The organism is Stieleria bergensis (genome assembly GCA_007745635.1).
GTDB classification, from domain to species: domain Bacteria; phylum Planctomycetota; class Planctomycetia; order Pirellulales; family Pirellulaceae; genus Stieleria; species Stieleria bergensis.
In genome coordinates this window covers 3,819,334-3,877,004 of the sequence record CP036272.1, presented here as the reverse complement: position 1 = coordinate 3,877,004, position 57,671 = coordinate 3,819,334, and the positions used below count along the sequence as shown (strand labels likewise).

Annotated in this window: 39 protein-coding genes (2 of these 39 only partly in view); 17 read left to right on the top strand and 22 right to left on the bottom strand. The window is 55.6% G+C overall.

Features of this window, described 5'->3' with window-relative positions:
* Positions 1-95 carry the end of a coiled-coil domain-containing protein gene (locus SV7mr_RS13500; protein ID WP_145272952.1) on the top strand. It extends 1,864 nt beyond the left edge of the window, so the window shows 95 of its 1,959 coding nt (coding positions 1,865-1,959); the start codon falls outside the window, past its left edge; the stop codon is at positions 93-95.
* A gap of 31 nt (positions 96-126) precedes the next feature.
* Positions 127-1,218 carry a hypothetical protein gene (locus tag SV7mr_RS13495; RefSeq protein ID WP_145272949.1) on the top strand — a complete coding sequence of 364 codons (1,092 nt, stop codon included), beginning with the start codon at positions 127-129 and terminating at the stop codon, positions 1,216-1,218.
* A 168-nt stretch (positions 1,219-1,386) separates the two neighbouring features.
* Here SV7mr_RS13495 and SV7mr_RS13490 read toward each other — a convergent pair whose 3' ends face one another.
* The 3 genes from SV7mr_RS13490 to SV7mr_RS13480 all read right to left on the bottom strand — a co-directional run bounded on the left by SV7mr_RS13490 (position 1,387) and on the right by SV7mr_RS13480 (position 3,882).
* A complete protein-coding gene (locus SV7mr_RS13490; protein ID WP_145272946.1) occupies positions 1,387-2,166 on the bottom strand; it encodes a M90 metallopeptidase family protein in 780 nt (259 codons plus the stop codon).
* A 165-nt stretch (positions 2,167-2,331) separates the two neighbouring features.
* The gene (gene rsmA / locus SV7mr_RS13485; RefSeq protein ID WP_419187353.1) at positions 2,332-3,240 is read right to left on the bottom strand and encodes a 16S rRNA (adenine(1518)-N(6)/adenine(1519)-N(6))-dimethyltransferase RsmA; all 909 of its coding nucleotides are present in this window, start codon (positions 3,238-3,240) and stop codon (positions 2,332-2,334) included.
* 9 nt (positions 3,241-3,249) lie between these two features.
* A complete protein-coding gene (locus SV7mr_RS13480; protein ID WP_145272943.1) occupies positions 3,250-3,882 on the bottom strand; it encodes a riboflavin synthase in 633 nt (210 codons plus the stop codon).
* A 596-nt stretch (positions 3,883-4,478) separates the two neighbouring features.
* On the opposite strand from SV7mr_RS13480, the gene eno reads away from it, so the two are divergent.
* Complete coding sequence (gene eno, locus SV7mr_RS13475) at positions 4,479-5,762, top strand: phosphopyruvate hydratase (protein ID WP_145272940.1); 1,284 nt, start codon at positions 4,479-4,481, stop codon at positions 5,760-5,762.
* 391 nt (positions 5,763-6,153) lie between these two features.
* Positions 6,154-7,368, top strand: coding sequence for a hypothetical protein (locus tag SV7mr_RS13470; RefSeq protein ID WP_145272936.1), 1,215 nt, complete (start codon positions 6,154-6,156; stop codon positions 7,366-7,368).
* A 247-nt stretch (positions 7,369-7,615) separates the two neighbouring features.
* On the opposite strand, the gene ltrA is transcribed toward SV7mr_RS13470, so the two are convergent.
* The 5 genes from ltrA to SV7mr_RS13445 form a co-directional block, all read right to left on the bottom strand.
* Positions 7,616-8,899 carry a group II intron reverse transcriptase/maturase gene (ltrA, locus tag SV7mr_RS13465; RefSeq protein ID WP_419187352.1) on the bottom strand — a complete coding sequence of 428 codons (1,284 nt, stop codon included), beginning with the start codon at positions 8,897-8,899 and terminating at the stop codon, positions 7,616-7,618.
* Positions 8,900-9,677: 778 nt separating this feature from the next.
* On the bottom strand, positions 9,678-12,797 hold the full coding sequence (locus SV7mr_RS13455; protein ID WP_419187351.1) for a COG1361 family protein: 3,120 nt from the start codon (positions 12,795-12,797) through the stop codon (positions 9,678-9,680).
* Positions 12,798-13,552: 755 nt separating this feature from the next.
* Entirely contained in the window at positions 13,553-14,509 is a 957-nt protein-coding gene (locus SV7mr_RS13450) for a PEP-CTERM sorting domain-containing protein (RefSeq protein WP_145272929.1), read from the bottom strand.
* Positions 14,510-14,569: 60 nt separating this feature from the next.
* Positions 14,570-14,875 carry a hypothetical protein gene (locus tag SV7mr_RS25385; protein WP_419187350.1) on the bottom strand — a complete coding sequence of 102 codons (306 nt, stop codon included), beginning with the start codon at positions 14,873-14,875 and terminating at the stop codon, positions 14,570-14,572.
* Between the two features lie 1,281 nt (positions 14,876-16,156).
* Positions 16,157-17,173: a hypothetical protein gene (locus SV7mr_RS13445; RefSeq protein ID WP_145272925.1), complete on the bottom strand. Its 1,017-nt coding sequence runs from the start codon at positions 17,171-17,173 to the stop codon at positions 16,157-16,159.
* Between the two features lie 704 nt (positions 17,174-17,877).
* On the opposite strand from SV7mr_RS13445, the gene SV7mr_RS13440 reads away from it, so the two are divergent.
* The 3 genes from SV7mr_RS13440 to SV7mr_RS13425 all read left to right on the top strand — a co-directional run bounded on the left by SV7mr_RS13440 (position 17,878) and on the right by SV7mr_RS13425 (position 21,935).
* Positions 17,878-18,558: a ClpP family protease gene (locus SV7mr_RS13440; protein ID WP_145272922.1), complete on the top strand. Its 681-nt coding sequence runs from the start codon at positions 17,878-17,880 to the stop codon at positions 18,556-18,558.
* Between the two features lie 285 nt (positions 18,559-18,843).
* The gene (gene clpP, locus SV7mr_RS13435; RefSeq protein WP_145272919.1) at positions 18,844-19,452 is read left to right on the top strand and encodes an ATP-dependent Clp endopeptidase proteolytic subunit ClpP; all 609 of its coding nucleotides are present in this window, start codon (positions 18,844-18,846) and stop codon (positions 19,450-19,452) included.
* Between the two features lie 1,331 nt (positions 19,453-20,783).
* The gene (locus SV7mr_RS13425; RefSeq protein WP_145272913.1) at positions 20,784-21,935 is read left to right on the top strand and encodes a prenyltransferase/squalene oxidase repeat-containing protein; all 1,152 of its coding nucleotides are present in this window, start codon (positions 20,784-20,786) and stop codon (positions 21,933-21,935) included.
* A gap of 112 nt (positions 21,936-22,047) precedes the next feature.
* On the opposite strand, the gene SV7mr_RS13420 is transcribed toward SV7mr_RS13425, so the two are convergent.
* Positions 22,048-23,232: a glycosyltransferase gene (locus SV7mr_RS13420; protein ID WP_419187349.1), complete on the bottom strand. Its 1,185-nt coding sequence runs from the start codon at positions 23,230-23,232 to the stop codon at positions 22,048-22,050.
* A 295-nt stretch (positions 23,233-23,527) separates the two neighbouring features.
* On the opposite strand from SV7mr_RS13420, the gene SV7mr_RS13415 reads away from it, so the two are divergent.
* Positions 23,528-25,117: an FAD-binding oxidoreductase gene (locus SV7mr_RS13415; RefSeq protein ID WP_145272910.1), complete on the top strand. Its 1,590-nt coding sequence runs from the start codon at positions 23,528-23,530 to the stop codon at positions 25,115-25,117.
* Positions 25,118-25,183: 66 nt separating this feature from the next.
* Here SV7mr_RS13415 and SV7mr_RS13410 read toward each other — a convergent pair whose 3' ends face one another.
* On the bottom strand, positions 25,184-25,600 hold the full coding sequence (locus SV7mr_RS13410; protein WP_145272907.1) for a hypothetical protein: 417 nt from the start codon (positions 25,598-25,600) through the stop codon (positions 25,184-25,186).
* A 503-nt stretch (positions 25,601-26,103) separates the two neighbouring features.
* Here SV7mr_RS13410 and deoC point away from each other — a divergent pair.
* Positions 26,104-26,829 carry a deoxyribose-phosphate aldolase gene (gene deoC, locus SV7mr_RS13405; protein WP_145278407.1) on the top strand — a complete coding sequence of 242 codons (726 nt, stop codon included), beginning with the start codon at positions 26,104-26,106 and terminating at the stop codon, positions 26,827-26,829.
* Positions 26,830-26,907: 78 nt separating this feature from the next.
* On the opposite strand, the gene SV7mr_RS13400 is transcribed toward deoC, so the two are convergent.
* Both SV7mr_RS13400 and SV7mr_RS13395 read right to left on the bottom strand, forming a co-directional pair.
* Complete coding sequence (locus SV7mr_RS13400; RefSeq protein WP_145272904.1) at positions 26,908-28,083, bottom strand: GIY-YIG nuclease family protein; 1,176 nt, start codon at positions 28,081-28,083, stop codon at positions 26,908-26,910.
* A gap of 119 nt (positions 28,084-28,202) precedes the next feature.
* Positions 28,203-30,545 carry a diguanylate cyclase gene (locus SV7mr_RS13395; protein ID WP_145272900.1) on the bottom strand — a complete coding sequence of 781 codons (2,343 nt, stop codon included), beginning with the start codon at positions 30,543-30,545 and terminating at the stop codon, positions 28,203-28,205.
* Positions 30,546-31,115: 570 nt separating this feature from the next.
* Between SV7mr_RS13395 and SV7mr_RS13390 the strand changes: the two genes are divergently transcribed.
* The 4 genes from SV7mr_RS13390 (at position 31,116) to SV7mr_RS13375 (ending at position 38,559) form a co-directional block, all read left to right on the top strand.
* A complete protein-coding gene (locus tag SV7mr_RS13390) occupies positions 31,116-33,464 on the top strand; it encodes a TolC family protein (protein ID WP_419187348.1) in 2,349 nt (782 codons plus the stop codon).
* A gap of 68 nt (positions 33,465-33,532) precedes the next feature.
* Positions 33,533-34,510, top strand: a complete 978-nt coding sequence (locus SV7mr_RS13385) for an efflux RND transporter periplasmic adaptor subunit (RefSeq protein WP_145272893.1) — start codon at positions 33,533-33,535, stop codon at positions 34,508-34,510.
* Positions 34,511-34,701: 191 nt separating this feature from the next.
* A complete protein-coding gene (locus SV7mr_RS13380; protein WP_419187347.1) occupies positions 34,702-36,111 on the top strand; it encodes an efflux RND transporter periplasmic adaptor subunit in 1,410 nt (469 codons plus the stop codon).
* Between the two features lie 108 nt (positions 36,112-36,219).
* Complete coding sequence (locus SV7mr_RS13375) at positions 36,220-38,559, top strand: efflux RND transporter periplasmic adaptor subunit (RefSeq protein ID WP_145272888.1); 2,340 nt, start codon at positions 36,220-36,222, stop codon at positions 38,557-38,559.
* 89 nt (positions 38,560-38,648) lie between these two features.
* On the opposite strand, the gene phoU is transcribed toward SV7mr_RS13375, so the two are convergent.
* The 8 genes from phoU to polA all read right to left on the bottom strand — a co-directional run bounded on the left by phoU (position 38,649) and on the right by polA (position 50,099).
* On the bottom strand, positions 38,649-39,335 hold the full coding sequence (gene phoU, locus SV7mr_RS13370) for a phosphate signaling complex protein PhoU (RefSeq protein WP_145272885.1): 687 nt from the start codon (positions 39,333-39,335) through the stop codon (positions 38,649-38,651).
* 128 nt (positions 39,336-39,463) lie between these two features.
* Positions 39,464-40,288 (bottom strand): phosphate ABC transporter ATP-binding protein PstB, encoded by an 825-nt coding sequence (gene pstB, locus SV7mr_RS13365; protein ID WP_145272882.1) that lies wholly within the window; start codon positions 40,286-40,288, stop codon positions 39,464-39,466.
* A 26-nt stretch (positions 40,289-40,314) separates the two neighbouring features.
* Entirely contained in the window at positions 40,315-41,574 is a 1,260-nt protein-coding gene (locus SV7mr_RS13360; protein WP_473163638.1) for a PstA family ABC transporter permease, read from the bottom strand.
* Positions 41,571-42,515, bottom strand: coding sequence for a phosphate ABC transporter permease subunit PstC (pstC, locus tag SV7mr_RS13355; protein ID WP_145272879.1), 945 nt, complete (start codon positions 42,513-42,515; stop codon positions 41,571-41,573). The genes SV7mr_RS13360 and pstC overlap by 4 nt, the downstream gene beginning before the upstream one ends.
* A 161-nt stretch (positions 42,516-42,676) precedes the next feature.
* On the bottom strand, positions 42,677-43,774 hold the full coding sequence (locus tag SV7mr_RS13350) for a PstS family phosphate ABC transporter substrate-binding protein (protein WP_145272876.1): 1,098 nt from the start codon (positions 43,772-43,774) through the stop codon (positions 42,677-42,679).
* Positions 43,775-44,372: 598 nt separating this feature from the next.
* Complete coding sequence (locus tag SV7mr_RS13345; protein WP_145272873.1) at positions 44,373-45,320, bottom strand: alpha/beta hydrolase; 948 nt, start codon at positions 45,318-45,320, stop codon at positions 44,373-44,375.
* Positions 45,321-45,995: 675 nt separating this feature from the next.
* Entirely contained in the window at positions 45,996-47,144 is a 1,149-nt protein-coding gene (locus SV7mr_RS13340) for a hypothetical protein (protein ID WP_145272870.1), read from the bottom strand.
* 153 nt (positions 47,145-47,297) lie between these two features.
* The gene (gene polA, locus SV7mr_RS13335; RefSeq protein ID WP_145272867.1) at positions 47,298-50,099 is read right to left on the bottom strand and encodes a DNA polymerase I; all 2,802 of its coding nucleotides are present in this window, start codon (positions 50,097-50,099) and stop codon (positions 47,298-47,300) included.
* Between the two features lie 590 nt (positions 50,100-50,689).
* Here polA and SV7mr_RS13330 point away from each other — a divergent pair.
* Positions 50,690-51,832, top strand: coding sequence for an SPFH domain-containing protein (locus SV7mr_RS13330; RefSeq protein WP_145272864.1), 1,143 nt, complete (start codon positions 50,690-50,692; stop codon positions 51,830-51,832).
* Positions 51,833-52,006: 174 nt separating this feature from the next.
* On the opposite strand, the gene SV7mr_RS13325 is transcribed toward SV7mr_RS13330, so the two are convergent.
* Together SV7mr_RS13325 and ftsH are read right to left on the bottom strand one after the other, a co-directional pair.
* Positions 52,007-53,002, bottom strand: coding sequence for an SMP-30/gluconolactonase/LRE family protein (locus tag SV7mr_RS13325; RefSeq protein ID WP_145272861.1), 996 nt, complete (start codon positions 53,000-53,002; stop codon positions 52,007-52,009).
* 136 nt (positions 53,003-53,138) lie between these two features.
* On the bottom strand, positions 53,139-55,262 hold the full coding sequence (gene ftsH / locus SV7mr_RS13320; protein ID WP_145272857.1) for an ATP-dependent zinc metalloprotease FtsH: 2,124 nt from the start codon (positions 55,260-55,262) through the stop codon (positions 53,139-53,141).
* 210 nt (positions 55,263-55,472) lie between these two features.
* Here ftsH and SV7mr_RS13315 point away from each other — a divergent pair, with 210 nt between their 5' ends.
* From SV7mr_RS13315 to SV7mr_RS13305, 3 genes are all read left to right on the top strand, one after another.
* Positions 55,473-55,694, top strand: a complete 222-nt coding sequence (locus SV7mr_RS13315) for a hypothetical protein (RefSeq protein ID WP_145272855.1) — start codon at positions 55,473-55,475, stop codon at positions 55,692-55,694.
* Positions 55,660-56,961, top strand: coding sequence for a 1-deoxy-D-xylulose-5-phosphate reductoisomerase (dxr, locus tag SV7mr_RS13310; protein ID WP_145272852.1), 1,302 nt, complete (start codon positions 55,660-55,662; stop codon positions 56,959-56,961). The genes SV7mr_RS13315 and dxr overlap by 35 nt, the downstream gene beginning before the upstream one ends.
* A gap of 159 nt (positions 56,962-57,120) precedes the next feature.
* Positions 57,121-57,671, top strand: the beginning of a protein-coding gene (locus SV7mr_RS13305) for a site-2 protease family protein (RefSeq protein WP_145272849.1). 1,615 nt of this gene lie beyond the right edge of the window; only the first 551 of its 2,166 coding nucleotides appear in the window; the start codon lies at positions 57,121-57,123; the stop codon falls past the right edge of the window.

Genomic DNA, 57,671 nt, shown 5'->3' with positions numbered 1-57,671 from the left:
CACAAGAATTGCTCCCATTGCTGAAAAATCTGGCTGAACGCCAGGACCGCTTGTATAAGGTGACCAGAGACTTGTACATGCAACGCAATCAATGAGCGATCCCTTTCCTCTCCTCAGGTACCAGATATGGCTAATCTGCGACACTCTCGCTGGCTGAAACCGCTGGCTGTTGGTGTTGTCGTTTTGACAACCATGACGCTGTCTGCTGTGAAAGCGACGGCCGATGCGCCAATCGCCGGTGACACCACTTGGGAGATTCCCAGTTTGGATCAGCGGACGAGATCGCTGCGCGAGTCCTTGCTGGAAATCGGCGGCGGACAAACTGCGGTAGACGACCAGGTCCGCGCCTTTGAAGCTCAGATCGCCAGTCAAGACGTCGACGTGCTTCACGGCTTCGTCGAAAGCGTCGCCATGTTTTCCCAGCCCGTCAAACAGTTGGTCGAGTTGGCCGCTTCGGATCTGCTCGCCGCGGCGGCCAGTTTGGATCCATCAGAATCTGGATACACGAACATCGAATCGCTGCCAAAGCCGATCTCGGCTTCAGTGCGTACTTGGCTGGCGCGATCGCTGGTGCAAAATCGATTCTATGATGAAGCTCTGCCGGTTGTCGCAGAAGTGGACATTGCGGATTCATTGGATCCCGTCACCACGTTGTTCTACCGTGGCACTTGCTACCACGCTCTGCTGTTGAAGAAAGAGGCGTTGGTTGACCTGCGTCGTTTGCTGCAACAGGAAGAGAACACACCCGTTCGTTATTCGCGAATGGCGACGATGATGGTCGCGGATATCAAGCCTCTGAAAGAAGACTCGCTGGACGAGATCTCGCGTCTGATGTCCGATGTCACACGTCGCTTGGACTTGGGGCGCGCCAACGATAAGGTTGAAGACCAAGAACAGAAGATCATCGATAAACTTGACAAGCTGATCGAAAAGCTCGAAGAGCAGGCTCAACAGCAACAACAACAGCAGCAAGGCGGCGGAGGTGGCGGCAGCGGCAAGCCATCGGGATCACAAGGCTCGCCCATGCAGGATAGCCAAATCGCTGGTGGCCAAGGCAACGGCAACATTAAAAAGAAAGATCTCGGTGATGGCGACGGTTGGGGCAACCTGCCTCCAGCGGAACGCAAGGAAGCACTGCAGAAGATCAGTCGCGATCTGCCCACGCACTATCGTGATGCCATCGAAGCCTACTTCCGCAAGCAAGCCACCGATCGCTAGCCCGTTTGCCGCAACGGCATCCATTCCCGATGCCTAGATCGTCGGGTGCTTGCACGCACCACTTTCTGTTGCCGTGATTTGTTTTTCGTCAGCCGACGGAGAGACTCCCGGCCTTGAGCTTGCACGCACCAAGTTGTCCGCAGCATCAAACTGGGCTGAAGCGGCGTGTTAGTTTTGCTTCCAGATCTTATCCAGCACGACCACTACGGCTGGATCGTGTGCTTCCAACTGTTGGCGGTTGAACGGGAAAAAATCATTCTTGCTGAAGAAGGCCTCTGTGGTTTCGGCGAAGTACTCCTGAGGATTCGTCATTGCGTACGCGCGATCTTTACGAAGGCGTCCTTTGGAGTCCTGTCGGTCAACGCTATTGTAGCTTCCCGAGGCGAGCGCTCGTTCGTAAGCGTTTTTGATCGCTTCATTGCCGAATCCTCGCTCGCAGAAACGATGGTGATAGGCATGGGCCAATTCGTGCAACGCGAAGTTGGGCATCCGTCGCGTTTCTTCTTCAAAGCGATTGATGTTAGTGAATTCAACGCAGCGAACCATCACCGGGTCGCGGCCGTTCTTTTCCAGCCATCCGGCTCCGGGATGGTACTCCGCACGCTGTCCATGGCTTGGATACGGCGGTGAAAAGTACAACGTGACTTGCTTCATTTTCGCGACTGCGGGGGAAGGCACGACTTCGATGATTTCGTCGAGCTGTTTTTTCAGCAGCCGCAAGGCGGTTTCTGTCTTCGCAGCTTGTTCCTCGGAGTCAAGCAAGCGCCGGTCAATCAAAACTGTCCAGCCAGAGACATCGCGTTTGGTGCGTTTGATTCCGCTAGCGGGTTCGGCGTTCTCAGCGGCGACAGCTTCGACCGGACTGGCAGAGCTTTCCGCGTGAGGGCAGAGCGTGGCAACGAACAATACAACGCATAGCGCAACGAAGTGGAATGAACAGCGTTTCATAGAGGCGGGGCAGGGTAGGTGGGAATTGAGACCAGATGCAGTCGCCTCATTATAGACGGCTTGCCAAACTCTGTCTCCAAGTGGTCTGCGAGCGCCGTCTTCGATCCCAGCACAAGCCTTGCGCTGGCGGATGCGGCGCATGCTTGTTCAATGAGATGCTGTTGATTAGGCGGCCTGTTCGGCGGCCTGCAGGGCGTGCACGAGATCTAAGAATTGTTGCACGCTCAGGCACTCCGAGCGAGCGGTTTCACCGTGCCCCTGAGCCGTCAAGACTTCGTCGATTTGTTCCTTGGTCAAGCGATTCTTCATCGCACTGATCACGTTACTGCGCAGAAACTTTCGGCGGTGAAAGAACAGGGCTCGGACGGTTTGGTGGAAATACGTTAAGTCGCCGATGGCTTCCCGCTTTTCTTTATTCAGAGTCAAGCGAATGATCGCCGAATCGACCTTTGGACGGGGCCAAAACACTTTGGGACCAAGCATGCGGACGACTTCCACATCGCATTGTGATTGAAGCCAAACGCTGAGCGCCCCGTAATCTTTGTTGCCCGGTTCGGCGGCCATCCGGTCACCGAGTTCCTTCTGGATCGTCACCACCATTCCGTCGGGTGGCGGCGTTTGATGCAGCAACGTGGAAATGATTGGCGTGGCCACGTTGTAGGGCAAGTTGGCGACCAATTGAAACCGCGCGTCCGGTCCAATCTGTTCTTTGGCTTCGCGAATCATCTCCATCAAACCGGGACGCAGAGCGTTCTTGTTGCGAAGCGCGTCTCCTTGAATCAGTTTGACGTTATCGCGATGCTCTAATTCTTCGGTGGCCAATTGGTGTAAATTCTTGTCGATCTCCACCGTCAAGACCGCACCGGCAGCATCACTCAGTCGCGAGGTCAGCGAGCCGACTCCCGTGCCGATCTCCAGCACCACATCGGACTTGGTCAAATTGGCTGAGTTGGCGATCAGATCAATGAGATTCAAATCGATCAGGAAGTTCTGGCCGTACTTTGATACCGGGCGCAAACCGGCGGCGGTTAACCGTTTGGACAGATACGTTGCGGTTTGGCGTGGTTGATTCAAGGGAGAGATCTACTTAGTGATAGATTGAATGGACTCGGGAAGGTCTTCGTCGCCGATCATGCCTAACGATCGCTGAACGTACTTGGCCAAAATGTCGGTTTCCAAATTCACGGGATCGCCAACGCTTAAATTGCCCAGACTGGTGACGGATAATGTGTGTGGAATCAAGGCGACTGAAAACTGTTCGTCGGTTACTTCGACCACCGTCAAGGAAACGCCGTCGATGGCGATACTGCCTTTGGCGGCAACTTGGCTGGCGTAACGCTTGGGGAGCTTAAAATGCAAATTCGCCCAAGGTGGATCTTCAATGCGCGACACCAGCTGGCCTTGGCAATCGATGTGTCCGCTCACATAGTGCCCACCCATGCGGGCGCCGATGGCCAGTGAGCGTTCCAGGTTGACCTCGCTGCCCGATTTCAGCAATCCCAGGTTGGTGCGCGACAAGGTTTCCTCGCCGGCTTCGAAATCCAAGACGTCGCCGTCGATGGCGATGACGGTCAAACAGCACCCATTGATGCAGATGCTGTCTCCGATCGCGACATCGCTGGCGATCAGTTCCGAACGGACGCGCAGTCGCTTTCCCGGGGGGGCGCTGATCACATCGGCGATCTGGCCTTTGGTTTCAACCAATCCAGTGAACATAAGACGATCCCAGTGGAGGGAATTTCCTCAGTAAGGTGTGTCGGCTAGTCAGCGAGCAACGCATTGGACAAAATGCCCAGCGAATCGACAAGCGCTGCGTCGCGTGGCAACGTCACGGATCGTCACGTTTTAAAACGACGATCACCTGATGCGGGTCTCGCGGCAAACTGTAGCGATTGCATTTGATGTGATCTCCTTCATTTTTCCCGATGGGGGATGAAGGAATGACGATCCTGGCTTAAAACCCCAGCAGCACTTCACGGCTCTGTGCCGGTTGCATCGATTGATCGGTGACAATTTTGGCAGAGAACGTGGTGAAGTGCTCTTCAGAACCAAATTTAGCTGGTTTTGGAGCTGGAAACAGTGCTGATTCACGCCGCTTTTTCGTTCGTCGCCCGGATATCCCGTTGCCAGGCAGTGTAAATTGCGACGCGTCGGCGGCCCGTGCAGTTGAGATTGTGCGATTGTGATGTCGTGCAATGGATGCGGTGCGATTCATATGGTGCGATTGACGCGGTGGAATTGAAACCGTGCGATTGATACCGGACACAGCTTTCCCCATTCCCTACTAAGAATTCACCAAAGAGGTCATTGCGATGACGCTGATCGAAGCCATTCACGCCCGTCAAATTCTTGATAGCCGCGGCAACCCAACCATCGAATGTGAAGTGCTGTTGGAAGACGGCGCTCACGGGCGTGCAGCTGTCCCCAGCGGTGCCAGCACCGGTGCTCACGAAGCTTGGGAATTGCGTGACGGCGACAAAAGCGTCTTCATGGGCAAGGGTGTCACCAAGGCCGTTGAAAACGTCAACGAAAAAATCGGCCAGCATCTCGAAGGCATGGATGCATTGGATCAAGCCGAGATCGACGGCGCGATGCTGGCTCTTGACGGCACCGACAACAAAAGCAACCTCGGTGCGAACGCCATCTTGGGTGTTTCCTTGGCAACCGCGCACGCTGCGGCGGCTTCAACTGGTCAACCCTTGTTCCGTTACCTCGGTGGCGTTGGCGCTCGTTTGTTGCCTGCTCCAATGATGAACATTATCAATGGTGGCGAGCACGCAGATAACTCTGTCGACATTCAAGAGTTCATGGTCATGCCATTGGGCTTCGAACGATTCAGCGACGCGCTTCGCTGTGGAACTGAAATCTTCCACAATCTGAAGAAAGTCCTCAGCAGCAAAGGCTATAACACTGCCGTTGGTGATGAAGGTGGTTTTGCTCCCGACTTGAAGAGCAACCAGGAAGCTTTGGATGTCATCATGCAAGCCATCGATCAAGCTGGCTACAAAGCCGGCGAACAAGTTTGGATCGCACTCGATGCTGCATCCACTGAGTTCTACGATCGTGACAAGCAGAAGTACTCCATCGACGGCAAAGAACTCTCGGGCGACGAAATGGTCGACTTCTTGGCTGACTGGTGTGACAAATACCCCATCTGCAGCATCGAAGATGGTTGCGACGAAGATGACTGGGCAACTTGGAAGAAACTGACCGACCGCGTCGGTGACAAGGTGCAACTCGTTGGCGACGATCTGTTCGTGACCAACGTCAACCGTCTGCAAAAGGGGATCGACGATGGAATCGCAAACAGCATCTTGATCAAGGTCAACCAAATTGGCTCGCTGACCGAAACCATCGACGCGATCCAATTGGCTGGTCGTCATGGCTATACCGCTGTGACCAGTCACCGAAGTGGTGAAACCGAAGACAGCACCATCGCTGACTTGGCCGTCGCGCTTTGCACTGGCCAAATCAAAACCGGTTCTGCAAGTCGAAGTGACCGGATGGCGAAGTACAACCAGCTGCTTCGCATCGAAGAAATGCTCGGCGACGCGGCTCTGTACGGCGGACCTCACTTCGCAGCCAAACTGAAATAGCCAAGCAGCAGAGACGCGGCCAGAATCGACCGGCGGCTAGTCCATCCGCCGTTTTGGCGTTCGCCACGGTTTCGATCAGCAACACTCTCCCGCTTGCGGGAGTGTCGGACGGTGTGTGGCAGTTGCGTCTTGATGGATGGGACGATCGGCAAACCAGAAACGTCGTCGCAATCAATGCCGGCCGGGGAGGGTTTCGTTGCATCTGGTTGGCGTTGCCAACCGCTTCACCCTCACCTCGCTTAGGCTCGACTCTCCCGCCAGCGGGAGAGTTCAGTCAACGGTTCTTTCAGCAACACCCTCCCGCTTGCGGGACAACCCTCTGATCGATCGCTGTTCGCAATGTATCATTCCCGACAGGGTCTTTTTGCGATGAAAGCGTTTAGGGGTAAACATGGTTGTCAACATCATCGTCGTCGTGACGGCGATTCTATTATTTGGCATCCTTGCCTTTTGGAAGCGGCTGTCCAATTCTGCGGACTTCCAAGCCACGCTCACTCCGCTGGCCTCCATCATGGGCAGTGGTTTTTTGGTCAGCGCTCCCTTGCTGGGCGGGCTGGTTGGTTCCTGGGCAGTGGTCATGATGGCGATCCTGCTGCTGATCGCCTACCTGATTGGTGAGGCGATCCGATTCAATATCAAGCACTTTGAGCCCATCGAAAACAAGGGCAATGGCAAAGCACAGCACGTTGCCTTTGTCTCCCGACTGGCGTTGATCCTGGCCTACTTTGTGTCGGTCACGTATTACTTACAGTTGCTTGCCGCGTTTGCGCTGAGCTCGCTGGGTGTCAATCAAGACTGGCTCGCTCCGCTCATCACCAGCATTTTGCTGGGCACCATCGGATTGGTCGGGGCGCGTTGGGGGCTGGACATGCTGGTTGCGTTAGAGAAGTATGCTGTTGCGTTGAACTTGGGCGTGGTGGGGGCGCTGTTGTTGTCTCTGGTTGTGTACAACCTTGGCCTGCTTGGTTCTGGTGCTTGGCAATTGCCCGATGTGGATTCGACGATTGATTTGAGCGATGTTCGCGTCTTAATGGGCCTGCTAATTGTGGTCCAGGGCTTTGAAACCTCTCGATATTTGGGTGACAAATATGATGCCGATCGTCGGATCCGAACGTGCCGGATGGCGCAGTGGGTCTCGGGAGTGATCTATGTGGTCTTTATCTCGTTGGCCACCGTGCTGTTTGATCGTGAGATGGGATCTGATGTGACGGCGATCATTCGAATTGTCACGCCGGTTGCTATCGTGTTGCCAATCATGATCTCTGTCGCCGCGATCGGCAGTCAGTTTAGTGCAGCAGTCGCCGACAATGCGGGAGCCGCTGGATTGTTGACGGATCTGGCAAAGCATCGGATGGCAATGAAGTATGCCTACTACATTATCCTTGCCGTGGCGCTGTTCTTGGCTTGGGCAACGGACGTCAATGGAATCATCGCTTATGCATCCCGAGCTTTTGCGCTGTATTATGCCTTGCAGTGCCGAGTCGCCTACTTGGTTGCCGCCGAGACGGCTGACTTGCCACATCGCACATGGAAGCGAGGCATGTTCGCGTTTGCCGGGCTCTTCGCCCTAGCCGTCGTCATCTTTGGCCTCCCCTCAGGCGCCTGATCCACCGCTTTCATTCGTAGGTTGCGTGCAAGCACGGCACCGCACGGTTTTGCCATCGGCCGGTTTGCGGTTGGTGGCGCGATGATGAATGGGACGATTGGCAAGGCGGAGGCATTGATGGTCTCAATGGCCGGCCGGGGAGGGTTTCGTTGTCACTGCCAGCAGTTGGCGTTGCCAACCACTTCAGTCACGGTAGGAACGGCCGTTTCCGGCCGCCCCCCGCACAGATCCGTACTTGAGTGTTGTCTCATACGGCTCCTGCCTTGATTCGGGCGCGAAATCGTTGATCTGGATACGGGTGGCGTACCTTGGCGTGAGGGAGGTAGGTCAGCAGCAACCGTTTCATGCGAGGCCAAGGCCAGCGATGCCGTTGGCTGCGACGACAAAGCGTACGCAACCATAGACGGCTAACCTCGTCTCGAAATCGACGTAGGCGGCTCACATTGCCTGGGACGGCATAGTAGGCCAGCCAGCCGCGGACCACACTACCCAGCCACCGACCTTGTTGGCCGACTGACTGGTGTCGCCGACGACGAAGCTCCGCCTTGATTGCCGAGAGGGTACGAGCCATCCGGCTCGCGATCGTCTCGCGGCGAATCATGAACCACCCCGTCTTTGGGCTGGTATCACAGCGGTGCGTGAAACCGAGAAAATCGAACGTCTCCGGTCGACCGTCTCCTCGCTCAGATCGGCGCTCGATCGCATAACGACCAAACTCGAGCAAGCGAGTCTTTTCGGGATGAAGCTCAAGGCCGAACTTACCGAAACGTTCCCGGAGTGCTTCCAGGCACATTTCAGCATCAGCTTTGCTCTCAAACCCAATCACAAAATCGTCGACGTACCGAACCACAACGACGTCCTTGCGGCCGCGCTGTCTTCGCCAGTGGTCGATCCACAAGTCCAACACATAGTGAAGATAGATGTTCGCAAGCAGCGGCGAGATCACCGCTCCTTGCGGAGTCCCCACCGTCGTCTTGGACCACTCACCGTCTTCGCTGACACCGGCTCGAAGCCATTTTCCGATCAGACGGAGAATCCGTTTGTCGCTAATGCGATGCTCGATGAACTTCATGAGCCATTGGTGGTCCACGTTGTCAAAGAAGCCTTTCACATCGGCGTCCAGAATCCAGTTCACCTTTTTGCTGCTCACACCGACACACAACGCATCGAGTGCATCGTGAGCGCCGCGACCAGGACGGCCACCATAACTGAATCCGAGAAAATCCTGTTCGTAGATGCACTGCATGACCCACCCGGTTGCCTTTTGGACAATCTTGTCCTCCAGGGCCGTGATGCCGATCGGACGTTGCCGGCCATCGGCTTTGGGAATGTAGATTCTCTTGGAGGGCTTCGCTCGGTAGGCACCCCGGTGAATACGACCGTGTAGAGCCTCAATCGAGGCTTCTCGGTCTTGCTCGTACTGCTGCCAAGTCACCTCGTCGATGCCCGCTGCGGCAGATTTCTTCAAATCATCGAAGGCCTCGTGCAGCAGGGGAACGTTGATGTGATGCAACAGGTTCTCGAACTTCAACGCAGGACAGTCCCGCGCTGTTTCGCGCACACCCAGCAGCCCGCGAGAACGACGCTTGGTCCGACTCGAAGTTCGGGGTCGATCGTGCTGCGAGGTGCTCATCTTGGCTGAGTCCCTTTCCTCGACAGACTCCGCGGCCGGTTCAGTTCCGGCGTTGTTCGCCTGTGTCGGCAGTACTATGGACTCATCCGACTTCCGATCAGCGTTCATGGCAGCCTTTCCCGCTGGACGGTTCGCTGCCCGCACTGGATACTTGCCAGTGGCCGATCGGATCTCCCGGTTCTCGCGATTGAGATTTCCACGCATGCGCAGGTTCTCGTGACTCCGCCGTGTCCGATGGGTTCTCGCCTAATGACGAACCCATCGGTGTTGCCTTCCCCATAGAGGGACCGGGTCGGCACACGGAAGTTCAGATTTCGGAGCTCAATAGCTGGCCTGCGTTTCCCCCCTTGTCGGACGCTCAGCACAGATCGGTTACCCTCTCTGCACCTCCGATGGAGGCCATAGCAGTTGGCTAGACTTTCTACGTAGGACACTTTCATTCCCTATCTCAATCCGGTTTTATCCCGGCACTCCCCTCACCTCGCTTAGGCTCGACTCTCCCGCAAGCGGGAGAGTGCAGTCAACGAATGCTTTCAGCAACATTCTCCCGCTTGTGGGAGGGTTTCGTTGTCACTGCCTGCGGTTGGCGTTGCCAACCACTTCACCTTCACCTCGCTGACGCTCGTCTCTCCCGCAAGCGGGAGAGTTCAGTTGTTTTGTGCGTGCACCCATGCCGCTACTGCACGGGCACGACTCTGGCTTCGGCGGTGGCTTGTGCTCCCAAATCCATTTCCTGCGCTACCGCTCGAGCGTTGATTCGGAACGCTTGCGGCAAATTACTCGACAACATGATTTCAAAGGTCATTGCTTCGCCGCCTTGCAGCGTGCCAAGTTGCCAGGAGACGCGGTCGTTCTTTTGTTGGATGCGGTCCAGAGGTCGACCGTCCAGCATTGTGATCCGCGTCACGTTAATGCCTGCTGGCTTACTGATCTGCACACCGACGTTGCTGACCGGCGTGGTCCTTGGGTTTCGGACCGTTAGCTCGTAACGCATCGGAAACTGAACAAACACCGGATCGGTTGGCCCTTGCAATTTCAATTCCAACTGCTGCGCTTGTGGGCCGGGCGTTGCTGGAGGCGTGTTCGGGACGACCGGCAGCGCTGGTGGCGGGTTGTTCGGCTGCTGGCCGTTGTTGGTAAGCGGCGCACTGTTGTTCGGCGGAATGGAGGGCGTTGGCTGCACGGGCGGCAAGTTCGGTGGCTGAGTCGGTGCCGGCGGTGCGGTGATGACTCCCGAGTTGATCGCAAACTGAACTTGCTTGCCGGGAAAGGATCCCTGGTCGCTTTGCACGTTCATGTAGATCGTGCTGCGTGGATTGATCCCATTGGCACGCAGTTTCAAATCAATGGCTTCACTGGTTCCCGAGTTGAGCTGGGGGATCGCCCATTGGACTTGATACTGGCCTGGCAACGCGCGTTTCTGAATGCTGCTGCGCTCGGTGGACTCGACCGGAACCAACTGTGGGTCGTGGGTCAACGTGACAATCAGGTTGGTTAGTGGGACGCGGCCATCGTTGGCCACAATCAGCTTGGCGGTCGTGGATTCTCCCACGTTGACTTGCTGGGGGATGGTCAACTGAGTGGTCAGTGAAGGTGTGGGGACGGGTTGATTGACGACGGTCACACAGGCTTGTGTTTGTTCTCGCTGTCCTCCGGCCGCGGTTGCTTCGACTTGCATGCAGTGTTGTCCCGCGTCGACGCTGCGGAAGATCACTTCATCCGATCGCCATGTGTCGCCGGGCTGCAACGGAAGGGTCCGATTGCTGGTCACCGACCGGGAGCCTCCTTCATGAGTCATCGATGCGTCGCCGCTGACCAACAACGACACGTCGGTCAGAGGTCGATCGCCGACGTTGCGAACATCGATCGCAAACGGGATCGGTTCGCCGACTTCGGCGCGATCCTTCAGCGGCCGAGCGACAACGCTTAGGGAGGGGCGGAAGACGCTGACGCGACCTTCGCTCTGGGAAACCAATCCGTTGTCAGCACGCGCTTCGGCCAGTAAAGCGATCGTGGTCGGTGTCACCAATTGCGCTGCCAAGTCAATCTGCTGACCGGCGGGGAGGGTGCCCAGTTCCCACACGATACTGTTGGTTAGGTTTTTGGCCAGTGGGTCATTCGTGGTGGCTCGAATGCCTTCTGGGAAACGCAATTGCACGCGCACATTGTTTGCTGCTTGATCGCCAGGGTTCTGGACGTTCAGGACCGCCTGGAAGCGCTCTTGGAAACCGATGACTTGTGGGACTTGCAAGTTGACCAACAGTTTGGGCGCACTCCAAGTGACATACGTTTGGCCGCTGAACAGGGTTAGATTGGGCATGTTGTCGCTTTCACCGCCGGGGCGGACGACGCTCATCATGACCGCAGTGGTGCCTGCGGTCCCCGGTGTCGGTAGCAACGTGACGGCGGCGTTGCCTTGGTCATCGACCACTGCTTCGGTGACCGATGATCCGGCAGTGTTGGCAAAGGTTGCCAGGCTGGGATCGACAATCTCGTAGCGAACACGCCAGCCTCGTGCAGGCAGATCCGCATCGCTACGCGTGACGCGTGTGGAAAGCGTGACCTGTTGTCCAGCGGGAACGATCTGTGTTCCAGGGAAGGTGCGTTTCGCATCGACCCAGTAGATCGTTGCGGTCGTTTTGCGCTGATCCCAGCAGTCGCTGTCGGGAGCCAAGACGGTGACGCGACTGGTGCCCTCGCTGGGACTGCTCAAGCTGATCCAGGTTTGGCCCTTTTCCAAGATCACGTCGTCACCGGTGTTCAGGTTGCCGCGCGTGATCAGGGTGCGTTTGGTGCTGGTCACGCCAATCGCATAGGACGGGTCTTTTTTGGGAGATCGAATGTTTGCCAGGCGGTGCGCAACACCACAGCCTTCGTCGCCAACCTCAATGAACGTGCCAACGCTTTCGGGCGTCAGCATCCATTCCAACGGCTGGCCCGTTTGTAAATAGCCATCGGCGCCGCAGATTCCTGACAGCAGGATGACTTCGCCATTGACCGGGGCAACAATTTTTTGAGGAGACAGCAGGATGCGGCCTCGGACCCCTTTCTTTGCCAGGCAGCTGGTTCGGCCGCGATTGATTTCACTGCCAATCAGCACAGCCGGTGGCCCATGCGCGCATTCTGCGGTGCACGGTGCGCTGGGGACGCAGGAACGCTCGCCATAAATCCCGTTGGGAACCGGCGCGGTGGTTAAGACTGGTGCCGCCGGTGTCGGGGACGCTGGCGCAGTCGGAGGGCAAGCAGGGGCGGGATACAGTGGAGGGCAGGCCGGTTCACCGCAAGGATCCGTGTAGACCGGTTGCGGGCAAGTTCCGGGCATGGCGGTCGGCGCAGCGGTTGGGCAAGCCGGCGGTTCTGGCGGCGTTGCGTAGGCCGGTTTGGGAAACAGCGAGCAATTGCGGAGCGACTGACTGAAACGTTGGAAGCAGTTGGGCCCTGATGGCGCTGGCTGAGCGATGATCGGTGCCCCTGGATAGGCTGGACCCTGTGTGACGATCGGGCCTGGCGCAGCAACAGTCCCCGGAGCAACAGGCGCGTTGTTCGCCGGGCGGGTCATGATGGGCGCAGGAGCCACCGCAACGGCATTGCGTCGTCCAAAGCAGTTTGGCCAGGTCAGAGGAGTGGTATTGGGCAGTGGTTGGAACAATCGCTGGCCGCTGGGATCAATTGCTGGCAAGCGCATGCGCGAGCAACCACTGGGCAGTGTCATCAGTGTCAATGCAACGACCGCTACGAAGGCGCGCAGCGATTTTCGGTGGACTGCAAGGAGTCGAAATCCATCAAGACCAGACATGGAACCGGTAGAAAAAGAGGAATCCAATCCAACGTGGACGCCTAGCGAAGTGGGATTCACCTCACAACAAGAACCAGCTCCGTAACCTCGGAAAGATCGTTCCAATCCGTGGAAAGCACAAAACGCAACCGACGCTGATGGCATTGGCTGACGAGACTCAGGGATTTTCCCGAGTGAAACCGCGTGCATAAGAGTGGCGAAGTGAAGCAAACCGCGACAAATCACAAGGCGTGACAAGCCCGATCTGGCAACAAACCGACCGAAACTGGCAGGAGAAAAGTCAGCCTGAAGGGCAGCCCTCAGCTAACCCAAATCATCGCAAACCGCACCCCAACCGGAAAACCCTAGCACACAAATAAGCCCATGATGCAAAAACGCAACAAAGAATGTTGCGGAAAAGCAACTACGAACGCCGCCTCGTTTGTTTGATGACCGCATGGAGACAATGTCCATCGGTCCCCAGCGTCCTGCCATTGCCGTTTACCGCTAAGTGCAGCCGCTGACTAAAGGTGAGTCGCGGAGCGCCAACCGACACCGAAGAGACGTCGGCGATGGCCTTTCACGACCCGGTAGCCGGCTTCGCAACGATGTTGCCTCCGATAATGCGTTTGCAACGACAAGGAGTAGTGAACCATTTCGTTTGCGAGCTTCATCAAGCTTTGACGGGGGCTGGTTCGCCTAGAAGGGTTCAGACGAGGCAGCCGCACTCACATCGGACGCGAGCGCGCGGCTGCCTTCACCTGACCGGGTTCCGTTTAGCTTCTTTTGCGACGCACGTTGATGACGCCTAGGAGAGCGATGGAGAAGATTCCAAGAGTCCCTGGTTCTGGAACGATGTTGAGCCGTGCTGAGCTACTTTGCGGCGTAAATGCAAAGCCTCGACCACCCGTCGTCAAAGCAACAATCGTGTTGTCCAATGCAAGGTCATTGAAGGTCACTGGCCCTGTTCCGGGAAGCAACGCGACAACAGGGACGGGGATAAAATCAATATTGGCGTAATCATCCGACAGCGTCGAGTCGATGATGTCGAGACCAGCGCGGTTGAAAGAGGTTTCCGAGCCGGGGGGGCCAAAAGGGTCTGAGGACTGGAAGAAACCGTTATCTGCTGTGGCGGCAAACTCCAGGTCGAACTCTGCGTCTGTAAAGAAGTCTTGAATCTCGTTGGTGCCAGAGTTGGTATCACGAGCCCAAACCGCTTTGAGATCGTTAACACCACCCGTTGTGTCGCCCGTTAGAATCGCAGCAACGGCATTGCTGACGCCATCAAGCTGCTGGCCGGAACCGGAAAAATCCGGCAACAAACCTTGCAAGCTATAGTCACTGGAGGAATCCGTTGCCAACAAGTTGAAGCCATCGGTGATGGTTTGAATCGTTCCGGAAAACAAAATCGCAATGTAACCATCGTTGATGATGTTCGGGGTACCGGCTGGAATAGCGTTGACTGGCGAGTTGGCGTTAAAAGGGTCACTGGTAGTGATGTCGTTGGTGAGTTCCGTGCTGGCAATCCAGCCATACAGGATATCACCATCTTGCAAGCCGGCACCGGAGTTGCCTTGCCCCTTTATCAGGGTTGAACGTCCGACCGGGTTGTTAATGGTGTTGATTTGATCCGCTTGACCATTTCCGGTCAGAACGGAAGTGAGAAATCCTGCTTGTGCAGATGAGCACGTCAGGATGGCTAATGGGATGATAAGAATGAGATGCTTTAACATTGTGCTTATAACCTGATAAATAGAAAAAAATGAAGCGTGTGCTGTTTTCTATTTCAGGTGCTAAGCAGGCCGATCAGGAGGCGTCCAATACGGCGGGACGATCGCTACGCGTTGGCGAACGGCAACGGCGAGGATTGTGAGCCGTTCAAGTCGAGCAACCGTCGGAGCGACGATCGCTGGGCTCAGTTGGGAGTTGTGTGAAGCGGGGCTCAACTCAAAGCGGTCAGGGTTGGCACTGCTGACAGCAGGGGGTGTTGTTCGCGTTTCTGCGGCAACAATCTCGATCGTTGGTCCATCGAGCAGGCGCGCATCGGTAATCAGTCCAGCAGAGCAAAACTCTCCGCTGAAAAGCGCAATAGTCAGCATACCGATAATGAGACAAAGACCACGCATGCAGACACGATATTACGTGCCGGCAGGCTTGTCGATGTTTTTTGATGCGGATTGGGTTGATTTTTCCGAATATAAAATAGTGCACAAGGGCCTGTTTGTATAGAGGATTTCTCTGGAAAACGTGAATGTTTTTGTGATTGATTCCGCAGTGCCTTTGATGGATCTGGCTTATCGCCGGCTGTCCAGGCCTCTGGTCATCAGTGGTCATGGTTTCCAGAGGCAGCCCCAATGCTCCGCTTGACGGGTGGCCCGGTGGCGCAGTTGTCCAGGAGTTGAGGCGTTCCAGTTCTCAGGGAATTGCGCTAGCCCATTAGCGTGGAGAAGGTCGCCACCGAACGCTTGGTGGAGGGGAGGCAGGGTTGGCGGGTTTGGCTCTGCTTGATCCGCGTTCTTTTTCGCCGTTTGCAGATTCGGCCTCGCGTGGTAGCGAGCAAGGGCATGGGGCAGGCTGGTGACCACGTCCCGTCAGCCGTTTATGATTGAGTGAGCGCCTCAGCTGGAGACGCTTCAGCGATTGCCACCGGTTTGATTTCAACGCTCAGGGATTTTCCCGAGTGAAACCGGGTGCAGAAGAGTGGCGAAGTGGAGCAAATCGTGACCAATCACAAGGCGCGACAAGCCGACCGAAGCTGGCAGGAGAAAAGTCATCCTGAAGAGCAGCCCTCAGTGACTCCAGCTCATCGCAAACCGCACACCAACCGGAAATCCCTAGCACGCAAATGAGCCCATGATGCAAAACGCAACGAAGAATGTTGCGAAAAGGGGACGCCGGGTCATGCCGCAATGAGTCGCGGGCCTTTCGCTTGAGCGTCTGATTCAACAACGTCAGCTAAATCACTTTTCTCAGTAATGGAAGGATGGAAACTGTACTCATGGTCCTTGGTAGTTCGCTGGTGACCCGCATTCATAGGAAATGGGCTGGTGGTCGAATTGATCCACGCTGGATTGATTTCTCTCGCTGAAAGTTCAGCGTTGATTCAGAAGCTGCCTGGGCCAGGTGGGCGACCACCAATAGAGATGGTTCTTGCAAATCTGATTATCGGATAGCTATGGGATGTCTATATCCTATTAGTGCCTAACTATTTTTGACTAGTTGTGCCCTTACGCCCAATTCGATATCGCTAGGCTGTTTCCACAGGGGGGTGACAGCCGAACAGAATTCGTTTTTTGGCTGTTTCCCAACAGAAAAAGCCCACTGCGTTATGCAGTGGGCTTTTAGGGCTCTTTAGCACATGCGCGGTGCTTCGGAAGTAATTACGACTTGCGCCGACGCATCAGGCAAGGAACTGCAGCAAGTACGCTAAAGATGATGGCGGACGATGGTTCGGGAACTACCGCTATCGCACTTTTCTGGTTGATTGTGATCTCATAGGTGCTGCCAACGTTCAGATCAAACTCAACTGATGAAAGATCATCCGAAAATGTGTAGGTGCTCGGGCCAGCGCCATTTGGCGAAAGGCTGATACTCTGATTGAGCTCTGGAAACACAGGACCAAGGAAGTTCGATCCGCCATTGAAGACTTCATTGATCGTAACTTGAAGCGATGTGCTGGCGGTCCCTCCGAGATTCGGAGTTCCAGTGTGTGCCAGGAAAAGGTCCGACGTTGCAGTGAAGTCCAATCGCACAGTTTCGTTGGAGTTTGCCTGGAATCTAATCTGTGAAGAGTTATTAACGATGTTCGCTGAGCCTGCTGTCACTGGACCGTCCAAGCTGCCAACATTGAAGTCTGCATATGTAGTACCGAAACCACCTGTTGGTGGAACTGGCACCAATGGCGTTGGTCCGATCGGTGGAAGACCAGCGATGTTAAGGATGCCACCACCGAGATTAGGCTCAACAATATCCACGAACGAGCCACCGAAAGCGCTGTCTGCACGGACATAATCTGCGGCTTGGATAGTAAAGTCGTTATCTGCTGGGGACGCGTTTGTTCCGATGTATGCGGGACCGAAACTACCGCTCGTGCTGACGATTGATCCGCCGCCGTTGGCACTGGAGATCTGAAATGTGCCTAGGACTTCCTCTGTCACTCCACCACGCGTGACCTCGCTGATGCTATTTGTCAAAGCGGAAGAAACACGTACGAATGGACCGCCCGCATCGAGTTCTGTTGTGTTGACGTCAAAGGTGCCGCTAATAACCTGATCATCACTCACGCGCACAATTTTGATGTCGGATAGTGCTAATAATGCACTGCCCTGCAAACCCGCCTGAGCGGTAGATGCCAGCATTAGAACCGGCAAAAGAGTTGTAAAAAGTTTTTTAAGCATGGTTACTCAGAATTAATGAAAGTTAGACTAATAGTGAAAATTGTCAAAATCAATCAAAAGTTCTAAGAAGGTCTATCCTGCGGTAAACCAAACGGCGGTTCGGAACATACTCGTAATCCGACAACTTTTAACGGCCTGGGACAAGTATGTCCAACTGCGTAGAAATTTCCGAGAATGACACGCACTTCATCTGAGTTTTCATATTCGTCAGATAGACGAATATGATCCGCAGTATCGTTCTGGCAAAACGGTGTATCACCGCTCGGAGCCACCAAATCCGTGGAGATCTCAGTCTGGCAAACTGGGTGGTTAGAATCCACAATCACGCCAGCGCAGCAACTACTTCCGCTCGCTGACGCGATTAGAAGGATGACTATGATGATGAATGGGCGCATGGCGGTTAGAATAGCATACTTGTAGGGGCATGTCTAATGGTTTATGGATTGGGGGACATTTTTCTGGTGGTGGGCCGGCTTTTCATTGTTCCTTCACTTTGGTCCCCCCCCTTGCCACGGTCTCCCTCATTGGGAACAGTTGTTGGTGACAGTTCGCTAATCTGGCGGTACGATTCTGGCCGAAGGTTATGGTGCCGGTTCGGTTTCCCACGGCGCTGACCACTTGCTGGCTGTCCGAGCGCTATGCTATTAGCGTCCGGCACCTGCCTCGATTGCGTTTTCCTTTCCCAAGCAGAATGTGGAATTTCTATGGATTTACCATTCCCCAGCCCGTTTTCCTCCGGCGCTCTCGCCTCTGGTCATGGCCGACCTGACCTGAATCAAGGTGATCTCGCCGCCAGCCATGCTTACCAAAGTTACCAACGACAACGCCAAATGACCCTTGGCGATCTGCTGCTGGAAAACCGTATCGTCTTCCTGCAAGGCGAAATTCATTACGGAAACGCCAATGAATTGGTCATGAAGCTGCTGTACTTGCAAAGCGAAAACCGCCGCAAGGACATTCACTTTTACATTAACTCTCCAGGTGGTAGCGTGACCGCCACTTTGGCGATCTACGACACCATGCAAATGCTGTCCTGCCCCGTCGCAACCTATTGCGTCGGAGAAGCCTGTAGCGGGGCCGCGGTCCTGCTGGTTGGTGGGGCCAAAGGCAAACGCCAGTGTCTGCCCAATAGCCGAGTGATGATGCACCAGCCCATGGGTGGGGTCGGTGGTCAAGTCAGCGATATTGAAATTCAAGCCACTGAGATGTTCCGCTATCGAGATGTCTTGAACGAAATTATCGCCAAGCACAGCGGGCAGACGGTCGAGAAGATTTCCCAAGACACCGATCGAGACTTCTTCCTCGGTGCCAACGAAGCCAAGGAGTACGGCATCGTGGACGATATCTTGACCAAACCTGTCGAAGAAGATGATGACGATGATTGATCGTGTGGCCGGAGAAAGTCAAATGAGCTTTCCGGCCCCAACTTCTGAGGCAGACAAGCGATCGCTGAGAGTTGCCATGGCGTGAGCCAAGTGTTGAACACGCTGCTTTCGCGCAGCGAAAGGCCACAATTGAGACAGAGAAGAGCTTCGTGGGACGCTGTGATGGGCCGCGAACGCTAATATTGCCGAGGGTTGCGATGGCGTGGGCAAAGAGCCAAGCACGCTGCTTTCGCGGAGCGAAAGGCGACACTTATTTATGCACCTTACCAGACAAAATACAGAACTATGCCTTTGATTCCTTACGTTGTCGAAAAGAGTGGTCGCGAAGAGCGTACCTATGACATCTACAGCCGGTTGCTCAAGGACCGCATTATTTTTCTTGGCCAGCAGGTTGACGACCAAATCGCCAACTCTCTGGTCGCACAAATGCTCTTTCTGATGAGCGATGATCCGAAAGCGGACATTCACCTGTACATCAACAGCCCCGGTGGCAGCATCACCGCCGGCATGGCGATCTATGACACCATGCAATTTGTGTCCTGCGATGTGGCCACCTACTGCATCGGTCAAGCCGCTTCGATGGGCGCAGTGTTGTTGACCGCCGGTGCGGCAGGAAAGCGTTTCGCATTGCCAAACGCCCGCATCATGATTCACCAGCCGCTCGCAGGCATGCAGGGAACGGCTCGTGAAGTTGAAATCCACGTTGAAGAATTGCGCCGCATCAAGCAACGCATGAACGAGATCATGATCGAGCACACCGGTCACTCGTTGGAGAAGATCGAAGGAGACACCGACCGCGACCGGTTCATGAGCGCAGAAGAATCCTGCGAATACGGCCTGATCGACAAAGTCGTCGCCAGCAGCAGCGAAACCGCCGGCCAAGCCAGCGAGTAGCGCCAACGAATTCCATCGCGTTTCAATGCGATTCAGATGATCTAGCAAACCCCTGGCTGCGATTCGCACCTAGGGGTTGTTTTTTGGCATGACCTGTCCGGACTTCGCAGGCACCTGAGATGTCGGTTGTGTGATGTTGGTTGTGTGATGTTGGTTGTGTGATGTTGGTTGTGTGATGTTGGTTGTGTGATGTTGGTTGTGTGATGTTGGTTGTGTGATGTTGGTTGTGTGATGTTGGTTGTGTGATGGCGTTGGTGTGATGGCGTTGGTGTGATGGCGTTGGTGTGATGTCGGTTGTTTGCCGAACGCCGTAGGTGTTCTATTGTCAAAGCCCGGGGTCGCGCAGCGCACCCCGGGTTTCGATTCGACGCGGGTTTCCGAACGCCGTAGGTGTTCCACAATTGGAGCCATGCGTCGTGGACATCGTTGGGTGTCAAACGTGGGTGTTTACGTCGCGGGCAGATCAGGCCGGTTGTACAACCCCTTCGGGGTAGGGTGTTGAGCGCGTGATGGTGACCCAGGGTGCGCTTCGCGACCCTGGGCTATGGAGTGGAACACCTTCGGCGTTCGGAAATTGGGTTGGTGTGGAACGTTTTCGGTGTGTGGGACCGTGGTTTGGGACGTGAACGTTTTTGGTGTGTGGAGCCGTGGTTTGGGACGTGAACGTTTTCGGGTTTGGAACCGTCGGATTGGTGTGGTACACGTTCGAGGTTCGGAGATTTGGGGCGCTCCTGCCGAACGCCGTAGGTGTTCTATTGTCAAAGCCCGGGGTCGCGCAGCGCACCCCGGGTATCGATTCGACGATGGTTCCGAACGCCGTAGGTGTTCCACAATTGGACCCACGCGTCGTGAACATCGTTGGGCGTCAATCGTGGGTGTTTAACCAGGCCGATTGTACAACCCCTTCGGGGTAGGGTATTGAACGCATGTGGTAACCCAGGGTGCGCTTCGCGACCCTGGGCTATGGAGTGGAACACCTTCGGCGTTCGGAAATTGGGTTGGGAGTGGAACACGTTCGGCGTTCGGACATTGGGAATCGGGGTTTGCGACTCTGGCGATGGTGTTCCACCGTCGTGTTTAGGTGGCGGGACGATGGTTGGCCAAACCGGGCCGGTCACGGGTGGGTCACGTTTTGCGGTGGTGGATTATGCGTCGCGGGGGTGCTATTTTGATCTTCGATGGCGGCTTTTCTGGACTCTAATCCGTGCAATACTAGTCATTCGATGGGTGGTTTTGTTGGGCATGCAATTTGCACCGACGTTCCAATGACCCTCCAGACGCTGTTGACTCGCGATTCCCATTTCCTCTCCTCCTTACGCCGAGACCTTTCGATGACTTTCCCGTTTCCTCGTCGTTCTGCTTGTAAGGCCGTTCTGAGTGCCGCTTCTGTCTGCCTGTTTGGCAACGTCGCTCTGGCTGCTGAGCCCTCTGAATATCAGTCTCCCAAGGAAACCAACGCGGCCATTGAGAGGTCTGCCGACGCTGGGATTCGCTATCTGAAGAATCGCGGCCAAGCTGCCAACGGGGCCTTCAGTCCTGAGACCGGTGTTGCCGTGACCTCGCTGTGTGTTCGGGCGATCTTGGATCATCGCCCCAGTGAAGTCAGTTCCCCCGAAGTCAAAAAGGCGATTGACTTTATCGTCAGCAATGTTCGCCCCGATGGTGGTGTCTATGTTGACGGATCACACTACCGCAATTATGAAACGACCGTGGCGGTTGGTGCCATGATCGCAGCCAACAAAGACGGGCGTTTCGACAGTCAACTCAAGCGGGCCGAAGCATTCCTGAAGCAGATCCAGTGGGACGAAGGTGAAGGCATTGAATCCTCGGACCCGGCTTACGGCGGGGCCGGCTATGGCAGCCACTCGCGTCCGGACTTGTCCAACACTTCCTTCTTGGTGGAAGCCCTTCGCGAACTTGGCAATGAAGCGGACGATGAAGCGATTCAAAAGGCTCTGAAGTTTGTGGCGCGGACGCAAAATTTGGCTGGCCAAGGCAACGATACCAAGCACGCCGATAAAATCGGGGACGGAGGGTTCTACTACACGCCGGCAGCCGGTGGTGAAACCAAAGTCGTGGAGCCAGACAACGGCGGTGGTTTGCGAAGCTATGGATCGATGACTTATGCTGGCTTGAAAAGCATGATTTACGCAGGCCTGGCGAGTGATGATCCTCGCGTCCAAGCAGCCATGGACTTTATTCAGAAAACTTACTCGCTGGACGAGAATCCAGGCATGGGCCAGTCCGGTCTGTACTATTACTTCCACACCTTTGCCAAAGCTTTAGACGCCGCCAAGATTCAAGTGCTGACCGATTCAAAGGGCAAGGATCACCTGTGGAAACGTGAATTGACCGCCACCCTGGTCAAGGGGCAACAGAAGGACGGTTCGTGGGTCAACGGTGGCAGCGACCGCTGGATGGAAGGCAACCGGAATCTAGTGACTGCCTACGCATTGATGGCACTGAAGTACTGCCGGGAGTGATCCCTCTCCAAGCGGCGTCCCGCCGCAGCAAAGATTTTCGATGTTGTCGATCAGACAGACCATTGCCCAGTGTTGTTGCCCAGTGTTGCCATCGCGACGCTGGGCTTTATTTTTAAGGACAATCAAAAGGTGTCGTTGAAAGCTTTTTGTAGATCGCGGCGATTTTGTCCATGCGAACTTGAAAGCTGAACTTGGAGGACACCGTTTCGTAGCCGCTGGCCGCGATTCTTTGTCGCGTCTCGGGATCCTCCAGCATGATCTGAACGGCGTCTTTGATTTGTTTGTGATCACCGGAGTGGATCAGGATTCCGTTGTCTCCGTCGACGACCAATTTGGGGATGCCAGCAACACGTGTTGACACAACGGGACGCTTCATCGCCATCGCTTCGAGCAACACGTTTGGCAGCCCTTCGCGAAAGCTGGAGAGCACAAAAGTGTCACAAGCTTGATAGAGCAGCCTGGGGTCAGCGACAAAGCCCAGCAGCTCGATGCGATTGCCCAGATTCAGTTGATCGATTTGTTGTTGCAGCGCATCGCGGAAGGCTCCGTCGCCGGCGATGCGAAGCGCAACATTCTTGCCGCTCTGGCTAAGTTCCGCGATCGCTTGAATCAAGAGGTCAAACCCTTTTTCATCGGACAGCCTGCCAACGCCTGCGATCAGGAAGGCGTCCTCGTTGAGGCCAAGTTGCTGTTTGGCGTCCGCTTGGCTGTAGTCGACTTGGTAATCGCCCAGTGCGATGGCGTTGTCAATCAGGCTAAGGCGTGTTTCGGGGAGGCCAAGTTTTTGGCAGTCCTGATAGAGATCTTGTGAGACGCAGATGACTTGCTGATAGCGTTTCAAGCACCAGCGATCGATCGCAAAGTAGATCGGCGTTTTCCAGGTCCGCTGGCCCCAGCCGTGGACGGTGCTGACGAGTTGCATTTTGGGGAATGACTTGCGAAGCAGTAGTCCGATCAGGTTGGATTTATAATCGTGTCCATGCCAGATGAAGTCATCGTCTGCCGAGAAACGCTTCAATGTTTCTTCCACCGCCGCTTTGCAACGCCCCACAATTTTCCAGTCGCGAAGTCCAAAGTCATCGATTTCGATCAACGGAGCATGTGTCTGGCCAGCACGCTGGCGAATGATTTCAAAGCCATCGTCGTGAGGATCACGCAGATACAGGCAGGCGGCCTGATAACCCAGCGGTTCAAGGAACCGCGGCGAGTTCAAAATGGTCTTCTCGGGGCCTCCGCCTTGACCGCTGATCACGCGAGGGTGCAGCACGAGAGGAAGGTCAGTTGGGCTAGGCATCATCGGGCTTTCTACGATCGGTGGGGAGGATTGCGGCCGACGCACGTTAGGCGACGGAGTAACGGTTATTCTGGTATTAGGCGGCATGGCGCGTTGTTTAGTTGATCGTTCAGGGGGGCAGCGATCCCAGACCGGGCTGCGCGATGTTCCTGTTGTAGCGATCATAATGAACTCATCACGGTCAGCTTTTGAAAATCGAATGTCCGATTCTACGTTCTTCGTTGCGCACATCTGCTCAACCTAAGTTTATCTACTTCAATCTAATTCATACGTTGGCAAACGCTTTAGTACTTCTTTCATGTCGCAACCGCATTCTTCAAATGATTATCCAGCAGTTGCTGGTGAAGACATGCAATCGTCGGTGGTCAAGCCTGGCTTGGGCAAAGCGACGACCAGTGGACTGCCGAGTCGACCGGCCATCACCACGCTCTTGAGAAAGCTTGCCGGTGTGGTTGGTCAACAGCATGTGTTAACGCAGCGAGCCTCACGCGAGCAGTATGCCAAGTCAACACTGCCACAGGGCACCACTCCGCTGGTGATTTTGCGTCCTGATTCATTGCTGCAGGTTTCACGCATCATGCCATTGCTGTCCGAGGCTGGTTTGGCATGGAAAGCCATCAGCCGAGGCAAGAATTGGGGCTATGGTGATGCCTGTGCCAGCCAAGATGGGGCGGTGATTCTGGACCTGGGCCGCATGAACCAGATTGTCGAGATCAACGAGGAGTTAGGGTATGCGGTGATCGAAGCCGGCGTCAGTCAAGGCCAACTGTACCAGGAATTACAGCGAAGAAAGTCAGCCTTGATGATGGACGTGACCGGTGCTGGGCCTGACGCCAGCATTGTCGGCAATGTCTTGCAACGAGGCTTTGGCCACACGCCCTACGGTGATCGCTCCAGCAAAGTCAGTAACTATCAGTATGTCACCCCTGATGGCAAGGTGCTGCATACCGGATTTGGCAAGCAGTTTTTCGAGCCCGATGTCGCGCATGTTTACCCCAACGGTCGTGGCCCCAATCCGCAAGGCATGCTGCAACAGAGTGATTTGGCGGTGGTCACGCGGATGACGGTGTGGCTGATGCCGCGTCCAGATGAAATCTCCGGATTCGCCTTTCGTTTACAGACTCCTGAGCAGTTCCAGCAGGCAGTCAATGCCGTTGGTCAGTTGCGCCAGCGCGGCACGATTGATAGTGTGGTCCACTTTGCGAATGACTTGCGCACTCTTTCGTCCCGGCGCGAGTTGATGGCTCAGTTCCCTGGCGACGAGGTGCTGACGGCTTCGGATCGAAACAGCCTGCGCGATCAAGGTAAAGTCGCCCCTTGGAATGCATTGGGAGGGCTGTATGGAACACATCAGGAGGTCAAAGCGAAACGGGCGGCGATTCGAGCGGCTTTCCGCGGCATCTCCAAACCGATCTTCTTTTCCAAACGACATCTCGCGCTGACTGCGTGGGCTGTGGATCATCTGCCGCCGATCAATGCGCTGAAGCGACTGCGGCATTTGCAACACACGATGACGGATGTGTTTGATCTCCTTTCAGGGGTACCCAGCAAAGCTCATTTGGAAGGCGCGTTCTTTCGCCATCGACCCGAGTCCGGCCAGGTGCAAGACGTGGGTTTGGTTTGGTTTGCACCTGTGGTGCCCATGCGGGGTCCGGATGTGAGTCAGTTGATTGAAGCCATCGAGCCGATTGCCAATCGATATGGATTCGACTTGCCAGTGACCGTCTCTCCTGTTGTCGCCCGAGCGGCCGTGTGCGTGACAAACCTGAGCTTTGACAAGAACGACGACTTGAAAGCCAAGCAAGCCGCCGCTTGTTATCGTGAAATGAAGGCTGTCGCCGAATCCTTGGGTTGCCCCGTTTATCGCAGCTCGTCGATTGAAGTCTAGACGCGGTGATCAGGCAGCGATGTTGCGCGGGGTTGTTGAATGGGCTTTGGCCGGGAAGTGACGGGGCTAGAGCTCCGAGGCCATCTGACGTAGCAGGCGTTCTCGGCGGTTGAGAGTCTGTTCGCGATGATCCAATTGATGCTGTTTTGCGTCCAAACGCAGTGACCATTCCCTAAGCTGATCAATGATGTTTTGGGCATGATCAGTCAGCGGGAATGATGCTCTGTTTTCGCTGCTGGATTGGACTCTCTCTGGATCGTCCTGGGCCTTCGATCGGCGACGAGGACGGATCTTTGCGACCCCGGCATCGCGAAACGCCGGTGGCTGTGGCCCGTGCGAAGGTTCGATGCGCAGGTAAGTCGCTGGCGGGTCCGTCGCGATCTGAGAATCGTTTGTACGGACCTCTAGCTCGGCCAGCGTCGATTCGACACGCTGGATGACATCTAGCGGTTCGGCGGTCACCTGCAGGAGATCGGTTTTCATGGCAATGTTGTCATCGATCGTTGCGGAATCGGAGGTTCGAATTGTTCCTGGGAAGGGCATAGATAGACACCGCTGACGGCGATTCGTAACGATTGTTCCGAATGCTATAGCTTCGGCCAAAGACGCTCGCTGGCCAGGTCACGGATTCTCGATTCGGATGCGAAATGCTAAACTGGGAACGTGAACCGATGCGAGGCTTCGCGGCGGGATGGGCGGTCGTTTTCAAAGGTCGCTGAATGAATCGCTGGCCTCATCGCTGGGGCGATCCCTGGGGCGATCCCTGGGGCGATCCCTGGGGCGATCCCTGGGGCGATCCCTGGGGCGATCCCTGGGGCGATCCCTGGGGCGATCCCTGGGGCGATCCCTGGGGCGATCCCTGGGGCGATGACGGGCGCGCCTATCGGCTCATCGATTGTCCGTCGAATGTTCTAACCCGCTCCATTTTCGCAGCAATCCAATTCAAACCACACCGGTCCAGTTTTCGACCACGAAAGGAATCCACGATGTCTCCTCAGTACAGCGACTTTGCCAAGATGATTGACCACTCGCTGTTGCATCCCACGACGGATCAGCAAACATTGGAACAGGGCATCGCTCTGGCGCTGGCGTACGATGTGGCCAGCGTGTGTCTCATGCCTTACTACTTGGCGCGTTGTGCCGAACTGCTTGCTGGCAGCACGGTGCAGGCGTCTACGACGATCGGGTTCCCTCACGGCGGGCACACCACCAGCATGAAGGTCAAGGAAACCGAGCAAGCCATCAAGGATGGCGGTCAAGAGTTCGACATGGTGGTGAATCAATCCAAGGTTCTGAGCGGAGATTGGACGTACGTGACCGCGGAAATTAAGGCTGTTACCGAAGCGGTGCACGCAGCCAACCAGAAGGTCAAAGTGATCTTTGAGAACTGTTACCTGGAAGACACTCACAAAATCAAACTCTGTGAAATCTGCAGCGAACTGAACGTTGACTGGGTGAAGACGTCGACCGGTTATGGCACCGGAGGGGCAACGCTGGAAGATCTGCGGTTGATGCGTCAACACTCCGCCGACCATGTTCAGGTCAAAGCCGCCGGCGGCGTGCGCGATCGAGAAACCTTGATCAAGGTACGTGAGATCGGCGTGACTCGCGTGGGAACCAGTAAATCACAGCCGTTGCTCGATTCGGTTCGAGAGGCGTTGGGGCTAGAAAAAATTCAGTTTGATGGTGCCGGCCCCAGCGAAGGGTACTGATTCCAGCCAGGCAGTGTCTTAACGAGCCAGGCAGTTCATGACCGAACCGTCCAAGCGGTGGGATGCCGCGTGCTCTTGCTACACGCGCTGGCGGTATTTGCGGCCGGCTTGTTTGGGGCGAAAGGTGCGGTCAAGTTGTTCGGGATGCTTGCGGAACCACGGTGCGACCGTGCCAATGCTATATGAAAAGGGGCCGTGACCGAACTGGCTTTCACTCTCCAGCGTCGCATGCCAGGTCTTGAGGGTCGGTTTGAGCTGCTGATAGCCTTCGGGATTCTTGGGCGCCGAAGCGACTTCAATGACTTCGCCGCAATGAATGAGATACCAATTGTGACAGCCATCGTATCCGGGGACGGAATAGATGAAGTTGTACTTGGTGCGAGCTTTGGCCAGCATGCTGAGCTTGCGCTGCACATAGCTGATGGCCTTGATGCTGCGATGCAGGCGGCTGGCCAGTTCATACTGATAGTTTGCCATGGCTTGGTCAAAGCGAGCTTGCAAGGCGTCAATGGGTTGCTGGTCCAAGCCTTGTAGAAACGCTTTCGCCAAGCCAACTTGTTCGTCGTATTCGTTGCGAGTGCATGCTGCGGCGCAAGGCCCCAAGCAGGTGCCAATCTCCAGCCGCAGACATCCGGGACGGTGATCCATTTCGAACAGTGAAAGCTGTTCGGAAAACTGGAACACTTGCTGAGAGCTGCAATCACGCAGTTTGAACAGTTGATTCAAAATCTCTACCGCCACTCGCATCCGTTTCGAACCATAGAACGGACCTTGCATCGCAAGCGGATCGGTGGGAATCTTTCGCGAAAGATAGAAATGTGGGACGGAGTCACGGCCCAAGCAAAGATAGATGGGTTGTTGACGTTTGGGAACGCCTTGCACATTCCAGCGTGGAGCAAACAACCGAATCAGTTGATGTTCTCGCAGCAGAGCGGCAAACTCGCTCGGTTGAGTCTCCCACTGAATCGCTCTGGCGGATTCAATGATTCGGCCGCCTTTCTCGTCCTCACTGGCTGCGCTGAAATAGCTGAGCAATCGTGAACGCAGGGATTTGCTTTTGCCAACGTAGATCAGATGGCCGCTGCGATCAAGCATGCCGTACACACCGGGGACGCGAGGGCAAGCCTGAATGACTTGCTGCTTCAACTCGTCGCGAGACAGTCCACCGACCATGTGAAGCGGTCGTCGGTGGCCGGGGTTGAACGGATCAACGCCGAACCCAAATTCCTTTAGATCATGTTCCAGCACATCCATCGCTTTCCACCGGCGCGAAATCCAATGCCGAGGTTCTCGATGGCCCGGCCTATTTTCCAGCTCATTGTATCACAGCTGGCAAGAGGGCAATAGCGATTGTAGGGGAGGCGTAAAGCCGGTCAACGCGCCAACAGGTGAGGTTGTTGTGGGGTGTTTTCCCGTACCAATTCAACGGTTTTGCGGCATTCCGACAGCAATGCGTTGGTTGCGGCCAGCAAGCCTTCCCATGGCACGGCTTCAAGCTGGGAGTTTTGATTCAGGTAATCGGCGGCTTGGGAAATGATCCCTGCTTCACGGCTGCGAGCGTAAACGGAGAGTCTTGATGACAAACTCGACAGCACTGCAGCGTCTTGATGCTCGACGGCTTCCAGGATGCGTTCAACTTGGAAACAAATCTGCACAGCGGTGTCCGGTTCGTCGCTCGTGCGCTGTTCACTGGTCGACTCGCTGACAACCTGAGCGAAGTGCTCGACGAGTTGCGGGTCGAACTGGCTGCCTGCGTAGCGGCGAAGTTCAGCAATGGCGACTTCGTGCGAAGATCCTTTTCGGTAGACCTGATCAGAGACCATCGAGTCATAGCTGTCACAGATCGCCAGGATGCGAGCACCGATCGGAATGTTGACGCCACAGGGTAGGTCCCGTCGGCGCCCCGAACCATCAAAGTGAGCGTTGCGGTAGGTCAGAATGCCTGTCAAGCATGCATCGCCAAAGGTCGTCTCAATGAGTGACACACCCATGGATTCATGGCGGTCGAGCAATTCGATTTCGTCTGGACGCAAGCGTCCCTGTTTCATCAGGATCGAATCGGGGACGCTGATCTTGCCAATGTCATGCAGCAGAGCGGCAGCACGAAGCGTGTACTGATCGCCTTGATCCATAAAGGCTTCCGAAACCACATCACAAAGCATCGCCACGCGCTGGCAGTGTTCGGCTGTAAAGACGTCGCGATAAGCCAATGAGGAAATCAGAGCGCTAACAGCCTCGGGCGGCACGCTCGCTTTGGCTTCGTCAGCGGCATCGTCTTTGACGTCTTGTTCAAAGGAAGGCAAATTCGGATCGTAACCGACAACCTGATTGCGTCCGTTACGTTTGGCAACGTACATGCAACTGTCGGCTTGGTCGATCAGGGCTTGCGGGTCCAGAGCTCCGTGGCAGCGCTCGGTGACGCCAAGGCTGGCCGAAAGTGTCAATTCGGGGATGTCGGCTAGTTTCAGTGCCTCGATGCGTTGCCGGATCTCTTCCGCGGTTTGTTTGGCTTGGTCGAAGCTCGTTTGGCTGAGCAAAACACAGAACTCTTCGCCACCGTAGCGGCAAACGACGGCACCGGTTTCTTCGAGTTCCAGGAGGATCTTGGAAACCTCTCGCAGCACTTCGTCGCCCACGGTGTGGCCGTAGGTATCGTTAACGCGTTTGAAGTAGTCGTTGTCGACCATGATGCAGGCGAGGTGATGATCCCGCTTGGTCGATCGACGCCAGAGTTTCCCAAACTGTTCAAAGAAGGCGCGGCGGTTCAGACATCCGGTCAGTGCATCGCGGCTGGCCAGAATTTCGAGTTCACGGTTCTTTCGCTCGATTTCGTTCTGGGATTCCTGCAAGAGTTGCAGCGTGGTTTCGATTTCGACGCGATGCTCTTCGATTTGGGTGACGTCGCGGAAGGTCGCGATGACGCCGCGATTGGATCGATCGCCCGCGATGGGGGCCGAATTGACGGAAAAAATACGTCGAATGTTGTCGGTGACTTGCAGGTGCAGGATGCGTTCTTTGACCATGCGTCGCTCGTCCAGAGCTTCTGCCCATGGCAAGGTCTTGCAGGGTTGATCGAAGGCATCCGTCCATGGCAACGACTGAGCACTGGACTGCAGCAAGACGTCCGTCGGAAGGTCGACCGCTTGTGAAAACGAATGATTGGCGAGTGCCACCTTGCCGCGTTCGTCCATCACCAGCAGACCCTCGGCGAGTGTGTCCAGGGCACTGCGCACTCGGTCAGGGATCACCTGAGTGCGGTTAAAGACGCGCATCATTTTGCCTAGGAAGACCGTGTAGGCGATTGATGCGGCGATGCAGAAAAAGACAACCAGCCGAATCAGCGGGTGTTCGGCAAAACCAACCAATAAGGAGGGGGTCTGATTTCGAAAGACGAGTTCGACGTTGCCGTAGGGGCGTTGATTGAGCGTAATGGGGACGCTGACGCCGGCGACGTTGGGAGTCTCGCCGCGAACGTCGTCCCAGAGATCTTGGTGGTGTCCAGCGTCGGCTTTGATGTCTCCAAAGTTATTGCGAATGCCGATCGATAGCAAATCGTCGTAGCGATCAACCAAAATCTCTGAGGTCACCTGCAAATCAAGCCATTGTTGCTTGCGAATGTGGCTGGTACTGTTCAGAGCGATCGTTTCGCACAACTGGCGTCGCGCTTGATGCTTGAGTTCATTCTCATCGGCGCGCAGACCGAGCCAGTGACTCACGAGGATGATGCTGGCACCGATGCAAACAAGGCAAAGGGCAAGCCGGATCGACTGGAGATAAACGCGAACCAAAACGATGACAACGTGGTGGGCGAAGGAGTAGTCAGGCTGCGATTTCGGCCGTTGACGAAGCGTGTCAGCCCGTCACCGGCCACGAATCCCGTCCTCTACGTGACGAGATTCTGTAACCGGCCAAGTCTTGCTTCCCCGTATGTCCGTTGCCCCTCTAGGAACGATTTACTCCATCGAGTGATGCAAAATTGCCACCTGCATGGTCGGACTGCGGCAGTCCTGTGGGTCATGAGACGTGTTCGGCATCGTATGCTTGCTTAGGTCGTTCAACCTGCAACGATGTTGTCAATTTGCGGGCCCCTGCTGGAAGGCTAGTTTTGTCCGTTCGCTATCGGGTTGTAACGGCAATGCAATCTGTTCGATGCGTTGTTGGTGAAGCGACTGGCATTTTGTGCATCACCACGGATGGAAACCCTCGCGCTAGCCGAAAAAGGAGAAGTACTAACTGTGCGTAAGGGTTTTCCCCCGCCGCACCTCCTCCAGCCAAGACAACGGCAGATGACGGAAAAGGATTTCCGACTGGCACGACGCCTTGCAGTGATTGCATTGACTGCGACACTGGCAAGCGACGCGTCGCACGCCACGCCTCCGATTGACCCGACGACGCAACCTGCGACGCTGATCCCACCGAGTGTCAGTCAGGCGGGTGCGTTTCCGTCTCGTTTGGCACAGCCCATTGTGGCGGGAAACGATTCCGTGCGCAGGCTGCCCCAGGAATCTCGCTCTGCCAGTGACAAGCTGACGAAGGAGTCCCCGGGGTCAGTGAATCAGAACCAGGTGAATCAAAAGCAGGACCTCGCAGCGCCGGCGATTCAGCGCTCAGACGCCAATCAACAAGCATTGAATCTGACTCGGCAGCCCGCTGAACAAAAAGGGACGGATAAGAAGAACGCGGCAAACCAAGGCAAAGCAGTCAAGAACCAGACGGGTCGCGCAAGGATGTCGGGGGTCAGCCCCTCTAAGGTCAAAGTAGGATGGTGGGAGAAACGCCTTGATCAACCGTTGCTTCAGCATGCGACGCCCACCACACTGCAACTGTCCGAACTGCTGATCGAAACACTCAATAGCAGCCCAGCCATTGAAGGTGCCAAGCTGCAGTCCAGTGCGACGTATCAGCAAATCATCCAACAAGATGCTGCTTTTGACCCGAAGCTGATCCTGGGCGCCGACATTGGCCGGACCAACGAACCGGTGGGTGACTTGCTAACGACCGGTGGACCGGGGCGGCTGAATGAGGAATCCTTGAATCTGTCCGGTGGCATTGAAAAGGTGAATCGCAGTGGCGCAAAGTGGGACGTGCGTCAGCAATTGGGACTTCTGGACAGTAACAGCAACTTCTTTGATCCGCGAAATCAAGGCAATGCACGGCTCAGTGTCAGCATGACCAAGCCCCTGATGTCCCGTGGTTCACGCTATTACAACGAACGTTTGCTCACCGATGCATTCATTGAAAATCGGGCCGTTTGGCAGCAGATGCGGGGCGACATCGAGCAGCGTCTGAGCGACGCGATCACGGCGTATTGGGAACTGTATCAATTGCGGACGCAATTCGTTCAGCAGCGTGAATTGCTGCGCCGCGGTCGTGAGATTGAAAATGTGATCAAGAACCGCCAGAAGTTTGACGCTGGACGGGTCGAGCTCGTCAAGGCTCAGCAGCGAGTCGCCAAGCGAAATGATCAAGTGATTGAGATGGAGGCGACGCTTCGAACTCAGCAAGCTCGCCTGGCGGCGCTGGTTGGCTCGGCCCGTTTTGAAACCAATCAAGCACGCGTGGAGTTCATTCCAGATACGGCACCGCAACCATCCGGCACTCAGTTGTCGTTACGCGATGCGATGTCACAGGCATTTCAGTATCGCGGTGAAATTGGTGCCGCCACCGAACAGGTCGCCCGTGCAGCGTTGCAGATGCGGGTCTCCCGAGTCGAGCTTGAGCCGCAACTGAATTGGATCTTCAACGGCTACTTGGCTCAGCTTAATGGTGATCATCAGGTCCTGCGTTCCTTCGGCGACCAATTCACTCACGAGCCCGGTTTTTCAACGGGACTAGAGTTCGAATTGCCAATCGGTAATCGAGCGGCCAGGGCGCGCTCACGAGAGGCTTTTCTACAACTGGAACGTCGCAACGAGCGTCTGCGCGAGGTGATCAAAGTCACTGAATACGAGGTGCAGGCTGCCAAAATCGATTTGGAGCGGCTCGAAAAACAGCAATCCAGCAAGCGTGCTGTGTTGACCAGTGCCATTGAAGAAGAGGAAGTGTTGACGCTGCAGTGGGAAGTGCTAGGCGGCGATGAAACCGGCAGCGGAGTCAGGTTAGAGAATCTGCTGGACGCCCAGCAACGGCGTACCGATGCCGAAATGGATTTGGTCGCGGTGCAGGCACAGTTCATGGTCGCGCAGGTGAAGTTGCAGCGAGCCATGGGCACGCTGTTGATCAACGAAGGGATCAGCAGCACGCAATCGGCCTGCTCGGGCGATGTGGAGTTTCATCCCGATCGGGGGCCGCTGGAGATGTTGACTCCAGATCAAAGCCTTCCGGACGAGCAACCGGCTGCAACGCCCGGGAAAGATAAGGCAGCGTCCAGAGCGTTGCAAGCCGCTGCAGCCAGAATGGGGTTCGGGCAGGCTGTCTCTGGCGAGCATCAACCGAGTGATGCCTACCGACAGGTCGCACCCGTTCCCTCTTCACCCACGCCATGGCGGGGCGGGCAATCCGGTGATCTCGCGCAGCAACCTGCAAAATCGGAAAGTTTTGGCAACGGGGCCGCAGCGTTACATATACCAAGCTATGCACTACCAGGGCCGGATACCGACATCGCTGAATCTGGCGGTGATGCGTTGAACCGGTGATTGCCACCTTGTGCACGTCTGTTGACCCGTGCGGTGGCATTTGGACTATTCATACTACTGGTGATCTCATGACCACGACGCAACGCTCTCATTCAAGCAGCCGCGCTAACTTTTTGACGCAGACTTCGCGAGCCTTGTTCGCCAAGTGCCGTTTCACGTCATCGATCCGGGCCACGACGCTGGCCTTGGCGAGCGGGCTGTGCGTACTGCCGGTCGCTGCACAGTCACCGAGTCAAGTCAATCGTGTTTCCAGGTCCACTTCGACAGGCCTTGATACCAGCTATTCCAGTCGCAGCAAGGAGTACATTGGCTATACGATTCCAAGTCACGATGTGATGGTCGCGGCCACCGAGATCGGTCGATTGGGTCAAGTCCAAGTCAAGATTGGTGACCGGGTGAAGAAACAGCAAGTGCTGGCAAGCTTGGAAGACGGCTTGCAACGCGAGGCAGTGACCACAGCAAAATGGCGTTCGGAAATGCGTGGCGAGATGGACGCAGCCAAGGCGGAGGTCAATCTGGCAAAGTTAAGGCTCGAGCAACTTGAAAGGCTCGCTCAGCAAGATGTGGCTCGACCTGATGAAGTCATCCGGGCCAGAGCTGATGTCGAAATCGCTGAATCCAGATACTTAACGGCGGTGGAAGATCGCAAGCTTCGCCAGCTTGATCTGTCTCGGTACGAGATGCAGCTCAAACGCCGCAACATCTATGCGCCGTTCGATGGTGTGGTGTCAGAGATCTTTCATCAGCCCGGAGAATACATCACGCCAGCTGATCCAGCCGTTGTGCGATTGGTCGTTCTGGATGAACTGTACGCAGTGTTTAACATTCCCGCACAAGATATCAACGTGTTCGAAGTCGGCAGCAAGGTTTCCTTGGTTCTGACCACGACGCCTAAACCGGTGACCGGAGTTGTCGATGCGATCACCCCGCAAATCGATGGGGAAAGTGGCACGATCAAGATGCAAGTGTTGATCAAGAATCCCGAGGGCAGGTTTCGCGCCGGTGATCGCTGTCGCTTAGGGCCAACAGGACAAAACCGTGGTTAGTGTCACCTTCGGTGTGCCGGGCAAGATTGACTGAACTGATAGAAGAAGAATCCGAGTTGGCATGGGCATCCACTCGATTGATCATTGGGATAACCGATTAGACGATGCAATCGCAGCAGTCAAATAAGTCCGACCAGACGCTTCCCAACAGGGTGCCACCCAGCCCTGCTGGTGTGCTGGCTGCGCCCGCGATGCCAACTCCACCTGTGGAGGCGTCGCCGGTGATGTCCGCTGGTGGTCCGCCTAGGCAACCACCGGCGCCAAAGGTTGTGCCAAACCATGCAGTCGCTCAGGAAACCGTGCGGCGGATTCGCCTGGATCATGACGGCCTGCTGGATTTGATCGAAGCCATCGCTGCCGTGAGTGGTGCTGCGGACGCGGCAACTGCGTTGGCCAATGCAGTGTCGGCTAAGTTTCCCGGTTGCAATGTCCGCTGTGGAATCGGTCAGGCTTCATTGCAACGACTTTACGATGCCAAGCTTGGCTGGATTGCCAAAAATAGTCCTGCCTATCAATCGGTTTCAGCGACGTGGAACCAAGACCACGACGCTCCCGCATTGCCCGAAATGCCCGAGCACGCGAAAGCTGACGGCGAAGGCGATGATCGGCCAGTCGAATCCATTCGCTGTGACATCGATCGTGATGGGGGACTGCAACGCAGCGTGCTATGGATTTCTGGGCCAGGGCTGCTGGATTCAGATCGCAGGATGTTGCGTCACATTGTGCCCACGTTACGGCTTCTGTTCTGGAGAAACCCGGCGCGTCTCAGTGGCTCGCTACGCGGGTCGACCGCAGGCTTGTCGAAGATGTTCATTTTCTGGTGCTGCTTGTTGGCCCTGTCGATCTTGGTTGCCGCCGTCTGGCCGGTGCCTTACCGAGTGCATTGTCAGTCCGTAGTGCGGCCCATTTCATCACGCGTGATCGCAGCACCCTTTGCGGCGAAATTGGATTCGCTGCAGGTTGAACCGGGTGACCGGGTAGAAGCCGGTGACGTCTTGTTGCAACTCGATGGCGCACCGCTCAGGATTGAACTGGAAGGGATGGAAGCCAAGATCGCCCAGTTGTCCAAAGAACGAGACGTTGCCATCGTGGCCGGACGCGTCGCAGAAGGGCAGCATGCAGAACTAAGAATCAGAGAATTTGATCGCCGCCGTGCCTTGATCATGCGGCAACTTGATCAGCTTGTTGTCACCTCTCCGGTCAGCGGCATTGTCCTGCGAGGTGGTCTCGAGCGAGCCATCGGCATGCCATTGGAAACGGGACAGGCACTGATTGAAGTGGCTCCGTTGGATCAAGTGAAGGTCGAAGTTGAGTTGCCGGATCACGAAATCGGTCTGGTCGCCGTCGGGGCTCAGCTAAAACTGAATTGGCAAGCGATCTCGGAGCAATTGCCAGTCAAAGAACTGGCCGGGATCTATCCCTCGGCTGAAATTCGCTCCGATCAAAATATCTTTGTCGGGCATTTAAGTGTCTCCAATCCTGACGGCGAATTGATGCCTGGGATGCGTGGGGAAGCCATTGTGTATGGACCGATGCGTCCCTGGCTATGGTCGCACCTTCGGTCCGTTTGGGAACGCGGACGTTGGAAACTTGGGATCTAGTCTCGTTTTCCCATGAGTCTTCTCAGTCAATCAAGCGGCATCGTGGCGAACCGCTGATCACACCGGAAACATTCAATCGCCTTGGGCCGATGGGCCACCAAACCAATCATGGATCAACCGAACGCCAACCCGAACCCGCTTTCGCTGATCATCACGATCGAGCCAGAGGTGGTCTTTGAGCGCCGCGGTGAGGGTGAATCCAACTGCTTTGTGGCTCACGAACAACGCAGCGGAAAGTTCTTTCGCTTTGGACTCGCTGAGTATCACGCCGCTTCCCTGATGGACGGCAAGCATGACTTGCAAGCCATCTTGAACGTACTGGAACGTGACGAAATCGGCTGGAACGCCGCCGATTTGGTCGGCTATGTCCGTGAGTTGATGACGCATCGCCTGGCATCGCTAACGACTCCTCCCAGCCCCCCCGTGCAACCTGCCGTTTCAAGCGATCCTGCCCCGGTTCCGTCACCGTTGACAGAGCCCAGCGGGGAGCGGACTGCCGAGACGAGTGCACAGAAGGTCAAAACCGCCAATCGGCCCGACCAGGCAGCGGTTTCTGAACGAAGTCCCTCAGCAGCACCGCCCTCAACGGCCAATCCAGCGCCCAGCAAAACGCCCAGCAGGGCGGCCAGTCCAGCGCCCAGCAGGGCGGCGCGAAAGCCACTTTGGGTGCAAATTGTCGCCGCGTTGGGGATGCTGCTCACCCAACGCCTTCATGTCGTCAACGGGGACCGAGTGGCCTATCGGCTGTTGCCTGTGTTGGGAGCAACGTTCCAGCCCATCGTGTTTGCCTTGGCCATGATGTTGGTGTGGACCGGAGTTTGGGTGACGTGGAACCACTGGGATGGGTTCTCTCATGAGCTGCGGAACATTTTTGATCCACAGATGTGGGTCCTGATGGCGGTCATTTGGTGCGTGCTGAAAATGGCCCACGAGTGCGGACACGCAGTTTGCGCCAAGCGGCACAATGTGCACGTTGGATCCATTGGTGTCCTCTTTTTTCTCGGCGCACCGATTCCCTTTGTCGATGTGACGGATGCCTGGAAGCTTTCCCAGCGTCGTAAACGCGTCCAGATCGCGTTGGCGGGGATTTACTGGGAACTGATTCTTGGCGCCTTAGCGATCTGGGTCTGGTGGCTGGCTCCCGCAGGTTTGGTCAAGCATCTTGCTGCCCAAGTGGCGATCATTGCTGGGCCGGGGACTCTGTTGGTTAATCTGAACCCGCTGTTGCGTTTGGATGGTTACTACGTTCTGAGTGATCTGCTGGATATTCCCAACTTGCGGCAGGTTGGCAGACGAAGAGTGATCGAGAAAATCAACCTGTTCTTGTTCGGTTTGCCTCTTTCCGATCGTCGTTTAACCGGTTGGCGTGCTTCGTTTGCGCAGTTGCACGCCGTGGCGTCGTTGATTTTTCAAGCCGTCTGGATCTCTGGAATCCTTTATGCGTTATCCATGTGGCGGTATCGTGTTGGTCTGGCGTTGGGGGCGGCAGCGGTTTTTCTATGGGTCGTGTTACCACTGCTGCGGTGGATGCATCTGATTTGGACCATTGGTCCCCGGGATAGCTGGGTATTGAATGTCTATCAACGCCGTTTATTGGCGATCTGTAGTTTCACGTGTTTGGGCGTTCACACACTGCTGGTGCAGACGTCTCCGTTTGACCTGAAAGTACCCGTGGTGGTTCAGTATCAGGATCAGCAGGTGGTCCGGGCGTCCAGTGATGGTTTTGTCAAAGCGGTCTATGTGCATTGTGGCCAGCGGGTTCGGCGCGGGGCGTTGCTGCTGGAGATCGAACAACCTGAGTTACTCCTTGAACGCGAGCGTTTACTGGACCAGGGTGAATTAGCGCTGCAACGGGCCAATCAGTACCAACTGCGAGGCCAGTTGGCATTGGCTGCGGGGCAGGAGGAAACGGCGACACGACTGTCAAGGCAACTGAGCGAAATTGAAATCCAGATCGACGACCTGACAGTCGTCGCGCATCGTGATGGAATGATCACCACGCCACGAATCAACCATTTGCAAGGAAGTTATGTTGAACAGGGGCAGGAACTGGTTTGTGTTTCCGACCCGATTGAGAAGGAGTTATTGATCGCGGTCAGCCAAGATGATGTGCCCGCCTATCGAGACGCTTTCCTGAATGGCCAGTTTGCCAACATTCGGATGCGCGGCGGTTCAAAGATGTTCACCAAGTTGGGCGATGTGGCGCCCAACGCCAGCAATGTTCTGCCTCATCCTGCCTTGTCCGTCACACGCGGTGGTCCGATTGCGGTGGAGAGGACAGCGGAGAGCCAAGAGCCGATCATGGTGCGGCCACACGCTTCGGCAAGCATGCCACTTGATTCAGTGACCAGTTTGGGATTGCGCGCCGGACAGGTCGGGCAGATCAGTATTCCGGACAACCGCAGCCTGTTGTCCCATTTATGGACCGATGTCGTGCTGCGGCAATAGTGTCCGGGCGACCGCATCGTGAGCCCAGATTCGTCTCAGTCGCACTGGTCTCAGTCGCACTGGGATCGGTCCGGTGCTGGCGATGATGGCTATTCGGAGTCGGCAGCCTGTTGGCGTCGAAAGCCGTGCTGGTGCCGGATGATGTCGCCTTCGACCAAATAGATCACTTCTTCGGCGATGTTTTCAGCGAGGTCGCCGATGCGTTCTAAGTGTCGCGAGGCGCTGAAGCAGTGTAGCCCGGGTTCAACCATCGTCGAATCTGTTTTGATTCGCTCTTGCAGTAGATCGATAATGGTGCGGTTTAGAAGGTCAACGCTATCGTCTTGTTCAATCACCTTGTAGGCCAGCGGTGCATCATCGGTGACAAAGGCGTTCAGTGCACAGCGAACCATGTTGACGGTCGCGTCGACCATCTGATTCATTTCATCGGGAACCGAGAACATTGGGAATTGCGTTAGGGCCTTGGCTCGTTCGGCAATGTTGCAAGCGGTGTCCGCCATTCGTTCCAAATCGCTATTCACCTTGATGACGGTGATTAACCAACGCATGTCCCAGGCGACGGGTTGATGCAGCGCTAGGAGTTTGAGGCATTCTTCTTCGATGCGGATGTCTGTCTTGTCGACCAAAGCATCGCTTTCGACGACACGGTCAGCAAAGTCACTTCGTCCTTCGACCAGGGCGCGAATGGCTTGCTGAATCATCTGTTCGACAACGGTGAATTGTGAGACGAGTTCTTCGCGCAACCCTTCCAGTTCACGATCCAATACTTTTGACATCTTCGCCTCTGCTTGTTCAAGCGACGGCCAAATCTTCTGCGCCTTTCCTGGGGCGTAGCAGTTAGCCACAAGTTAAAAAACATCGACCTGGAAGGCCGGTCCATTGCGTGCTCCAACCGGAGACGTTGTTATCCGAAGCGACCGCGCACGTAATCGTCGGTTCTCTTTTCCTGAGGATTGGTGAAGATCAACTCGGTGTCACCCGATTCCACCAGTTTGCCTTCAAAGAAGAAGGCGGTTTTGTCGCTGCAGCGTGACGCTTGCTGCATGTTGTGGGTCACGATCACGATGGTGTACTGAGATCGCAACTCAAAAATCAAGTCTTCAATGGCGAGCGTACTCCCTGGGTCCAGGGCACTGCAAGGCTCGTCCATCAAAAGGATCTCCGGCCCCACGGCGATGGCGCGTGCGATGCAGAGACGTTGCTGTTGTCCACCGGAAAGCCCCATCGCAGGGGCGTGCAAGCGATCTTTGACTTCATCCCAGACAGCGGCTTTCTTGAGCGCCCACTCGACCAATTCATCCAATTCCGCTTTGGTCGTTCGCATGTGCAGACGCGGCCCAAAGGCAACGTTGTCGTAAATGCTTTTGGGGAACGGGTTGGGTTTCTGGAACACGATGCCGATTTGTCGGCGCATTGAGACGACGTCCAAACCGGGGTGTAGCAAGTTGGTTTCGCCGTCGTCATGGATCAGTGACAGTCGACCGCGAGCGGTCGCTCCGGGCACCAGATCATTCATGCGGTTAATCCATTTTAGCAGTGTGCTTTTGCCACAACCGCTGGGACCGATGAATGCGGTGACTTTGTTTTTGGGGATTTCAAGCGACAGGCCATGCAAGGCTTGAAAGTCGCCGTACCAGGCATCAAGGTCACGAATGCTGATCAGTGTTTGATCCGCATCATCGTTGGCGCTGCTATCAGCTTGGGCGGTGGTGCCGGTGTCGCTGGACATGGAATTGACCGAGGATGGAAGAAAGGCTAAACGTTGCTATCGGATTGAACACGGTGACGCAAGTAAATGGCAATCGAGTTGAATGCCAACAGGATGACCAGCAGGACAATGATTGCGGCCGCCGCCAGTTCTTGGAATTCCGGTTCTGGCCGGCCTGCCCATTCATAGATTAGCACAGGCATGGTGACGGCGTTATCCATCAAGTGCTTGGGGCCGGTGCTCTTGGCAACCAAAGATCCCAGCACGACCAGGATCGGAGCGGCCTCGCCGATTGCCCGCCCCATCGCCAGGATCGCTCCGGTCATGATCCCCGGAATCGCCGCAGGAAGGCAGATGTTTTTGACCGTCTGCCAGCGCGTTGCGCCAAGACCGAGCGAGGCCTCTCTAAGTGACGGAGAGACCGCTCGCAGTGCTTCCTGGGAAGCGATGATGATGATCGGCAAAATGACTAACGCCAGCGTCAAACCCGCGGCCAGGAAGCTTTTGTCAAACGGCAAGCGAAAGTAATACCACGCTTTCTCGGTCTGCAAACTTCCCGCTTGGCCAAGCTTCACCGTCCGGCGACGTTTGCTTGGATCGCGGGGACGTGGATCACCCGATTTTGGGTCCCAGATCTCGATCTGCATCCATTCGTTATTTGGGCCGAGCACATAACCTGGGCCCGTCATGCGAATCCGCTGAACATCGGCGGAGTCCGTTGGAATCTTCACCGCGATTTTGGGATCCAGCGTGAGCACTTGATAGGAGTGCGTCGCTCCCATCAATTCCCATCCGGAATACTCGTTGACCGTGATCTTTCCGAACACATTGAACATATAAACGAAGACGGTCAGGCCTAACAGGCCATAGACGATTGACGGCACTCCAGCCAAGTTGGAAATGTTGATCTGGATAAAACCATGCCACCAACGAAGGAATCGGGATGTTGGTTGAAACTCCTCCAGGAAGACGGCCGTGCCGATACCCAGCGGCAGCGCTGCAGCAGCACAGACCATGCAGACCGCCAATGAGCCCAGGATCGACGGCAGCATGCCGCTGCGTTCAATGTCCAGTTCGCTGTGGGATCGTGTCAATAAGTCCGTGCTTAGACGGCTCTGTCCCTGATAAACGATCGATGCAATCAGCAAGGCCAGGATCGCGACGCTAATCAACGCGACCATGATGCAGACGACATAGAACCAGCGGCTAAGCTGTTTACGTCTGCGTGTGTTTTTTTCCAAAAACGCGCTGTCTTGCGAGCGAAGCGCGGCAGGAATCTCCGTTTTGGGTTTGTCGGTGGGCCTCACTGATACGACTCCTTGAAACGTCGGCGGATCAGTTGGCCGATCAGGGTCATGACGAAGGTAATCACAAACAATGTGACCGCGACTCCGTACAGACTAAAGTAACGTGGCGTGCCGTATTCGTTTTCACTTTTGATCATTTCAACAATGAATCCGGTCATCGTCTGTGCTTGATCGGCCGGGTTGGCGTTTAACGTTGGTGCCGTCCCAGCGGCCAACGCCACCACCATGGTTTCACCCACTGCACGACTGAAAGCCAGCAGGAAGGCTGAGATGATGCCGCTTAGTGCAGCTGGCACGACCACTTTGATGGAGGTTTCAAACGGTGTGCAGCCCAGGCCATAGGCGCCTTCTCGTAAGCTTCTGGGCACCGCTCGCATCGCATCTTCAGAAAGACTGCAAACCATTGGTAAACAAAGAATCCCGACAGCGATGCCAGCACTGGCAGCATTGAACGTGGCAAATCCATCTGAGAGAAATTGTAGACCGGGACTGATTAGCAGGATCGCAAAGTAACCCAAGACCACCGTGGGAATCCCCGCAATGATTTCAAGAGTTGGCTTCAACCAAGATCTGACGCGGTGCGAGGCAAATTCGCTCAGGTAGATCGCCGTGACCAATCCCAGTGGCAGCGAAACCAGCATCGCAATCACGGTCACTCGCAGCGTTCCACTTAGCAGCGGCATGATGCCGAACTGGGTTTTCTCTAAGCTGGATGCTTGCAGAGGAGTCCACTTGGAGTCGGTAAAGAATCCCTTGAGAGTCACATGCTCGTTGCTGAAGAAGCCATACGACTGAGAGATGAGCATGTAGAGGATTCCAATCGTGATCATGATTGAAATCGCGCCTGCAACCGCCAACGAGATGACGACGGCTTTTTCGATCAAGACGCCGATGTCGGTCGACCGCATCGCTCGGCGCTGCAGCGCCTTGGGTAAGGACATCTCTGAGGAACCTATCTTAAAATTGTAGGCCAGCTATGACTTGCCGGATGATTCTGTTGTTGGATTGTGCTTGCTCCGACGGAGCAAGAAACGCTGCCGCGCCATCTGATTGTCAAACGACGCGACAGTCGTTGGGCTTTCCCGAACCTTAAGTACGGAGACTACAGGTTTTCCTTGACGTAGATGTCTTCGACGGCACCGTGGCGTGAATTGCCATCAGCATCGACGTAATGTGTACCTGAGAGTTCAGAATCCAAGTGCGATTGAGCTCGCTCCATGATCGAATCAGGCAGGCGAACGTATGCCACTGCTTCGGAGACTTCTTGAGCATTGTCGAGGTAAAACTGAACGAAGGCAGCGACTTCTGCACGAGGCAGGGAAGCGGTGCTGACGTAGATGAACAGTGGGCGACTGAAGGGAGCGTATTTGCCGCTGGCGATGTTGTCGCTGCTAGGCTCATAGGCAACGCTGTCAGCAGGGTTGACGACTTTAACCGCCGTTAGCTTGTCCTTGTTTTCTTCGTAGTACGCCACGCCAAAGAATCCGATGGCAAACTTGCTGCCAGCAACGCCTTTGACCAATTGGTTGTCATCTTCGTTCAGAGACATGTCGTCGCGCATTTCGGCTTCCGATTTACCGATCACGACTTCTTTGAAATAGTCATAGGTTCCGCTGCCCGTTCCCGGTGCGTACAGACCGATGTCTTCAGCAGGCCAGGAAGGATCGACATCGCTCCACTTGGTGGGCTTGTCTTCGGCGTTGACAAAAATCTTCTTCAAGTGATCAACGGTCAATTCGGTTGCCCAGTCGTTCTCTGGGTGAATGACGACGGTCAATCCATCGTAGGCCACCGGCAGTTCAATGAACTCAACGCCCGCTTCTGTGCACTTTTCGAGTTCGCCAGCTTTGATCGGACGCGAAGCATCCGAGATGTCTGTCGACTTGGCATAAAATTCCTTGAAGCCGGTGCCGGTTCCGTCGCCACTGACGCTGATCTCGACTCCGGGGTACTCCTTAGCGAACTCCTCTTTCATGGCGTTGCTAATCGGCAGAACCGTGCTGCTGCCATTGATCTTGATCGATCCGGTGATGTTGGAGACTTCTGTTTCGCCTTCAGGACCGGTCGTGGTCTCTCCGCCTTTGTCGGGGCTGTCGCTCTCGCCGCCTTTGCAACCCAAAAGCGGCATCATGGCCGCTCCCACTAATGTGGCCGTCAAGCTGTATCGTTTGACGATTGCCAGCCATCCAGTGTGATTCATTACCTCGTGCATCCCAGTCTTCTCCGGTGCTTCTTAGACGATTCGTGACACGTTGTGACAACAATGTTGCCGTGATTTGAGTGCTCCACTTCGACCACTCGCGCGGCAATCTAGCATCACTGGGCAAAATTGACGAGCGGACAGGCCCTCGGAAGGACGTTAAGATTCTGTTAACAAAACCATTGTAAAGGTCGTGTGTTCTAAATGTGAATCTGAGCCCCTTGCAGTGGGATCAGGTCGGTGGATTTCACATTGGTGCAGGGGGTGAGCATCTGGTCAGTTCTGTCCATGGGCCCTCTGCACTGCCTCTGCGACGCAATGCCGCATGCCGAGCTGTATCACAATGATGCCTCAGAAGGAGGGGTGGCGCGCGGTTCTGATCGACGAGGCCGCGGCGATTGGCGGACTCGCTGTCATCGCTCAGACGCGCTCACGGGGGTGCCGGTGTCGGGGAACGAACCGTGGCCGATGTGTCCCCCATTCGCCGCAGCCCGTTAGGCTCGGTTTTTGTCCGAGGTGTCCGCAAATGCCAAAAACGTGGCTAACGCCTAAACGGCCGTTGGGAAGCGTGGCTGATGGGAAACCCACTGGTCCTGGATCACTTTTTTAGCTTAGCGATCAAGAACTCGGTGGCATTGGCGTGCGTGATTGCTTTGGCGCCCGGATAAACGAGTTGGCAGCTGACTTGGTTGGCTCGGCAATGTTCCTGCAGTTTGACACCGAAGTTTGACGTGTGTGTGGGATCCTTCTGATTCTCGCCAAGTGCCGGAGGTGCAGAGTAAGTCAGATAAACGTCGGGATCATCTTTACTGACCAGGGCGTAGGGCGAGTACTCCGCAATCCAAGGCAGAATCGATTCTCGGCCGGCTTCGAAGCTGGCAAAGTTGCCAAAGCCAAACGCATGCCCTCCGTAACGACTGTTGGGCGTCCATTGCTTCATCTGTTTGGGATCCAACGTGGTCTGAGCTCCTTTCACCGCGGCGCACCACAGTCGAGTGGACTGGCGAGCGACCGGATCAGGGTTGTCGGGATCGGCAAGGTCATCGTGGAAGGCTAACCACAGACTGCTACACGCACCGGCGGACCCACCGGCCGCTCCGATCCGTTCCTGATCGAGGTTCCAGTGGTTGGCCTGGCTGCGAACGAATTGCAACGCTCGGGCAGCGTCGTGTAGCGGTGCCTTGACCGGAGGTTTAACGCCCTGCTCGACGGCTTGTTTCACATAGCGATAGTTGCAGGCGGCAACGGAAATCCCAGCGTCCAGTAAGGTCTTGACGTCTGCAAAGCGATTGACTCGTTCTTTGGAACCGCCTTGCCAACCACCACCATGAATCACGAAAACCAACGGAGTAGGCTCTTCGCACTTGGCTTGCCAAAAATCGATGACATGGCGCTCGTGCTCACCATAGCGAACCTCTGTCAGAGTCGGCTTGGGAACCGATGCGTCGTATTTCTCAGCGGTGCGAGGAGTTTGTGCAGTGACTTGAAACGCAAACGAGCCGACTGCCAAGAAAGCAGCCAAGCGGAGGGTTGGGGACAGGTTCATCGGTGCGTGGTGGGGGTGAAGGAACGGGATTCGGAGTCGTGAGGACAGTTTAACTCTGTGGGGATTGTTTTGCTGAGCAGGAGACTTGTTTTGCTGAGCAATAGACTTGTTTTGCTGAGCAAGAGACTTGTTTCGCTGAGCAAGAGACAACGCATAAAGCGGTTTGAGCAGCCTGTCATGACTTGTGTGGGAATGCGTTGATTGTATGAACGTGCGAAACCCTCGCCGCTGCCTGATCGAGCAAAGTGGGCAATGAACAATGGGGCGGTTCCAATACTAAAGCGAAAGAGATGGCGATGCGATCGTTTGAAAAGATGACCAAGGCGGAATGCGTTGAAGCTCAACGGGCCAGCTCAACGGGCCAGCTCAACGGGCCAGCTCAACGGGCCAGGACCCCAGCGGTGATCCCAACGACCCGCATGATGCTGGCTTTCTAAATCGGGCCTGGAAGCACATTGAATTCCAGAGCGCCGTTGGATCGAGTTTGAAGGCTGCGGTTTGGGCTACAAGCACATGGCCCACGACACCTTTATGAATCAAAACGGGGACGCAGTGAGATGCCTTTGCCGATCACAAACTCAATGGCCAGGTCTTGATTTCGCTGCATCACTCGTCGTTGACTTGGATGCCGCCGGCAAAGTGACCTGTGATGTGGATTGATCCCGATGGTGTGAACTAGCTGAGTTGATCGACGACGTCGGGCTGCAAGCGGCTAACGTCGTTGACGTCGCAGAGGTCATCAGGCTTTAGGAATAGACGTTCGACTTCCGGTGTGTCGGGGCTGGATTCTTTGACATAGAACCAGGATGCGGTGGTCGCGGCTTTCTCTGCACGATCGGACTGCGTTTCGACCACTGGGCTCAGCTCGTCGTCTTGTTCAGCCCACTGCTGTGGCGTCAGCACCGGTTGCTTGGCGTGCAGTTTTTGCAAAATTTTGGGCAATTGATTCGAATCGACCAACGTGCCACAGCGCATCGGTCCGCCGCTGGAGAGCATCAAGGGTAAGCGAATGTCACTGCTGCGAAGAGGCCCGATTCGGTGGCCGACCCAACCGTTTTCACCCAACGAATAGCCACTGCTTCCGGCGATTAACCAGCGAATTCGACGATGGTTTAGCACTTCGCTCGTCTGCTGGATGACCTGATCGAGGACTTCAATCTGGCGCGCATATCGATTCATCCAGGCGAACAGTTGATCGGGATCATCTTGTGCTGTGATCTGGTATCGAGGAGCTGCCGCTGTCTGGGGAAGACGGAAGGTCGGAACCGTTACTTCGTGCTCTGCCGCTTCAGTGCCGGGCAGCGGGTCGTCCAATTGGATTTCATCTTCCTCTGGCGGTGCTTCCTGTGTCTGGTCTCGTTCTTCGTCGATCGGCGCATCCCAAAGGCGACAGAGCCAATCGCTATGCAGCCAGGCCAGTTGCGTGTGGTCGTCGATCGTAGCGAGCCATTGTGCAAAGAGTTTCCAGCAGCAACTTTCATCCATATCCATCGCTGGCTGCGAAGCGGATTGAGTTGCCGGATCGACCACGACGGTCTGGCTGAAGGTTTCCATGGCGGCGTCGGCAACCGTTGGCACATCGGTCAACAGCAACGACTTTTTTCCATCCGTTAGCCGAGGGGCATTGGCGATCCAATTGGCGGCAACGGCGTTGGGCAGATCGGAAACTGCGGAGAACCGATCGTAGACCAGCCCGCCGGCTGTGAGCTGATCGAGCATCGGCGTCTCACTCCAGGAACAGCCATAGGCGGGCAGGGCCGAGGCAGAAAGGCCTTCGAGAGTGACGACCAGCGTCAGCGGCTTGCGAAGCGAAATGGTGGGCACGAGCGTGTTGGCAGTCGGTGTATCAAAGAAAGGTTTCGACGCGTTGATTCTAACAACGGGGTTTCGATTCAGCAGTGCTGTTGGAGGGCAGGGGAGTGGATTGGCCGAGATGGAATGTGGGGCGTTCAGCCGCCGAGGTTTGGTTTGACTGGTTTAATGTGCCTCCAGCCAATTCTTTCCGGTTCCCATTTCGACCACGATCGGAACCGTCATTGGCATGGCGTTCGCCATGGCCTCTTGAATCACTGGCATGACTTTGTCTTGTTCTGATTTGAGCAGGTCGAAGACCAATTCATCGTGCACGGTCAATAATAATTTGGTTTGGAACTGGCCATCACGCAGGGCTCGTGCGACGCGAATGATCGCCAGTTTTAACATGTCCGCTGCAGTCCCTTGAATGGGACTGTTCATCGCCAAGCGTTCTGCGGCTGCGACGCTGTTGCGAGACCGGCTGTTGATGTCTCGCAGGTAACGACGGCGACCGAACTTGGTTTCCACGTACCCGTGTTCTTTGGCAAAGGCGATGGTGTCATCAATCCAAGTCTGAATGCCGGGGTACTTTTCGAAGTAGTTCTTAATGAGTTCCGCAGCTTCACCACGAGGAATGTTCAGTCGTTGGTGGAGGCCAAAGGCACTAATGCCATAGATGATGCCAAAGTTCACTGTCTTGGCTTTGGCACGCATCTCGCGCGTCACGTCTTCGGGTTCGACCTTGTAGACCTTCGACGCAGTGACGGTGTGAATGTCTTGATGCTGGACGAACGCGTCGACCATGGTCGGATCTCCGCTCAGCTCGGCCATGATTCGCAATTCAATTTGCGAATAGTCAGCCGACAGAATCAGATGATCATCATCGCGTGGTACGAAGGCGGCACGAATTTCACGGCCACGTTGTTTGCGAACGGGGATGGTTTGTAGGTTTGGATCGTTGGACTGCATGCGGCCCGTTGCGGTCCACGTTTGTTCATAGTGCGTGTGCAGGCGATTGGTCGCCGGGTTCACGGCTTTGGGCAGTTGGTCGACGTAGGTGGATTTTAGCTTTCGTGCATTGCGATAATCCAAAACGTCTTGAATGATATCGTGTTGGCCAGCGAGTCGTTCCAATTCTGCTTCTCGGGTGGAGTACTGACCGGTCGCAGTCTTCTTGGGCTTCGGTTCCAGCTCCATTTCGTCGAACAGGACCACACCAAGCTGTTTGGGAGAGTCAATGTTGAAGCTTCGTCCGGCGGCCTCTGTGATGCGTTGGTGCAGCTGTTCGATGTCGGTTTGCAGTTGCGCCGAATAAGCATGCAGTGACTGCGTGTCCAGTGTGATTCCGTTGAACTCCATTTCGATCAGCGTTGGCACGAGCGGACATTCGACTTCTTGGACCACTTTGTCGGCGCCATGGTCGTGAGCGATTTTGCGAACCACCGAGGCAAGTTGCAGCGTCACGTCAGCGTCTTCGCAAGCGTATTCAGCGAGTTGATCAAGCGGCACTTCCGCCATGCTGCGCTGCTCGCGATCCTTTGGCCCAATCAAGTCCGTTGTCGGCACAGGCTGATAGTTTAGATACAAGGCCGCAAGATCATCCAGCTTGTGCCGCAGTTCTGGCTGGCTGATTTTGTGTGCCAGCAAGGTATCGTACAGCGGACCGTCGACATGAACGCCATTCCAGCGTAATAGCGAGAGATCGTATTTCAGATTGTGTCCGATCTTGACGATGTTGGGATCGGCAAGCACGTCGGCAAACTCAGTCAGCATCGCGGTGCGCTGGTCCGGATCGTCGGGGCAAACCGCGTAGTAAGCTTCGTGTGGCTTGATTGCGAACGAGAGCCCAAGAGGCGTTGCCGTGCGCGGATCCAGGCCGGTGGTCTCGCTGTCAAAGGCAAACTCGGTGGCTGATTTGAGTTGTTTGATCAGCGCGGTACGTTCGTCTTTGGTGGTGACAACATGGTATTCATGTGGCACTTCTTTGATGGTTTTCAAGTTCGATTCCGCGGCGCCGAAGAGCGACGGCTGACTTTGGCCTGCTTGCTGGCGAGCGCCATCGAGTCGGGCGGCATCAACGGAAAAGTCTTGGCCGAACAAACGTTTGCCGACGGTTTCAAATTCCAGTTCCGTTAGCAGCTCGCGAAGCTTGTCCAGGTTGGGCTCTTGGCGAACAAACGTTAGAGGGTCGACTTCGACCGGAACGTCCAATTGAATGGTCACCAATTTCTTGGAGAGTTTTGCTTGGTCAACGTTCTCTTCAACGCGTTCTTTCTGTTTGCCCTTTAGCTTGTCGGTATTCTCCAACAGCCCTTCCAAGGAACCGAATTGTGCGACCAGCTTTTTGGCGGTTTTGGGGCCAATGCCTGGGATACCAGGGATGTTGTCACTGGTGTCTCCCATCAATCCCAGCACGTCAATGACTTGATCGACTCGCTCGACTTCCCAGTGCTCTTTGACTTCGCGGATGCCCAAGATTTCCGGATCGCTTCCGCGCCGCCCCGGTTTAAAGACTTTGATGTTTTCGGTGACCAGTTGATGGTAATCTTTGTCCGGAGTCACCATCCAAGTTAGCATGCCTGCGGCATCGGCTTGATGCGCCAGCGTGCCAATGACATCATCCGCTTCATAGCCGGGCATTCGCAGCACTTTAATATTCAGCGCGTCCAACAAGCGATCAACCAGCGGCAACTGACTGGCCAAGTCTTCTGGCATCGCATCTCGCTGTGCTTTGTATTCGGGAAAAATCTTGTGTCGTTCGGTTGGCTCTGAGGTGTCAAAGGCGCACGCGATGTGAGTCGGTTGCTGATTTTGCAGAATGTCCGCCAGCGTATTGAGCATGCCAAAGACTGCCGAAGTGCACTGACCACCGGCGGTGAATCTAGGGCTGCGAATCAGAGCAAAATGAGCTCGGTAAACCAACGCCATCCCATCGAGCAGGAAGAGTTTCTTGTCTTCGGGGAACAGATCTTGCGTTGATGACATGAAGGATATCGTTGTGTGGCAATCGGGCCGAGCATTCACGTTCGATCCGGTCTGTCAATGAATGAGGCCGACAAGCCGGATCGGATCAGGGAGGTGCTTTCCTGGCGGCGCTCGCTCGCTGGCACCCGTCTGAATTGACCCGCAATCTTAACACTCCCATGATCAGACGGAACCCCCGAAGTTTGGTGCCCGTTGCGCGAGACCACCTGCACCGCCAGCACCAGTCGGCCCTGCACCGCCTGCGCCGGTCGGTCCTGTGTTGGTGTTGCTTGTCACTGCATGGGCTGGCTCTGAATCCATGATTCGCTGTGTGGTGATTGGGGATCACAGGCGAGATTTCTGAACTGAAAGCGGGGGAACAGCGGGCCGGTTTGCCAGAGTTGGTGGCGATCTGATAAGTTAAAATGATTGAGTGAGGCCGAATTTCGCCGCTTGCGCGCCCTTTGTTGGGGGCGATGTTGCCGAGTGAAGTTGGGCAGAGTACAACCGCAACGTCTTGACGCTGCCGGTGGTACTAGGGACCGGCTATGCCATCATAGCCATCAAACTACTGCTGACGCTTACTTCTTCTCGCCCTTTGGGAACTTGCAATGGGATTGTTTGATCGACTTCGTAATGAACTGATTGACATCATTGAATGGATTGATGATTCAAACCACACACTGGTCTGGCGATTTCCTCGCTTTAATAATGAGATCAAGAATGGTGCTCAGCTGATTGTACGACCTGGCCAGCAAGCCATTCTGGTCAACGAAGGACAGATTGCCGACGTTTACGGCCCCGGTCGTTACGTTTTGAGCACACAGAACATGCCCATCCTGTCGACGTTGATGGGATGGAAGTACGGTTTCGAAAGCCCGTTTAAGTGCGAAGTCTATTTCGTCAGCACTCGTCAGATCACCGATCTGAAGTGGGGCACACCCAACCCCATCTTGTTGCGTGATCCTGAATTTGGGCCGATCCGCGTTCGCGCCTTTGGCACGTACTCCTTGCAGGCGGTGGACGCAAAAGCACTGCTTACCGAAGTCGTTGGCACCGATTCAAACTTCCAAACGGATGAGATCACCGAACTGATACGTTCCATGATCACTTCGGCCTTTTCCGAGGCTGTGGCCGAACTACAGATCTCTGCTTTGGATCTTGCGCAGCGCTACAGCGAGGTCGCCAAGACTGTTCAAGAGAAAGTCGTCGAGCAGATCGATGACGAGTATGGGCTGAACCTGCCAAAGCTAGTGGTAGTCAACGTTTCGCTGCCAGAAGAAGTCGAAAAGGCCGTCGACACGCGCACCAGCATGGGAGTGATTGGCGACATGAACCGTTATCAACAGTTCCAGATGGGCAACGCGATGACGCTGGCTGCCGAAAACACCGCCGGTGGAGGCGCGGCCGAAGGCATGGGATTGGGCGTCGGTTTGGCAATGGCCAACCGCATGGTTCCCGGTGGCATGATGGGCGGCGTGGGTGCTGGTGGAGGAGCCGCAATGGGTAGCGCTGCACCGCCTCCGCCCCCTGGAGCCTGGCACGTGGCCGTCGATGGGCAAACCCAAGGTCCCTTCGGAATGCAACAACTTGCCGGAGGAATCTCAAGTGGACAGGTCAGTCCAGAGACCATGGTCTGGACCGCAGGCATGCAGGGCTGGCAAGCAGCGGGCACGGTTCCTGCACTGGCACAGCTGTTCAGCAGTCAAGCGGCACCACCTCCACCACCTCCAGCGGCACCCCCAGCGAGTTGACAGGCCAATGCTGCGAGCAAGACGTAGAGTGCCGTGCTTGCACGCACCACACCCATTGGATTCTGGCATTGCTGCGTGCCAACGCACCGGACCTCGCTCACTCGTCGATCTTCAAATCCATGCACGCATGGATTCTGCAATGAACGATCGCGACGACGAAGCGTCATGGAGCGTTTACTTGAGCTTCACTCGGCACAAGTAGCTATCGGCAGTGATGTACAAGTACTTCTGCTCGGGATCGAAGGTGCAATTGCTCGTGCGTCCTTCGGTCAAAATGCGTCCCAGAAGTTCGCCCTCGGGGGTCATGACATAGATCCCACCGGGACCGCTTGCGAAAAGGGTGCCGTCTTTGGCAACGGCCAGACCATCGGGCAATCCGGGATAAGTCTTCATCGCTTCGGCGGCATCTTGCAGTTTCTGTCCTTTGCCGAGAGTGCCGTCATCGTTGATGGGAAATTTCATCCAGATCGGGGCCGCTGGATCGCTTTGCGCGACATACAGGGTTCGATTATCGGGCGAGAGTCCGATCCCGTTGGGGCGAGTCATCTGTTTGGTCAGCAGGGTCAACTGGCCGCTTTTGCTGAGACGATACACACCACAGTAATCCATTTCGCGGCGTGGATCGATGGCCCGTTCGGGCAGACCGTAAGGTGGATCGGTGAAGTACAAGTGCCCCTGTTTGTCAAAGACCAAGTCGTTGGGGCTGTTGAAACGTTTGCCTTCGAACTGGTCGGCAACGGTTTTCTTGCCGCCACCCTTGGTCAAGACGGAAATACGGCGGTCACCGTGCTCGCACATGGTCAGGCGACCTTGCGAGTCGAGTGTCAGGCCGTTGGTACCGGGCTCGAGTCCATAGTAGGTCACTCCGGTGTAGCCGCTGGGGCGCATGAACAATTCGATGTTGTCTTGGGGGCTCCACTTAAAAATGCTGTTGCGTGGAATGTCCGAGAACAGCAAGTGGCCGCTGGCTTGATCGCCAACCCAAACGGGGCCTTCGGTCCAAGTAAAACCACCGGCCAAGACTTCGATCTTGGCGTCAGCAGCGACCAGCTGCTTCATTTTCGGTGTCAAGTATTCGATGTGCCCGATGGATTGAGGTGTTTGTGCATCAACGGGGACAGTGGCGTGCAAGGTCATGCCAAGCACTAGCAGGCAGAAGAGACTTCTCATGGGAACGATCTGGATGGACAATCTTGGGGAGGGGAGGGATCAGCCACTTGCGGAATATCGCCAGCGACCAGCAACGCAGGTTGGAAGGCATGAAGAGACGTCAGCGGGAGGCTGACGCCGGGCCGCAATCGTGAGACTATTCGGCGTCTTTCAGGTTTTCCGATTCACTTAGTGTATCTGAATCCGGATCCGGTTTGCGAATTTGGGCGCGAGGTTTTTTGGTTTCCGTGCCAGGTACTAGCCACGGTCCACTGTTATGTTCTTCGATCAATCGCATTAATTCAGTGTTGTCGATCGATTCCACTTCTAGCAATCGCTGCGTGATCGCTTCCAGGACTTCCTCGCGTTGTTGCAAGATTTCTCGCGTGTCGGCGAGAGCTTGTTCAACCATTCGAGCGACTTCGACATCGATTTTGCGAGCGGTATTATCACCGTATTGTGAGGCCCCGACCTGGCCGGGTGCGCCAGCCAAAAACGCGGATCCAGTCTTTTGACGATAGTTGATTCGTCCCAGCTGGCTCATGCCGTAATCCATGACCATGCTGCGAGCGATCTCGGTGCAGCGTTCCAAGTCATTTTGGGCACCGGTGCTGATATCTTGCAGCACCATTTCTTCGGCAAGCGTACCGGCCAGCAAGACCTTCATGCGTGATTCCAATTCACCTTTGGTCATCAGGTAGCGTTCTGAATCGGGGCGTTGCATGGTGTAGCCCAGAGCCGCGAAGCCACGGGGAATGATGCTGACTTTATGAACTGGATCGGTGTTTGGCAGCGCGGCGGCAACCAGTGCGTGGGCGGCTTCGTGATACGCGATGCGAATTTTTTCGTCCTCGTTCATCACGCGGTTCTTCTTTTCCAGGCCTGCGGTCACTCGGTCAACCGCTTCGTCGAACTCTTCGGCGCTGACGGCAGTCTTGTTTGCGCGTGCGGCTAGCAGAGCGGCTTCGTTAACCAAGTTAGCGAGATCCGCACCGACAAACCCACTGGTAATCGATGCGATTCGGCGTAGGTTCACGTCGTTATCGAGCCGCACTTGTTTGACGTGAACATTCAAGATTTCTTCCCGGCCAGCGACATCGGGACGGTCCACCAAAACTTGTCGATCGAAACGACCGGGACGCAGCAAAGCGGGATCCAAGGTTTCCGGTCGGTTGGTTGCCGCGATCACAATGACACCATTGTTGGGCTGAAAGCCATCCATTTCGACCAGCAGCGCGTTGAGCGTCTGTTCGCGTTCATCATGGCCGCCGGCAACACTGCCCGAGCGACTCTTGCCGAGCGCATCAAGTTCGTCAATAAAGATGATACAGGGAGCACGGCTGGTGGCTTGTTGGAACATGTCTCTGACGCGAGCGGCACCCACACCGACAAACATCTCGACAAAGTCGCTTCCTGAGAGACTGAAGAACGGCACACCGGCTTCACCTGCAATGGCTCGTGCGAGAAGTGTTTTGCCCGTCCCGGGAGGCCCCACCAGCAAGACGCCTTTGGGAATTCGACCGCCCAGTTCCTGGTACTTTTCAGCGTTCTTCAGAAAGTCCACCACTTCGCGAACTTCTTCCACTGCTTCATCGATCCCTGCCGCGTCGGCAAACCCCAGCGAGAGGTCTTCTTGGCCGTGTAGCTTGCCGCGGCTTCGTGAGAACGACATTGGCGAACCGGCTCCGCTGACGCGGCGCATGATCATGAAAGCGATGAACAAGAAGGCCCCCAGCATGACCAAGTTAAACCAGTTCTTGGCCAGGAATTGGTTGGGGTCGTCGTTATCCCACAGAATACCTGACTGATCGATCGCCGCTTGCAGGTCGCGATCCTGCTGCTCGCTGTTGACTTTGATAAAGGTATAGAAGTTCGATTTCGCTGGGATGTTTTCAGGGTTATTGCGGTCGGCGCCTTTGTTGCCCAAGGAGCGAAACATGACGGTGCCGGTGACCTTGGTTTCAGAGAGTTCCAAGGACTGCAATTCAGAGAACTCCCAAATCAGCTCCGGATCACGTGGCGAGGTAACTTCGATGCGGATCGCTTGCGATTTGGCTGCAGAATCTTCCGAGGCGTTTCGCTCGGCATGCTGATTGAGCATTGTCATCAGCGTTTGGTAGCGCATTTCGCGCCCTTTGCGTCCCAGCATGCTGACGCTGACCAGGACGAAGAGCACAACCAGGATCAGAATGATCCAGATTCCGCTGCCGCTGCGAAGTTCACGAGATGGGCTTTTGTTCTGGTCTTTTGACTCTTTCTGGGGGCGTTTTTTTTCACTCATCGTTTTGCCACTGAACCCAAGATGACCGCTGGCTGAACTCTAGACTATGCCTAACAATACGCCTGCGTTGACCAAAGGCAACAGAAGGCCGACGCTGCGACTAGAATTTGTCTACCAGGAGAGGTTTGGGAAAGATTCCTGAGGGATAGGGAAAAGGAAAGGGGTGACGCGTGCCCGCCATGCATCGCGACTCAGAAAAGACTGCTGGGAATGTCGGTGTCGCCATTGCGACTGAACTCCGTGTTTTCTATTGTCCGCCGCGTCCAGCTGTTCTGCAACCTGTGGTCCGACTTGAAAAGCATGCCGCTGATCTGCCCCTTCGAGCGAGAGTTTGCCTTTGGCACGCCCCGCTGGCCATTCATTCACGCCGATAAACTCGTAACTTGTGACATCGTTTATGCCGCCGCTTACCACATCTGGTTGCGTTACTGATGCTGCCGGCAATTCCCAGGACCAGAGTACCCAGGGCCAGGCGGATCATCAGCAGTCTGAGAGCGCCGGCCCATCGAAGGTCAATGTTGCGGTTCTCGGGGCCACCGGCAGCATCGGCACAGCGACTGCCGACGTGATCGAGAACTTGCAGCGAGTCGATCCGCAACGCAACTGGCGACTTTGGGCCGCATCAGGGCATCGCAACCTTGACGAATTGAAGACCATTTCGGAACGATTCCATCAACAAGGCCAACCGCTGCAACGGCTGATTTTCTCCAGTCCGGAGGCGATTTCCTCAGCACAAGCGGCCACTCGATTCGCTGATTGTGGCCTCAGTGAACACGCATTCGCGTTCGGACCCGAAGCCTTATGTGCAGCGGCCAGCGATCCGGCGGTCGATATTGTGGTTGCCGCAATCGTGGGACGCGCTGGCCTGGAAAGCACTTTGGCGGCTGTCGAAGCCGGAAAACGCGTGGCGTTGGCAAACAAGGAAACCCTGGTGGTCGCGGGCAGCCTGGTGCAGCGGATTCAGGAGTCTTCTCGGGCGCCCATTCTTCCGGTCGATAGCGAGCATTCGGCGATTTTTCAGTGCCTTGCTGATTCCAAGGCGGTCCCTACCAAGCTGATTCTGACCGCCAGCGGGGGGCCCTTTCGCGCTGCAAGCGTTGAACAGATGCAGAATGCGACGCCAAAGGATGCCCTGGCACACCCCACATGGCAAATGGGCCGGAAAATTAGCATCGATTCGGCCACGATGATGAACAAAGCCCTCGAAATCATCGAAGCACGTTGGTTGTTCGACTTTGCCGCCGATCAGATCGAAGTCATGGTGCATCCGCAGTCAATCATCCATTCGATGGTGGAATTTGCGGACGGATCGACGATCGCTCAGCTCAGTCCACCCGATATGCGGCTGCCGATTCAGTACGCTTTGACCTATCCGCAGCGAATGTCGTGCCCGGCACCCGCCTTGGATCGCAGAAAAACCTATGATTTGACGCTGTTGCCCGCTGACCAGGAACGTTTTCCAGCGTTAGCGTTGGGTTTCCAGGTCGCCAAAAGCGGTGGAACCTCCGGAGCGGTGGTCAATGCGGCCAACGAGGTTGCAGTGGAATCGTTTTTGAATGAGCAAATTCGCTTTACTGACATCGTACCGCTTTGCCAAAAAGTGCTAGAAAACCATACTTACGACCCCAATCCATCGCTGACACAACTCTTGCAGGCCGATCGCTGGGCTCGAAAGGAAGCTCAGCACTGTGTCGGCTGAGCCCCTGAAAACGCGCTGGCAGGCGCTGCTCGACGGCAAATGATTGCCAAATGTCGGTGATTCCCCTGCCAAGATCGCGACCTGACCGGCGATTATCTGTTGTCAAACCTTCACGGCTGGTCGACTTCATCACTTATTCCTTGCTCGAACTGAAACCCAATGCTTAGTGACTCGCTTCTTTTGTTGTCGGACAGTGAACCCGAAGGCCTAGTGGCTTTAGGTAGCCAAATCTTGCTTTGGTTGCGTGTGGCGATCGGGATTGGCGTCGTCATCTTTGTGCACGAACTGGGACACTTCGTGGCTGCCAAAATGTTTGGCGTCAAATGTGAGAAGTTCTATGTGGGCTTTGACCCGCCACTGAAGTTTGGTCCCATTCGGCTGCCGAGCTCGTTGATCAAATTTCGGTACGGTGAAACCGAGTACGGCATCGGTGTGGTGCCGCTGGGCGGGTACGTCAAAATGCTTGGTCAGGATGACGACCCGCGACGGATGCAAGAGGCCGCCGCGCTGGCAAAGCAAGTTGAATCAGAGGACGAAGAGGGCAGCGAGTTAGATGACGCTCAGCCCACCGAAGAGCAGATCGCCAACGCGCCCTTGGATCCCCGCAGTCTGCCTGCCAAGCCCGTTTGGCAGCGAATGATCATCATGAGTGCAGGAGTGTTCATGAACATTGTCACCGCTGCGATGTTTGCGGCCCTGGCGTTCATGAA

Bases quoted from the DNA above. Each gene is read 5' to 3' on its own strand.
- SV7mr_RS13495 (WP_145272949.1), top strand. From the start codon at position 127: ATGGCTAATCTGCGACACTCTCGCTGGCTGAAACCGCTGGCTGTTGGT.
- SV7mr_RS13490 (WP_145272946.1), bottom strand. From the start codon at position 2,166: ATGAAACGCTGTTCATTCCACTTCGTTGCGCTATGCGTTGTATTGTTC.
- SV7mr_RS13480 (WP_145272943.1), bottom strand. From the start codon at position 3,882: ATGTTCACTGGATTGGTTGAAACCAAAGGCCAGATCGCCGATGTGATC.
- eno (WP_145272940.1), top strand. From the start codon at position 4,479: ATGACGCTGATCGAAGCCATTCACGCCCGTCAAATTCTTGATAGCCGC.
- SV7mr_RS13470 (WP_145272936.1), top strand. From the start codon at position 6,154: ATGGTTGTCAACATCATCGTCGTCGTGACGGCGATTCTATTATTTGGC.
- SV7mr_RS13455 (WP_419187351.1), bottom strand. From the start codon at position 12,797: ATGTCTGGTCTTGATGGATTTCGACTCCTTGCAGTCCACCGAAAATCG.
- SV7mr_RS13450 (WP_145272929.1), bottom strand. From the start codon at position 14,509: ATGTTAAAGCATCTCATTCTTATCATCCCATTAGCCATCCTGACGTGC.
- SV7mr_RS25385 (WP_419187350.1), bottom strand. From the start codon at position 14,875: ATGCTGACTATTGCGCTTTTCAGCGGAGAGTTTTGCTCTGCTGGACTG.
- SV7mr_RS13445 (WP_145272925.1), bottom strand. From the start codon at position 17,173: ATGCTTAAAAAACTTTTTACAACTCTTTTGCCGGTTCTAATGCTGGCA.
- SV7mr_RS13440 (WP_145272922.1), top strand. From the start codon at position 17,878: ATGGATTTACCATTCCCCAGCCCGTTTTCCTCCGGCGCTCTCGCCTCT.
- clpP (WP_145272919.1), top strand. From the start codon at position 18,844: ATGCCTTTGATTCCTTACGTTGTCGAAAAGAGTGGTCGCGAAGAGCGT.
- SV7mr_RS13425 (WP_145272913.1), top strand. From the start codon at position 20,784: ATGACTTTCCCGTTTCCTCGTCGTTCTGCTTGTAAGGCCGTTCTGAGT.
- SV7mr_RS13420 (WP_419187349.1), bottom strand. From the start codon at position 23,232: ATGATGCCTAGCCCAACTGACCTTCCTCTCGTGCTGCACCCTCGCGTG.
- SV7mr_RS13415 (WP_145272910.1), top strand. From the start codon at position 23,528: ATGTCGCAACCGCATTCTTCAAATGATTATCCAGCAGTTGCTGGTGAA.
- SV7mr_RS13410 (WP_145272907.1), bottom strand. From the start codon at position 25,600: ATGAAAACCGATCTCCTGCAGGTGACCGCCGAACCGCTAGATGTCATC.
- deoC (WP_145278407.1), top strand. From the start codon at position 26,104: ATGTCTCCTCAGTACAGCGACTTTGCCAAGATGATTGACCACTCGCTG.
- SV7mr_RS13400 (WP_145272904.1), bottom strand. From the start codon at position 28,083: ATGGATGTGCTGGAACATGATCTAAAGGAATTTGGGTTCGGCGTTGAT.
- SV7mr_RS13390 (WP_419187348.1), top strand. From the start codon at position 31,116: ATGACGGAAAAGGATTTCCGACTGGCACGACGCCTTGCAGTGATTGCA.
- SV7mr_RS13385 (WP_145272893.1), top strand. From the start codon at position 33,533: ATGACCACGACGCAACGCTCTCATTCAAGCAGCCGCGCTAACTTTTTG.
- SV7mr_RS13380 (WP_419187347.1), top strand. From the start codon at position 34,702: ATGCCAACTCCACCTGTGGAGGCGTCGCCGGTGATGTCCGCTGGTGGT.
- SV7mr_RS13375 (WP_145272888.1), top strand. From the start codon at position 36,220: ATGGATCAACCGAACGCCAACCCGAACCCGCTTTCGCTGATCATCACG.
- phoU (WP_145272885.1), bottom strand. From the start codon at position 39,335: ATGTCAAAAGTATTGGATCGTGAACTGGAAGGGTTGCGCGAAGAACTC.
- pstB (WP_145272882.1), bottom strand. From the start codon at position 40,288: ATGTCCAGCGACACCGGCACCACCGCCCAAGCTGATAGCAGCGCCAAC.
- pstC (WP_145272879.1), bottom strand. From the start codon at position 42,515: ATGTCCTTACCCAAGGCGCTGCAGCGCCGAGCGATGCGGTCGACCGAC.
- SV7mr_RS13350 (WP_145272876.1), bottom strand. From the start codon at position 43,774: ATGAATCACACTGGATGGCTGGCAATCGTCAAACGATACAGCTTGACG.
- SV7mr_RS13345 (WP_145272873.1), bottom strand. From the start codon at position 45,320: ATGAACCTGTCCCCAACCCTCCGCTTGGCTGCTTTCTTGGCAGTCGGC.
- polA (WP_145272867.1), bottom strand. From the start codon at position 50,099: ATGTCATCAACGCAAGATCTGTTCCCCGAAGACAAGAAACTCTTCCTG.
- SV7mr_RS13330 (WP_145272864.1), top strand. From the start codon at position 50,690: ATGGGATTGTTTGATCGACTTCGTAATGAACTGATTGACATCATTGAA.
- SV7mr_RS13325 (WP_145272861.1), bottom strand. From the start codon at position 53,002: ATGAGAAGTCTCTTCTGCCTGCTAGTGCTTGGCATGACCTTGCACGCC.
- ftsH (WP_145272857.1), bottom strand. From the start codon at position 55,262: ATGAGTGAAAAAAAACGCCCCCAGAAAGAGTCAAAAGACCAGAACAAA.
- SV7mr_RS13315 (WP_145272855.1), top strand. From the start codon at position 55,473: ATGTCGGTGTCGCCATTGCGACTGAACTCCGTGTTTTCTATTGTCCGC.
- dxr (WP_145272852.1), top strand. From the start codon at position 55,660: ATGCCGCCGCTTACCACATCTGGTTGCGTTACTGATGCTGCCGGCAAT.